48 protein-coding genes and 2 tRNA genes (2 of these 50 running past the window's edge) are annotated in these 57,671 nt (G+C 43.7%); 32 read left to right on the top strand and 18 right to left on the bottom strand.

From position 1 onward, the window contains the following. The 5 genes from AC57BQ_RS02365 to AC57BQ_RS02385 form a co-directional block, all read left to right on the top strand. On the top strand, positions 1 to 739 hold the end of the coding sequence (locus AC57BQ_RS02365) for a glycoside hydrolase domain-containing protein (RefSeq protein ID WP_496404748.1). 2,240 nt of this gene lie to the left of the window's left edge; the window shows 739 of its 2,979 coding nt (coding positions 2,241-2,979); its start codon lies off the left edge, out of view; the stop codon is at positions 737 to 739. Positions 740 to 750: 11 nt separating this feature from the next. Then, positions 751 to 3,864 carry a DUF5107 domain-containing protein gene (locus AC57BQ_RS02370; RefSeq protein WP_496404749.1) on the top strand — a complete coding sequence of 1,038 codons (3,114 nt, stop codon included), beginning with the start codon at positions 751 to 753 and terminating at the stop codon, positions 3,862 to 3,864. A gap of 9 nt (positions 3,865 to 3,873) precedes the next feature. Further along, on the top strand, positions 3,874 to 5,199 hold the full coding sequence (locus AC57BQ_RS02375) for a DUF3472 domain-containing protein (protein ID WP_496404750.1): 1,326 nt from the start codon (positions 3,874 to 3,876) through the stop codon (positions 5,197 to 5,199). Between the two features lie 113 nt (positions 5,200 to 5,312). Then, entirely contained in the window at positions 5,313 to 7,112 is a 1,800-nt protein-coding gene (locus AC57BQ_RS02380) for a glycoside hydrolase family 35 protein (RefSeq protein WP_496404751.1), read from the top strand. A gap of 188 nt (positions 7,113 to 7,300) precedes the next feature. Next, positions 7,301 to 7,933 (top strand): ankyrin repeat domain-containing protein, encoded by a 633-nt coding sequence (locus tag AC57BQ_RS02385; RefSeq protein ID WP_496404752.1) that lies wholly within the window; start codon positions 7,301 to 7,303, stop codon positions 7,931 to 7,933. Between the two features lie 111 nt (positions 7,934 to 8,044). Here the strand turns inward: AC57BQ_RS02385 and AC57BQ_RS02390 are convergent, their stop codons facing one another. The 3 genes from AC57BQ_RS02390 to AC57BQ_RS02400 all read right to left on the bottom strand — a co-directional run bounded on the left by AC57BQ_RS02390 (position 8,045) and on the right by AC57BQ_RS02400 (position 12,109). Beyond that, the gene (locus AC57BQ_RS02390) at positions 8,045 to 8,683 is read right to left on the bottom strand and encodes a hypothetical protein (protein WP_496404753.1); all 639 of its coding nucleotides are present in this window, start codon (positions 8,681 to 8,683) and stop codon (positions 8,045 to 8,047) included. 352 nt (positions 8,684 to 9,035) lie between these two features. Then, positions 9,036 to 10,586, bottom strand: coding sequence for an arylsulfatase (locus AC57BQ_RS02395; protein ID WP_496404754.1), 1,551 nt, complete (start codon positions 10,584 to 10,586; stop codon positions 9,036 to 9,038). 119 nt (positions 10,587 to 10,705) lie between these two features. Beyond that, positions 10,706 to 12,109, bottom strand: a complete 1,404-nt coding sequence (locus tag AC57BQ_RS02400) for an endonuclease/exonuclease/phosphatase family protein (RefSeq protein ID WP_496404755.1) — start codon at positions 12,107 to 12,109, stop codon at positions 10,706 to 10,708. 472 nt (positions 12,110 to 12,581) lie between these two features. On the opposite strand from AC57BQ_RS02400, the gene gcvH reads away from it, so the two are divergent. Together gcvH and AC57BQ_RS02410 are read left to right on the top strand one after the other, a co-directional pair. Next, positions 12,582 to 12,968: a glycine cleavage system protein GcvH gene (gene gcvH, locus AC57BQ_RS02405; protein ID WP_496404756.1), complete on the top strand. Its 387-nt coding sequence runs from the start codon at positions 12,582 to 12,584 to the stop codon at positions 12,966 to 12,968. A gap of 164 nt (positions 12,969 to 13,132) precedes the next feature. Continuing rightward, positions 13,133 to 14,074 (top strand): NAD-dependent epimerase/dehydratase family protein, encoded by a 942-nt coding sequence (locus AC57BQ_RS02410; RefSeq protein ID WP_496404757.1) that lies wholly within the window; start codon positions 13,133 to 13,135, stop codon positions 14,072 to 14,074. A 317-nt stretch (positions 14,075 to 14,391) separates the two neighbouring features. Here the strand turns inward: AC57BQ_RS02410 and AC57BQ_RS02415 are convergent, their stop codons facing one another. Together AC57BQ_RS02415 and AC57BQ_RS02420 are read right to left on the bottom strand one after the other, a co-directional pair. Further along, positions 14,392 to 15,465, bottom strand: coding sequence for a phosphotransferase enzyme family protein (locus AC57BQ_RS02415; RefSeq protein ID WP_496404758.1), 1,074 nt, complete (start codon positions 15,463 to 15,465; stop codon positions 14,392 to 14,394). Positions 15,466 to 15,622: 157 nt separating this feature from the next. Then, positions 15,623 to 16,660 (bottom strand): LacI family DNA-binding transcriptional regulator, encoded by a 1,038-nt coding sequence (locus AC57BQ_RS02420; RefSeq protein WP_496404759.1) that lies wholly within the window; start codon positions 16,658 to 16,660, stop codon positions 15,623 to 15,625. 32 nt (positions 16,661 to 16,692) lie between these two features. On the opposite strand from AC57BQ_RS02420, the gene AC57BQ_RS02425 reads away from it, so the two are divergent. Together AC57BQ_RS02425 and AC57BQ_RS02430 are read left to right on the top strand one after the other, a co-directional pair. Continuing rightward, the gene (locus AC57BQ_RS02425) at positions 16,693 to 16,842 is read left to right on the top strand and encodes a hypothetical protein (RefSeq protein WP_176851937.1); all 150 of its coding nucleotides are present in this window, start codon (positions 16,693 to 16,695) and stop codon (positions 16,840 to 16,842) included. A gap of 34 nt (positions 16,843 to 16,876) precedes the next feature. After that, entirely contained in the window at positions 16,877 to 17,287 is a 411-nt protein-coding gene (locus AC57BQ_RS02430; RefSeq protein WP_496404760.1) for a DUF4267 domain-containing protein, read from the top strand. Positions 17,288 to 17,356: 69 nt separating this feature from the next. On the opposite strand, the gene AC57BQ_RS02435 is transcribed toward AC57BQ_RS02430, so the two are convergent. The 3 genes from AC57BQ_RS02435 to AC57BQ_RS02445 all read right to left on the bottom strand — a co-directional run bounded on the left by AC57BQ_RS02435 (position 17,357) and on the right by AC57BQ_RS02445 (position 19,451). Further along, positions 17,357 to 17,629: a DUF1905 domain-containing protein gene (locus AC57BQ_RS02435; protein ID WP_496404761.1), complete on the bottom strand. Its 273-nt coding sequence runs from the start codon at positions 17,627 to 17,629 to the stop codon at positions 17,357 to 17,359. A 107-nt stretch (positions 17,630 to 17,736) separates the two neighbouring features. Beyond that, entirely contained in the window at positions 17,737 to 18,447 is a 711-nt protein-coding gene (locus AC57BQ_RS02440; protein ID WP_496404762.1) for an SDR family oxidoreductase, read from the bottom strand. A 77-nt stretch (positions 18,448 to 18,524) separates the two neighbouring features. Then, positions 18,525 to 19,451 carry a helix-turn-helix domain-containing protein gene (locus tag AC57BQ_RS02445; protein WP_496404763.1) on the bottom strand — a complete coding sequence of 309 codons (927 nt, stop codon included), beginning with the start codon at positions 19,449 to 19,451 and terminating at the stop codon, positions 18,525 to 18,527. Positions 19,452 to 19,752: 301 nt separating this feature from the next. Here AC57BQ_RS02445 and AC57BQ_RS02450 point away from each other — a divergent pair, with 301 nt between their 5' ends. Continuing rightward, entirely contained in the window at positions 19,753 to 20,301 is a 549-nt protein-coding gene (locus tag AC57BQ_RS02450; RefSeq protein WP_496404764.1) for an inclusion body family protein, read from the top strand. 90 nt (positions 20,302 to 20,391) lie between these two features. Here the strand turns inward: AC57BQ_RS02450 and AC57BQ_RS02455 are convergent, their stop codons facing one another. Beyond that, on the bottom strand, positions 20,392 to 21,459 hold the full coding sequence (locus AC57BQ_RS02455) for a cobalamin-independent methionine synthase II family protein (protein ID WP_496404765.1): 1,068 nt from the start codon (positions 21,457 to 21,459) through the stop codon (positions 20,392 to 20,394). A gap of 218 nt (positions 21,460 to 21,677) precedes the next feature. Between AC57BQ_RS02455 and AC57BQ_RS02460 the strand changes: the two genes are divergently transcribed. The 4 genes from AC57BQ_RS02460 (at position 21,678) to AC57BQ_RS02475 (ending at position 25,701) form a co-directional block, all read left to right on the top strand. Further along, positions 21,678 to 22,724, top strand: coding sequence for an SDR family oxidoreductase (locus AC57BQ_RS02460; RefSeq protein WP_496404766.1), 1,047 nt, complete (start codon positions 21,678 to 21,680; stop codon positions 22,722 to 22,724). A 275-nt stretch (positions 22,725 to 22,999) separates the two neighbouring features. Further along, positions 23,000 to 23,698, top strand: coding sequence for an NAD-dependent epimerase/dehydratase family protein (locus tag AC57BQ_RS02465; protein WP_496404767.1), 699 nt, complete (start codon positions 23,000 to 23,002; stop codon positions 23,696 to 23,698). A gap of 19 nt (positions 23,699 to 23,717) precedes the next feature. Then, a complete protein-coding gene (locus AC57BQ_RS02470; RefSeq protein ID WP_496404768.1) occupies positions 23,718 to 24,836 on the top strand; it encodes an MBL fold metallo-hydrolase in 1,119 nt (372 codons plus the stop codon). Positions 24,837 to 24,894: 58 nt separating this feature from the next. Further along, the gene (locus tag AC57BQ_RS02475) at positions 24,895 to 25,701 is read left to right on the top strand and encodes a helix-turn-helix domain-containing protein (RefSeq protein ID WP_496404769.1); all 807 of its coding nucleotides are present in this window, start codon (positions 24,895 to 24,897) and stop codon (positions 25,699 to 25,701) included. 18 nt (positions 25,702 to 25,719) lie between these two features. On the opposite strand, the gene AC57BQ_RS02480 is transcribed toward AC57BQ_RS02475, so the two are convergent. Together AC57BQ_RS02480 and AC57BQ_RS02485 are read right to left on the bottom strand one after the other, a co-directional pair. Then, complete coding sequence (locus AC57BQ_RS02480) at positions 25,720 to 28,395, bottom strand: carboxypeptidase-like regulatory domain-containing protein (protein ID WP_496404770.1); 2,676 nt, start codon at positions 28,393 to 28,395, stop codon at positions 25,720 to 25,722. After that, positions 28,392 to 29,324, bottom strand: a complete 933-nt coding sequence (locus AC57BQ_RS02485; protein ID WP_496404771.1) for a GLPGLI family protein — start codon at positions 29,322 to 29,324, stop codon at positions 28,392 to 28,394. Before AC57BQ_RS02485 ends, AC57BQ_RS02480 begins: the two co-directional genes overlap by 4 nt. Positions 29,325 to 29,557: 233 nt before the next feature. On the opposite strand from AC57BQ_RS02485, the gene AC57BQ_RS02490 reads away from it, so the two are divergent. The 6 genes from AC57BQ_RS02490 to AC57BQ_RS02515 all read left to right on the top strand — a co-directional run bounded on the left by AC57BQ_RS02490 (position 29,558) and on the right by AC57BQ_RS02515 (position 38,925). Further along, positions 29,558 to 30,706, top strand: coding sequence for a sensor histidine kinase (locus AC57BQ_RS02490; protein WP_496404772.1), 1,149 nt, complete (start codon positions 29,558 to 29,560; stop codon positions 30,704 to 30,706). Further along, complete coding sequence (locus AC57BQ_RS02495) at positions 30,703 to 31,398, top strand: LytR/AlgR family response regulator transcription factor (protein WP_496404773.1); 696 nt, start codon at positions 30,703 to 30,705, stop codon at positions 31,396 to 31,398. The genes AC57BQ_RS02490 and AC57BQ_RS02495 overlap by 4 nt, the downstream gene beginning before the upstream one ends. 154 nt (positions 31,399 to 31,552) lie before the next feature. Then, positions 31,553 to 32,506, top strand: coding sequence for a family 43 glycosylhydrolase (locus AC57BQ_RS02500; protein ID WP_496404774.1), 954 nt, complete (start codon positions 31,553 to 31,555; stop codon positions 32,504 to 32,506). Positions 32,507 to 32,923: 417 nt separating this feature from the next. After that, the gene (locus tag AC57BQ_RS02505) at positions 32,924 to 35,950 is read left to right on the top strand and encodes a SusC/RagA family TonB-linked outer membrane protein (RefSeq protein WP_496404775.1); all 3,027 of its coding nucleotides are present in this window, start codon (positions 32,924 to 32,926) and stop codon (positions 35,948 to 35,950) included. A gap of 38 nt (positions 35,951 to 35,988) precedes the next feature. After that, a complete protein-coding gene (locus AC57BQ_RS02510; RefSeq protein ID WP_496404776.1) occupies positions 35,989 to 37,536 on the top strand; it encodes a RagB/SusD family nutrient uptake outer membrane protein in 1,548 nt (515 codons plus the stop codon). A 105-nt stretch (positions 37,537 to 37,641) separates the two neighbouring features. After that, positions 37,642 to 38,925, top strand: coding sequence for a glycoside hydrolase family 99 protein (locus tag AC57BQ_RS02515; RefSeq protein ID WP_496404777.1), 1,284 nt, complete (start codon positions 37,642 to 37,644; stop codon positions 38,923 to 38,925). A gap of 188 nt (positions 38,926 to 39,113) precedes the next feature. Here AC57BQ_RS02515 and AC57BQ_RS02520 read toward each other — a convergent pair whose 3' ends face one another. Next, positions 39,114 to 39,686 (bottom strand): sigma-70 family RNA polymerase sigma factor, encoded by a 573-nt coding sequence (locus tag AC57BQ_RS02520; protein WP_496404778.1) that lies wholly within the window; start codon positions 39,684 to 39,686, stop codon positions 39,114 to 39,116. A 202-nt stretch (positions 39,687 to 39,888) separates the two neighbouring features. Between AC57BQ_RS02520 and AC57BQ_RS02525 the strand changes: the two genes are divergently transcribed. The 5 genes from AC57BQ_RS02525 (at position 39,889) to AC57BQ_RS02545 (ending at position 50,705) form a co-directional block, all read left to right on the top strand. Beyond that, positions 39,889 to 41,055: a FecR family protein gene (locus AC57BQ_RS02525; RefSeq protein WP_496404779.1), complete on the top strand. Its 1,167-nt coding sequence runs from the start codon at positions 39,889 to 39,891 to the stop codon at positions 41,053 to 41,055. Positions 41,056 to 41,258: 203 nt separating this feature from the next. Next, positions 41,259 to 44,570, top strand: coding sequence for a TonB-dependent receptor (locus AC57BQ_RS02530; RefSeq protein WP_496404780.1), 3,312 nt, complete (start codon positions 41,259 to 41,261; stop codon positions 44,568 to 44,570). Between the two features lie 11 nt (positions 44,571 to 44,581). Then, a complete protein-coding gene (locus tag AC57BQ_RS02535; protein ID WP_496404781.1) occupies positions 44,582 to 46,393 on the top strand; it encodes a RagB/SusD family nutrient uptake outer membrane protein in 1,812 nt (603 codons plus the stop codon). A gap of 30 nt (positions 46,394 to 46,423) precedes the next feature. Continuing rightward, complete coding sequence (locus tag AC57BQ_RS02540) at positions 46,424 to 47,404, top strand: discoidin domain-containing protein (RefSeq protein ID WP_496404782.1); 981 nt, start codon at positions 46,424 to 46,426, stop codon at positions 47,402 to 47,404. Positions 47,405 to 47,498: 94 nt separating this feature from the next. Continuing rightward, positions 47,499 to 50,705, top strand: a complete 3,207-nt coding sequence (locus tag AC57BQ_RS02545) for a glycoside hydrolase family 2 TIM barrel-domain containing protein (protein ID WP_496404783.1) — start codon at positions 47,499 to 47,501, stop codon at positions 50,703 to 50,705. 144 nt (positions 50,706 to 50,849) lie between these two features. On the opposite strand, the gene AC57BQ_RS02550 is transcribed toward AC57BQ_RS02545, so the two are convergent. Together AC57BQ_RS02550 and AC57BQ_RS02555 are read right to left on the bottom strand one after the other, a co-directional pair. After that, positions 50,850 to 50,934: transfer RNA gene (locus AC57BQ_RS02550), tRNA-Leu, on the bottom strand. An 88-nt stretch (positions 50,935 to 51,022) separates the two neighbouring features. Then, positions 51,023 to 51,095: transfer RNA gene (locus AC57BQ_RS02555), tRNA-Gly, on the bottom strand. A 294-nt stretch (positions 51,096 to 51,389) separates the two neighbouring features. Here AC57BQ_RS02555 and AC57BQ_RS02560 point away from each other — a divergent pair. Then, on the top strand, positions 51,390 to 51,635 hold the full coding sequence (locus AC57BQ_RS02560; RefSeq protein WP_370998825.1) for a GlsB/YeaQ/YmgE family stress response membrane protein: 246 nt from the start codon (positions 51,390 to 51,392) through the stop codon (positions 51,633 to 51,635). Positions 51,636 to 51,698: 63 nt separating this feature from the next. On the opposite strand, the gene AC57BQ_RS02565 is transcribed toward AC57BQ_RS02560, so the two are convergent. After that, positions 51,699 to 52,379, bottom strand: coding sequence for a GNAT family N-acetyltransferase (locus tag AC57BQ_RS02565; protein WP_496404784.1), 681 nt, complete (start codon positions 52,377 to 52,379; stop codon positions 51,699 to 51,701). 133 nt (positions 52,380 to 52,512) lie between these two features. Between AC57BQ_RS02565 and tam the strand changes: the two genes are divergently transcribed. After that, positions 52,513 to 53,280: a trans-aconitate 2-methyltransferase gene (tam, locus tag AC57BQ_RS02570; RefSeq protein WP_496404785.1), complete on the top strand. Its 768-nt coding sequence runs from the start codon at positions 52,513 to 52,515 to the stop codon at positions 53,278 to 53,280. A gap of 61 nt (positions 53,281 to 53,341) precedes the next feature. On the opposite strand, the gene AC57BQ_RS02575 is transcribed toward tam, so the two are convergent. Then, positions 53,342 to 53,770, bottom strand: a complete 429-nt coding sequence (locus tag AC57BQ_RS02575) for an SRPBCC family protein (protein ID WP_496404786.1) — start codon at positions 53,768 to 53,770, stop codon at positions 53,342 to 53,344. Positions 53,771 to 53,887: 117 nt separating this feature from the next. Continuing rightward, positions 53,888 to 54,322 (bottom strand): SRPBCC family protein, encoded by a 435-nt coding sequence (locus AC57BQ_RS02580; protein ID WP_496404787.1) that lies wholly within the window; start codon positions 54,320 to 54,322, stop codon positions 53,888 to 53,890. Between the two features lie 184 nt (positions 54,323 to 54,506). Here AC57BQ_RS02580 and AC57BQ_RS02585 point away from each other — a divergent pair, with 184 nt between their 5' ends. Then, the gene (locus tag AC57BQ_RS02585) at positions 54,507 to 54,836 is read left to right on the top strand and encodes a hypothetical protein (RefSeq protein WP_496404788.1); all 330 of its coding nucleotides are present in this window, start codon (positions 54,507 to 54,509) and stop codon (positions 54,834 to 54,836) included. Between the two features lie 97 nt (positions 54,837 to 54,933). On the opposite strand, the gene AC57BQ_RS02590 is transcribed toward AC57BQ_RS02585, so the two are convergent. Further along, complete coding sequence (locus AC57BQ_RS02590) at positions 54,934 to 55,308, bottom strand: winged helix-turn-helix transcriptional regulator (RefSeq protein ID WP_496404789.1); 375 nt, start codon at positions 55,306 to 55,308, stop codon at positions 54,934 to 54,936. A 105-nt stretch (positions 55,309 to 55,413) separates the two neighbouring features. On the opposite strand from AC57BQ_RS02590, the gene AC57BQ_RS02595 reads away from it, so the two are divergent. The 4 genes from AC57BQ_RS02595 to AC57BQ_RS02610 all read left to right on the top strand — a co-directional run. Further along, positions 55,414 to 56,079: an NAD(P)H-dependent oxidoreductase gene (locus AC57BQ_RS02595; RefSeq protein WP_496404790.1), complete on the top strand. Its 666-nt coding sequence runs from the start codon at positions 55,414 to 55,416 to the stop codon at positions 56,077 to 56,079. A 126-nt stretch (positions 56,080 to 56,205) separates the two neighbouring features. Continuing rightward, complete coding sequence (locus AC57BQ_RS02600) at positions 56,206 to 56,769, top strand: hypothetical protein (RefSeq protein ID WP_496404791.1); 564 nt, start codon at positions 56,206 to 56,208, stop codon at positions 56,767 to 56,769. Positions 56,770 to 56,971: 202 nt separating this feature from the next. Then, complete coding sequence (locus tag AC57BQ_RS02605) at positions 56,972 to 57,559, top strand: Crp/Fnr family transcriptional regulator (protein WP_496404792.1); 588 nt, start codon at positions 56,972 to 56,974, stop codon at positions 57,557 to 57,559. Next, on the top strand, positions 57,556 to 57,671 hold the 5' portion of the coding sequence (locus tag AC57BQ_RS02610) for a Crp/Fnr family transcriptional regulator (protein WP_496404793.1). The gene runs 457 nt beyond the window's last position; the window shows 116 of its 573 coding nt (coding positions 1-116); its start codon is at positions 57,556 to 57,558; its stop codon lies beyond the right edge, outside the window. Before AC57BQ_RS02605 ends, AC57BQ_RS02610 begins: the two co-directional genes overlap by 4 nt.

A 57,671-nucleotide genomic window follows, 5' to 3' on the forward strand; every position in this document is an offset into this window, starting at 1 on the left:
CTACTATGTGGAAGGCATGAACTGGCTGACGCAAAACGTAGGCATCGACGGTATTTACCTGGACGACGTAGCTTTTGACCGTGTGACCATGAAACGGGTTAAAAGGGTATTGACCAAAGATGGTCACCCGGGCATTATCGATCTGCACTCGGCCAACCAATACAATAAAAGCGATGGTTTCAATAACAGCGCCAACCTGTACATGGAGCATTTTCCGTATCTCAACCGTTTGTGGTTTGGTGAGTATTTTGATTACGAAAAGAACAGCCCCGATTTCTTCCTGACCGAAGTGAGCGGTATTCCATTTGGTTTGATGGGCGAAATGCTGCAAGACGGCGGCAACAAATGGCGCGGTATGGTTTATGGTATGACCAACCGCATGCCCTGGAGCGATGGCGCCGACCCACGCCCGATTTGGAAAGTGTGGGATGATTTTGGCATCAAAGGCACCAAAATGATAGGTTACTGGGTTGATGATAACCCTGTAAAAACTGACCATGATAAAGTGCTGGCCACCATTTACAAAAAAGATGGCGCGGTTCTGGTTTCCATAGCCAGCTGGGAAGATACGGATACGGAGGTGCAGTTGAAGATAGACTGGAAAAAACTGGGTATCGACCCATCAAAAGCAACGATCACCGCACCGGAGATCAGGACATTTCAGCATGCCAAAACATTTGGTTTGAATGATAAGATTCCGGTTGAAAAAGCCAAAGGCTGGTTGCTGATCATTAAATAATGTCTATAGCTATGCGAAAAATAGGACTGCTTGCTTTAGGGATATGTTTATCGGCCAGCTGGGTTAAAGCCCAGGAAAAGGCGGGTTTCAGGGAGTATAACAAAGTGATCACTACCTACCCGTTCTCGGATCCTAACCCAATACCGGCGTTCACCAATATTTACCCCTACTTCAGGTATGATGGCTTTACCGATAAGCCCGTGCAGAAGGAGTGGAAGGTGGTGGAACTGCAAAACAAGTATATCACCTTAACCGTGCTGCCGCAGATCGGCGGCAAGATCTGGTCAGCTGTGGAACGGTCGACCGGCAAGGGGTTCATTTACGAAAACCACGTGGTGAAGTTTAGGGACATTGCCATGCGCGGCCCCTGGACAAGCGGCGGTATCGAACCCAATTATGGCATTATAGGCCATACCCCCAATTCAGTTACTCCAGTTGATTACATAGTACGCAATAATGATGATGGCAGCGTAAGCTGCATCATCAGCGTGCTTGACCTGCTCACCAGCACTACCTGGGCTATGGAGATCAACCTGCCAAAAGATAAGGCCTATTTTACCACGAAGTCTACCTGGTACAACGCCAACACACTGGATGAGCCTTATTACCACTGGATGAACATTGGTATAAAAACCAAAGGCAACCTGCAATACATGTACCCCGGTACCGGTTTCCTGGGCCACCAGGGCGAGCATGGCGACTGGCCCATCAATAAGCAAAACGGCAAGGACGTTTCCTTTTATAATAACAACGATTTTGGAGGTTCCAAATCATACCACGTATTTGGCAAATACACCGATTTTTTTGGTGCCTACTGGCATGATGATGATTTGGGTATGGCCCGGTATTCGGGCCGTGACGACAAGGCGGGTAAAAAGATCTGGATCTGGGGATTGTCTGACCAGGGTATGATCTGGGAGAAACTGCTGACCGATAACGATGGTCAGTATTCAGAGATCCAGTCGGGCAGGTTGTTTAACCAAACATCGCCCGAAAGTACATTCACGCCATTTAAGCATAAAGGCTTTGCACCCGGCGAGGCTTCGGTATGGACGGAATACTGGTACCCGGTACTCAAAACTAAAGGTTTTGTAGAGGCTAACAACTATGGCGCACTCAACGTAAAGACGGGAAACGGCTGGCTGAAACTGGCGCTGAGCCCGGTACAAAAAATTGCCGATAGCCTGGTGGTTAAACAAGGCGAAACCATCATCTACAGCAAAAAACTGGAACTAAATCCGCTGCAAACTTTTGCCGATTCTGTTCAAATGGATGCCGCTAAAGGCGATGTGATGGTTAAGCTGGGGCGCGATAAGATCATTTATAATTCAAAAGCAGATGAAGGTGATCTGAGTCGCCCGCTCAACTCGCCCAAAGATTTTAACTGGAATACGGCTTATGGCCTGTACATCCAGGGTAAAGAGCTAATGGACGAAAAAGCCTATCCGCAGGCCGAAGAAAAATTGGAGGCAGCCTTAAAGCTTGATCATAACTTTGTGCCCGCCCTGGTGAAAATGGCCCAGCTGTATTACCGCAACCTGCAATATACGGAAGCGCTGGAACTGGCCAAACAAGCCTTAAGCATCGATACTTATGATGGCGGCGCGAATTATTATTACGGGGTTATCAACAGCAAATTAAATCATATAGCCGATGCGAAGGATGGTTTTGATATCGCGGCTTTATCCATGGAGTATCGCACCGCGGCATATAACGGGCTGGCTGGTTTATACCTCCGCGAGAAGAACTATGACAAGGCCCTGGAATATGCCGCCAAAGCGCTCGATTTTAACACGTATGATCTGTCGGCTTTGCAGGTTGAGGCTATCGCTTACCGCTATCTGCACCAGCAGCAAAATGCGGATCGGGTATTGGCTCAGATCCTGGCTTTTAATCCGCTTGATCATTTTGCTGGGTTCGAAAAGTATTTATGGGATGCTTCTGTCAAAACCGAGTTCACTGCTGCTATCCGGAATGAACAGCCGATAGAAAGCTACCTGGAACTGGTCAACGTTTATTATCAGAACGGGTATTTGGAAGAGTGTCGCAAAGTGCTTGAACTTTCGCCAGCGAATGCTTTGGTAAATTATTGGCTGGCCTTTTTACAGTATCAAGCAGGCAAATCGTTTGCACAGCAATTGGATAAGGCCAACAGCGCTTCACCTGCCTTTGTATTCCCCTTCCGAGCTGATGACAAAGAGGTGCTGACCTGGGCCATGCAGCAAAGTACCAGCTGGAAACCGAAATATTATCTCGCCCTGCTGTATAAAGATCGCAACCGTATCAACGAAAGCAAAAATCTGTTTACCCAATGCGGTAACCAGCCCGATTTTGCACCGTTTTACGCTGCCCGTGCGGCCATGCAGATAGGGACATCTGATCTCACCGATCTGCAAAAAGCCTTGAAGCTGCAACCTAATGAATGGCGCTATTCTAAATTGCTGGGTGAATATTACGTGGCTCATAATCAGTATCCGGAGGCCTTAGCTACGGTGGAGCCTTTTTATCGCAAACACGCTGAAAATTATATCATTGGGATGCTGTATGCTAAAACTTTGCTGCTCAATAAACGCTATGCCGAGTGCGCCAAATTGCTCTCGGGCATTAATATATTACCCTTTGAGGGTGCTACCATTGGTCGCGACCTGTACCGGGAAGCCAAACTCATGCTGGCTATAGAAAAACTGAGGAGCAACAACTATGCTGCCGCGCTTACCTTAACAGCCGATGCCAAACTATGGCCGCTTAACCTGGGTGCTGGCAAACCTTACTCCGAAAATATTGATGAAAGGGCCGAGGATTGGCTTACTTACCTTTGCTATACCAAACAGGGCAAGGGTGACGAAGCGCGCAAATACCTGCAAAAGATCATCGCCTTTACCCCCAAAACCGACAATACCGTTAAGAATTTCCTTCCTGCCAATATCCTCGTGACTGCCTGGGCTATGGAAAAACTGGACGGGAAACCCGCAGCCACAACCTGGCTGAATGCACAGGTTAAACAATACCCGGATAACGAAATCATACAATGGTGCCAGCAGGTTTTCGAAAATGGGTCGGCCCAAAAAGCTGATACCAGTGATACCATCGTGCGCATCCTGCAACAGATCATGACGCTGAAATAATCATCTCATATGAAAAAACACCGAATAACCACCACCGTTAAAAGCGCTTTATTAGGTGCTGCCTTTGCACTGTTGCAATTGAATAGTCACGCGGCAGCGCTCCCGGCAGATACCGCGCTTAAAGTGCCCCTGGGTGGCAATAGCTGGGTAAGCAAAAACGGGCAGGCTGTTATTGATACCGCAGGTTTAAGCAACTGGAGCGCCAATACCGACGTGGTCAGCGTATACGTACGTCTGGAAGCTCCCGGCGATCTGAAAATAGCGCTCCGGCTACAGGTACCTGAAGGCAGCAGTACCATCAAGATATCGGCAGGGCAAAGTGTGTTAACCAAAACGGTATCTAATCATGAAATCGCTGCTGTTGATTTTGGTACTGCTCATATTAAAGCTCCGGGCTATGTGCAAATAAAACTGCAGGGCTTAAAAAAGAGCGGCAAAGTATTCGCGCAGATAAGCGACCTGTTATTGAGCGGTGCGGCCACCGCCAATGGTGCTGTATATACTAAAGACAATCATGGCAATTATTTTTACTGGGGCAGGAGAGGCCCTTCGGTGCACCTGAACTATCCTTTGCCTGAGGAAGCCAAAACAACTGCCGAATGGTTCTACAACGAAGTAACCGTGCCCGTTGGTAACGATGTGCTGGGTTCATATTTTATGGCCGATGGTTTTACGGGTGGCTATTTCGGTATGCAGGTAAACTCACCAACCGAGCGTCACGTATTGTTCTCCATCTGGAGCCCTTTCAATACCGACGATCCTAAAAGTATCCCCGATAGCTTAAAGATTCGCTTGCTGAAAAAAGGAACTGGTGTACATGCCGGCGAATTTGGCAGCGAAGGTTCGGGTGGTCAAAGCTATATGAACTACCCCTGGGTGGCCGGTAAAACCTATGCTTTTTTGATCCATGCACAGGCCGATGCCGAGGCTAAAACCACCATATTTACCGCCTACTTTAAACCCGCCGATCAAAGCAGCTGGCAATTGGTAGCCAGCTTTAAACGGCCGATGTCGGGTTTTTATTTAAAAGGTTTGTATTCGTTTCTGGAGAATTTTGACCCGGAAATGGGTACTACCGAGCGCCGGGTAAACTTTGGCAATGGCTGGCTAATAGATACCGCGGGCAAATGGTACCCCTTAACCAAGGCTCTTTTTACCGGCGATGCCACCGCAAATATCAAATACAGAAAGGATTACGGCGGCGGTGTACAGGGTGATCATTTTTACCTCAGAAATTGTGGATTTTTTAATGATTTTTCGACGCTCAAAACCGATCTTAGCCGCCAGCAATCAAGCGCGGCTCACCCGACAATTGATTTTAATAAATTACCGTAAGTGGTATCAAGTAGCTAGTATCAAGTATCAAGATACCCTGCTTCTTCGATGTTAAAAAAAGAAAAAGTCGTGATACTAGCTACTAGCTACTTGATACTAAAAACAAAGCAACCGTGAAAAAATACCTTTTACCCTTACTCTTTTTATTACCCGTATTGTGTTTTGCGCAGGACAAACATGTTTTTAGCCTGAGTAAAAACGAATTTCTGCTGGATGGTAAACCCTTCCAGATCATCAGTGGCGAGATGCACCCCGCCCGGATCCCCCGTGAATACTGGCGCGACCGTATCCGCATGACCAAGGCTATGGGTTGTAATACTATTGCCGCCTACGTGTTCTGGAACTACCATGAAGCTACACCGGGTGTTTTTGACTTTAAAACAGGCAACCATGATATCGCCGAATTTATCCGCATTTGTAAGGAAGAAGGCATGTGGGTGCTGCTTCGCCCTGGTCCGTATGTTTGTGCCGAATGGGATTTTGGCGGATTGCCCTCATGGCTATTAAAAATACCTGATATTAAGGTACGCTGTATGGATACCCGCTACATGAGCGCGGTAAGCCGCTATGTGGCTCATCTGGCGGCAGAGGTAAAATCCCTGCAATGCACGAATGGCGGCCCTATCATCATGTCGCAGATCGAGAATGAGTACGGTAGCTACGCTAATGATAAAACTTACCTGGAGGCCCTGCGTAAGCTATGGGTGCAAAATGGTATCAACGTGCCTTTTTATACAGCCGATGGCGCTACACCTTATATGCTGGAAGCCGGTAATATTGATGGCGCGGCTATCGGGTTAGACAGCGGCAGCAGCGACGAGGATTTTGCCCAGGCAAGCAAACGCAACCCCAATGCACCATCCTTCAGCAGCGAAACCTATCCCGGCTGGTTAACCCACTGGAAAGAGAAATTCGCCAAACCCGATACCAATGGTCTGAAGAAAGAAATCACCTACCTGCTCGAGAACCATAAATCCTTCAACCTGTATGTAATTCACGGTGGAACTAATTTTGGTTTCACTGCGGGTGCCAACGCGTTTTCGGCTACCCAATACCAACCCGATCTCACCAGCTATGATTACGATGCGCCGATCAATGAGCAGGGACAGGCAACCCCTAAATATTACCTACTGCGGAATCTCATCAGCAAATACGTAAAATACAAGATCCCTGCTGTGCCGCAGGCTGCCAAAGCTATCAGCATACCGGCTATTACTTTAGCGCCGCTTACCAGTATCTGGCAGCAGCTGCCTAAACCTTTTCTGTCGCCGCAGCCACAGCCAATGGAATATTATGATCAAAACCAGGGACTGATGCTTTATCGCACTAAGCTCATCGGTCATAAAAAAGGCACGCTTACCATTACCGAGCCGCATGATTACGCTATGGTATTTGTGGATGGTAAACTGATCGACACCGTTTATCGCGACGGCGGCAAGTGGAACATCAAGATCCCCGAAAGCAGCAGTAAAGACCCGGTATTGGATATCCTGGTAGAAGGTATGGGCCACATCAACTTTGCCCAGTACATCATCGACCGTAAAGGCATCACCGATCGTGTAACCCTCAATGGTATGACCCTGATGGACTGGCAGATCTATCCTTTACCGATGACCGAAGCTTTTATCAAGACATTAAAACCGGCAAAAGCCGAAGCTGATGCCAAAGGGATGTTCTTTAAAGGGACGTTTGACCTGCAAGCAACCGGCGACACTTATTTCGACCTGAGCAATTACGCCAAAGGTATCATTTATGTGAATGGTCATAACCTGGGCAGGTATTGGAACACTGGTCCGCAGCAAAGGTTGTACTGCCCGGCATCATGGCTTAAAAAAGGAAGCAACGAAATTGTGGTGTTTGATTTCCATTTGAATGAAGCCAAAACCATCAGCGGTAAAACTACTTTAGAATAGGGGGTAGGGAAGATCTGTAAAAGGGTGTCATGCTGAGCCCGTCGAAGCATGGTGGGCAGGCCTCTGCGCTCCGCCCTTCGACGAGCTTAGGGTGACACCCGTTTTTTTGATGTTGTTTTTATAAATAAATAGTTAAATTCAACATAAAAAGTCGTGATACTTGATACTATCTACTTGATACTAAATAAATGAAAACACTTATCGACCATAAAGATTACCAGGGGATAGAGCAGGCGCTTACCCATAACCCGGCTTTGGCCAATGTAGGTATCCCCTATGATAGTGTGAACACCACACTTGCCCACCCGCTGCACCGGATCTGCGACGGCGTGTTTTCCGGAACCTATACCGATGCCGAAGGGGTTCAAATGGCCAGGATATTTTTAGCGCATGGGGCCAATATCAATGGCGACGCGCTGATGGAAAAACAGGATTCGCCGCTTGTAGCCGCGGCAAGCCTGCATGCCGATCAGGTTGCGATTTTATACATAGAGAACGGTGCCGATTTAAATCATGCCGGGTGTCATGGCGGTACCGCATTACACTGGGCAGCCTGGTGCGGACGCGATAAAGTAGTTGAAAAATTGGTACAGCAGGGAGCAGAAATTAATAAAATATGTATCGATTTTAAAGCCACACCGCTCTTTTGGGCTGTTCACGGATTAAAGAATGGAGGCGCAAGCAGTTCATCCAATTATTTGGAATGCGTCAGGATCCTGGTTCAGGCTGGCGCCGATAAAGCTATCCCCAATTGCGACGGAAATACGGCTCTCGAATTATTAGATGATGGGGATTTGGAATTGAAGGAATTATTGAATTAATGGTAAACCGCTACCGCAAGCGTCCCGCTTGTGGTTTACTTCGATACGTATTTTATTCGCAGCATATGACCACAAGCGGGACGCTTGCGGTAGCGGGGATTTTACAATTTCTTAAAGAAAATTATTCCTGTTATTTCTGTCAACATCGGCTTTGTATGCTGTATCTACTAACTTATTAATTTCACTTTTGAACTCGATCTTCCTTTCTGCGATAAAATCCTTGTTATCTTGTAATGTAGATTCAATTATATCTAATTTTTTATCCCTTGATGCTTGAATAGTCTTCCCGACTTCTTGGTTGATTTCGTTATCAGTATATTCATATAATAATACGATCATGCCTTGCATAGCACCATAAAATTCCAATCCGTTCCCTTTTTTTGCGAAATCTAAAGCTCTCATATCGCCTGAAAAAGTAATTTTATAAGTGACTCGATTAATTTGCCTTACACTATATTCGTACCTTGAAAAGTCTGGAAAAATTGTTTGTTGTGCGAGATCAGGGTGCATTTGTATAATATCGTTATCCGGAATTATATTCTTGCGGTCCATTTTTAAATCTGGCCATTTCCATAGATCAGCAAGAATTAAATCTTTTATTTTGTTTAATTCAACCTCATTATGAGTATGCTTAATATTAAAGTAATTTACTCTGCCCGATATTTGAGCCTTTCTTTTATCATACTCCAATTCAATGTCATTATTAAATAGAGTTAACTTAGGTAATTGGGTAAGTACTGGTGTTGCCATATCTTTTATATTTTTATATAGGTGCGTCAATTTCTTAACCAATTTATAATCAGTACTCTTTATGACGAAAACGGGAGTAGTTGACTGCCAGCTTGACGTATTTGTAATTAATTTGGCAGAGATAATATTAAAAACAGATATTCCCACTCCCGCGAGATTAGCGATAGCGTATCTCGTGTGTGGCATGGCTAAAGCCTCAGCAGTCGCTTGGCTCCTGCCGAGTGACCATTATTACCCGGCCTCCGGCCGTTGTAGAAAGCAAAATGATATTTGATTCGCAGGCCAGAGGCCTGTAAATAGTCGTCACTCGGCAGGAGCCGGGCGACTGCGAAGGTGTTTTTAAGAACAGCTACTAATATTTAGCTTCCTGTTCCAACACCGGGATAATAAACCGGCTAAGCTCCGGTGTGTGATGTTCTTTTTTTGAAATAGCAACCATCCTCTGTACAATATCGGGGTGTTGGGCTGCCACATCATTTTGCTCTTGCTGGTCCTTTGAAAGGTCGAAAAGCGACCATTTTGTGTTTCCTTTTAGCATATTTAACCGTACTCCCTTCCAATTACCAATTCTGATGGCCTGCTGACCATCATATTCGGGATACTCAAAATACAGATATTCATGCAAAGTTTGTTGCCCCCGGTCAAGTATGGCCGGTAAAATGCTCAATCCATCCACATCTTTCGGAATTTTTAATTTTAACAGATCGCAAAGCGTAGGCATGATATCAATTGTTGCCGATATCAGGTTGCTGGTACTGCCCGCCTGTATTTTCCCGGGCCACGATACGATGAATGGTTCACGTATGCCACCTTCATGAACAAATCCTTTTCCCCAGCCATATTCGCCTTTAAAGGGTCCCGCGCTTTTAAAAAATGTGGGGTCGACGCCGGCATTATAGGCAGGCCCGTTATCGGAGCAAAACATAATGATGGTATTATTGTAAACCCCGTCGTCTTTTAATTTCTGAATGATCTGCCCAACCTGTTTATCCAATAGGGTGATCATGGCGGCATAAGTAGCATGAGGATAACGCACAGGGAAATAGCTGCCCCCTAAAAATGGTTTTTCGTCACCAAATTTCTTGTGGTAATAATCAACCAATGCCTTTGGTGCCTGGAGTGATACATGCGGCAATGGGCTTGGGTAATACAGGAAGAACGGTTTTTTCTGATTGTGATCAATAAATTTCAGCGCGGCTTTTAACAGATAATCAGGGGTATAATCCTTCTGCTGATATTTTTCATAGTTTTTCTCATCAAGCGGATCCAGGTCCTTCGGAAATAGCACATTAGGATCAACAATTTTATTATCCAGCGGAACGCGGTTATTGTTTTCCCATAAATGCCCGCTGTAGTAGGTATGGTCCTGTCGTTGGCATATAAAACCAAAAAAATAGTCGAATCCCTGATTATTGGGTGTACCGGTGGTCATGGGTGCACCTAAACCCCATTTGCCAACAATACCCGTGGTATAACCGGCGGCCTTTAAAACTTTGGCAATAGTAATGGTTGAATCAGGGATGGGATATTGCCCTTCCAATGTCGGGTTTTTCTCCATTTCTATAAAATTCCATACATCGCCCCGCTCGCCCCATTCATGATTGCCACGGATAAAGGCTTTACCAGAATTTTTACCGGTCATGAGTAAATAGCGCGACGGAGCGCAAACAGGATAAGCGTAATGTTGCGTAAAACGTTTGCCATGTTTGGCTAATTCATCCAGGTTGGGTGTTTCAATTTTATCCTGCCCATAACATCCTAATTCGCCATAGCCCATATCATCTGCCAGGATGTAAACAATATTGGGCCTTGTTTTTAATGTTTTGGGCGATGAGCCGGGTTGTGCCGATGCGTTAGCATATATCCCAAGCAGAAAAATTATGATTGTAGAAACTCTTTTCATTGAGTTAAAGTTACTGAGGATCATTTGCTTAGTTATATATCTAACAAACGTTTGTGTGGTTTTTAACATGAATTGTGAGGCTGAAGCTCGCGGGAGCGAAGGTCTTGTAGATGCATGACTTAGTTGCCATAAGTAAATGAAAACCTGGGACTTATTTCGGTATAACCATTGTCGGCAAAATAGGCAACATAATAAGAACCTGAAGGTTTACCGGAAGGTAATGTTAATGTTAGGCTCCCCGATACCACTCCATTGGTATATTTCCAGGCATCGGCATACGTATTACTTGCGCCGGGTACTTTGCCGGTTTCATAGATCCCGATCCACGCTTTAGGGTCGGCAGAACCATTGGCAAAATTCACGGTAATGGTTTCGCCCGTAGAAAATTTTGTTTTGTTTAAACTAATGTTTGCCTGAGTTGCGGTTGTTTTTATTGAAAAAGTAGTTATAACACCTTTATGATCCGAGGGCCATGTACCCGTTGGCTTAAGAAAAGGATTGGTATAAATGGCATCTTCATATCCTTGACCTCTTACAATTGAACCAGATGGTCCAAACACAATAGATTCGTTTACTTTTACCCTGTTATAATTGTCGGCATAATAAATATAATCAATACGGTCGCGCTCATCGGCATCCGGTGCCCATACAAGCGATGATAGCTTGGCGCTGGTGTTAAAAGCGGCCCAGGTAAATCCAGGGTATTTTACCGGATCGGGGTTTTTAACCCGGTACGAGTCCTGATAACCTGCTCCATATAATTTAACGCTGCCTTGCCAGGGCACAATGGTGCCGTGGTGATCAAACAGATCCTTTTGAGCCTTAACCCAATCTAAATGCGAGGGTTCATTGAAATCTCCTCCCAGTATAACAATCCTTCCATTTTCCCTTTCCTGTTTGGCATCGTTTACAAAGGCGCTTAGCTCTTCGTCCCGGGTTGATTTGAGGTTGGCCGCCAGAACGCTGTCTACATTGGTAACCGGTGCGGCTATTTTTTTAAAGGTTACACCATCATAGCCCCGTGGCAGGTAACAGGCATAGTTGGTATAATCTAAATGGGCCGAGTAAAGGGTAATCTGCGTGGTAGAATTCAGGTTAACAGTGGCTTTATCGAAAGCATTGCCATAAATATTGGTTTTAAATGAAGTAATAGGGTATTTTGATACGATGCCAACGTTGTAGTCATAAAACGAATAAAAAGTATAACCTTTTGCTTTTAAAGCCGCTACAATGCGTTCATCAAACTTGGTGCTGTTATAATTTCGAACCTCACTTAAGGTGATGAGATCGGCCCCTGATTGAATAATGGCATCAACAATACCATCAAACCCATCGCTCACCGATGTGCCTTCCTGCCAGATATTTAATTGCAAAACTTTTAGGGTAACGGAGTCTGCCCCGGCTGCCTGGGTTGTTTGAGTCTTAACCGGCTTTATACCGTCTGATGAAAAAGATGATGATGCTTTTTTGCAGTTTAAAAGCACGAGTGCCGAAAGCAATGGGATTAGGTAGCTTTTTTTCATTTGATTATTCTGATTTAGATGCAAAATAATATGCCCCTTATTTGGATAATATTATTTCGATATTAATATAATGTATCAATGTTTATCTTGGTTTTTGCCGGTTTTATCACAGTGCTCCTCCTTTTAGGAGATCCTGAGTGTACAAAATTTATGATGCCCCGTTTTTTACCAGCTTTCGGCTATGTTAAAATTACTGATCATTACTTATTAAAACAGGTGTTTAACAAACGTTTGCGTTGCTTTTAATATGAAGTGATGTTCCCACGAGATTAGTGGTAGCGTATCTGGTGGGTGATGGTTAAAGCCTTCGGCTTAAATTCAGCTGAAAGCTGAGCCATGTGGCCCACTAGCCGGAAGCTCACGGTGCCTAACAGATCACTTTGTTCATTATTATATTGAACTATATTTATTATAATAACCTTTTAGATTTGTTTTGATCAATTCTTTCAACAAAACTAAAACTCTATCAACAATGGCTGTACCTGAAAATTTACGTTATACTAAAGACCATACATGGGTGCTGGTAAAAGGCAAAGAGGCAACTATTGGCATTACGGATTTTGCACAAAAAAAATTGGGCGAAGTTGTTTATGTAGAAAGCTTTGAAGTAGGCAGGACTCTTGATAAGGATGACGAATTGGGGACTATTGAATCCATCAAAGCAGTAAACGAAATTTTTAGTCCGCTTAGCGGGACAGTTAATAAAAAAAATGAATTAACAGAGGAAAACCCTACAATAATAAATGATGATCCATATGGGGAGGGCTGGATCTTCAAGTTAACCATCACCAACCCTGATCAAGTAAAAGAACTTCTTACCGCTGCTCAGTATAACGAGTTCTGTAAAGATGAAGCATAATGAATAGCTTTTAAAGTATGCAGCCTGTGGTCGGTGTTATCACGGTACCACTTGGAAGCAATCATAATAAAACCCATCATTAACAAACGTTTGTGTAGAAATTGAAGGAACTAACTGCCCCTTTTTCGGTTAATCATCCCTAATTTTCGGTTTTTAAACCGGATATGGATAGTATTTTAGTAATAGGCTCAAACGGGCAGATAGGCACCGAGTTAATTGATGCTTTAAAGGTAACCTGGCCCGCGTATCAGGTCATTAGCTGCGATATAAGGCCACGTGAGATGTTAAAGGGCGACGTGTTTGTACAAGCCGATGTTAATGACATAGAGCGGCTTAAAACCATTTTTGAGCGGTATCGTATCAAGCAGGTATATCTGCTGGCCGCGTTGTTATCCGCCACCGGCGAAACCAAACCCCGTTATGCCTGGGATCTTAACATCAATGGTTTACTTAACGTGCTCGACTTGTCGGTAGCTTACCGTGTCGAAAAAGTTTTTTGGCCCAGTTCTATCGCGGTGTTCGGTCCGGGTTCACCCAAGGATGACACCCCGCAGTTTGGCGAAAAGGATCCGCAAACGGTTTATGGCTTCAGTAAGCTGGCCGGCGAAAACTGGTGCAATTATTACCGCGAAAAATACGGCCTGGATGTACGCAGTATCCGCTATCCCGGTCTTATCAGCTGGAAAGCAGCACCCGGCGGAGGCACTACAGATTACGCTGTACAGATATTTCACGATGCCATTGCCACCGAAAACTACCAATGTTTCCTTTCTGCTGATACTCGCCTGCCCATGATGTATATGGACGATGCCATCCGTGGTACGATAGAGCTGATGCAAACCCCGTTGGAAAAACTAAAAGTATTCCGCTCGTATAACCTGGCCGGTTTTAGCTGTACCCCCAGCGGACTGGCAGCCGAGATCAGCGAACACATTCCCGGATTTACCATCAGCTACCTCGAAAACGACCCTCGCCAGCAAATAGCCGACAGCTGGCCGCGATCAATTGACGACAGCGAAGCCCAAAAAGACTGGGGCTGGCAGGCCAAATTTAACCTGGAAGCCATGACCGATGATATGATCAAACATCTGTCGCTGGTGATATAATTGAAGAACTATACCTTATCATAATCCCGCAAAATTTTCGTATATTTACGGAAAGCCAAACAGCCCGCTTCTCTTTTACCAGAGGAGCGGGCTGTTTGGTTAAGGGCCAAAGAGGAGCAAAAACAGGTTGTTTTGTATGTAGTTATTTGATAGTCAATAAATTAATACTTTTTAAAGTTTTCAAAACACATCAAAATCGTGTTAAAATTTGTTAAAAAGTGTTAAAATCGATGGTTTTGAATCAATTTTCAAGCGTTTTTAATCCATTTTTGGCCAGAAAAGTGTTAAAATTTAAGGTTTAAAAAGTTTTTCCAACATCATTTGGGCTGGCTTTGAGTCGAGGACACCATCTGCATAAATTTATCTTCGGATGCCATGTATTTTTCCAACAGGGTAAACTGGTTACGGGCCCTTAGCAGGTTATGCCCGGGATAGCTGGAACCATAGTAAATATCATTGTTCAGGTAATCGGTCAGGAATCGGATGGCCTGCATATAGATCATAAACTTGCCCGAATACACAAACAGCTCGCGCTCAGCCTCGGTAAGGCTGGTGTTCATTTCCGAAAGGTAGCCCTCCACAATAGCTGCGAAAAAATCTTCGCGCACATTGATTAGGGAAAGATCCTGCTCTTCCTCGTTGGCAGGGGAGAGGTAGGTACGCATCATATCACCCACATCGCTGATGTAGTAGCCCGGCATCACCGTATCCAGGTCGATGACACACAGGCCTTTATGATCGGCATCAAACAGGATATTGCTGATCTTGGTATCGTGGTGAACAACCCGCAGGGGTATCAGCTGGTCGTGCATGATGGATTGGTGCACATCGGCAATATCCCGGTGCCGGAAAGCCTGATCGATAGTATCGCTGGCTTCGGCCAATCGTTCGGCGCCTGCGTTTTTTACCACCCGTTTAAAAGTTTCAAACCTGCCCGACAGGTCGTGGAAGCCATCCAGGGTATAATGCAGGCCACTTACATTAAAGCCGGCCAGCAAGTTGGTGAATTTGGCAAACTGGCGGGCGGCCTCAAAAGCTTCGTCGCGGGTTTGTACCGTATTGAGGGTGATGGAATTTTTAATAAACGGAAACAGGCGGTAGTATTCGTTATCGGTATATTTTACCAGGTAATCGCCGCCGGTTGTAGGTAAGGATGCTACAAACAAATAATCGGGGTAACGCTTTGATAAGTAGTCATCTATCTTGTTGGTATTTTGGGCTATATTTTCTGGTGTTCTGAAAACGTTTTTATTGATCTGCTGTAGTATATACTCATTATCGTTTTTAGAATTGCTTATTTTCCAGGTTCGGTTGATCAATCCTTCGCCAAATTTTTCAATATGATAATCGTGAGCAATAAGGCCAAAGGATTTTAGAATAACATCAAACATTTACTAAGTTTTTTAAGGTTTTTTGAATGCTTAAACCAAACCTAATTAATAAACCGCTAAACTTTTCACGCAAACGTTTGCCTGTTTTTTTAATTGACAATCCTTTAAGATAAGTTCAAAACCGGCGCCTGATTGGAATAGTGCAGTATTCACAATTTCAATAGCTGTTTCTGGTTTTGTTTTCGATCAGTTGCGACTCTACTATCACATTGTAATAGGCCTGCACTTCATCCGGTGATTGTTCTTTGCGAGACAGGAGATCTAATAAAATATCGGCAGCTTTTTGCCCCTGGAGGTAGGGGAACTGCTCAACCGATGCCACGGGGGCATAATCCATATAGTTGATGATGGGTAAATTGGCATAACTCACAAATTGCAGGTCCTTATCCAGGTTGATACCCAGGTTGCGGGCATGTTTTATGGCGTATAAAGACACATAATCATTAAAAGTAACAATAGCCGAAGGGCGGCGTTTGTGGGCGAGCAGGCCATCCAGGGCAGCCCGGGTACCTTCTTCGGTTAAATTGCAGCCTACTATTAATGAAGGGTCAAACTTTAACCTGTTCTTGGTCATGGCTTTGATGTAGCCCTCCTTGCGTTCGCCACTGGCTGCCAGGGTAGCCGGTCCGTTAATAAGACCTATGCTGCGGTGGCCTTTTTGTAACAGGTAGTTTACGGCCTCAATGCTGCCGGTTTCCATATTGCAGGCTACGTAATGTATGTTTTTAAGCGGGGGGATACGGTCAAAAAACACAACGGGAATATTAAAACGCTTCAGCATGTCGAAGTGAGCAAATGACGATGTGGTTTTGGCCACAGATATCAGCAGACCATCAACACGGGAGTTTTTCATTTTTTCAACCAGCTGGATCTCCTTTTCTTCGTTGTCATGCGATTGGGCAATCAAAACGGTATAGTTTCTTTTGTAGGCCGTATCTTCAATAGCGCTGATAGCAGCCGAGAAGAATGCTTCAGACAATTCGGGAATAATAACACCGATGGTATAGGTTTTCCCTTTTTGAAAAGATATGGCATTCTGGTTTGGTTCATAACCCAGTTTTTCGGCCAGTGCCTGCACCTTCAATTGGGTGGTAATGCCAATAGTAGGGTGCTTGTGCAACGCCCTTGAAACTGTTGATACAGAAACATTAAGAATTTTGGCTATTTCTTTTATGGTGGCTGGTTTTCCGGTCATTATCAGTTTTAGTAATCATTAAAATTAGTAAAATGCTTTTAAACTGGCAATTTAAGCAGGGTTTTATTGAAAAAGTAGAACGTTCGAAGAGCGTAAAAGGCCATTTATCTTCACGCAAACGTTTGTTCCTGGACCCGGTCGAAACTCATTTATTAACCCAGGTGCATGAACAGAAATTTTAGGCGGACGAAATTTGTGGTATTAATTTAAATAAAAATGAAGACACAAATTGATTTTACGCCCTGGGGCCTGCGCTCAGTGTCCTGGTGGATCACTTTACTGCTGGCTGCGGGTATTATTTTTATCGGCATCCGTTTTATGATAGCCCCGCAGGTTGGTGCCACTGGTTTTGGTATTTCTTTTTCAAACGCTGATGATGCTGTTTACGGAAAAATTAAAGGTATCCGTGATACTTTTTCGGGCCTGGTATTGTTACCCTTTTTATGGATGCGTATGCGCCGGATAACCGCATGGGTATTTACCATTGCGATTATTGTACCCGCAACCGATGCGCTCATCATTCTAACAACCAACGGAATACATGATACCGCCCATCTGTTGATACATGGTGGTACCGCTTTTGTAATGATCATTACCAGTGTTTTACTTTTTTGGCGAAAAGACTGATAGGTAACAATTTAACAAAGAAAACCCGGCATGAATTGCCGGGTTTTCAAAGAGAATTATCGGAGCCTGTTAAATGCGCTCCTGAAGGTTAATAGCTACGGTATCGCCTACTTCTTTGCCAATAAGTTTACGCAGGTCGGCTTTGATGGGTAATTTGTGCGTGCCATCGCCCAGGGCCATAAAGGAGCTTTGGAATGGATGCCCGTCAACCGTGGCTTTAACTTTTACCAGACCGCGGGTTCCAAAAAAGCTAACCGAATCGGGCCAGATCAAATAGGTCCAGCCGCCTTTACTAGGGCTTTTCAACAGCGTTGCTGTGAATTGTTTATTTAAAGTGCTCATATTGTATTATTTAAATTAACAATACAAATTTAAATGAGCAACCGATGCAACGTTGGGGGCAAACACGACTTTATCAGGATGGTTTCGCGACATGATGTACTTAATATTTAAGCCATACCGCCGTCGCAGCCTACTACTTTGCCGGTCATGTATTCGTTGCCGGCTAAAAACAGGATCACGTTGGCTACCTCATCGGGTTTGCCAACACGACCTACAGGAATATTGGCAGCATATTGTTTAAAGGTTTCCTGTTTGTTTTGTTCGGGTAAAAAATCCCACCAGGAGGTATCGACCACTCCGGGTGATACGGCGTTGATGCGGATGCCGGCAAATTCTTTGGCTAAAACCGGTACCATGATCTCCAGGGAGCCATTGATAGCTCCAAGTCCGGATGTGCCGGGCATTTGGGCTGTTGCCGATATAGCGGTAACCAATGTAATACTGCCGCCTGCATTGATATAAGGCAGGGCTGCCTGGATAGTATTCAGATTGGTGAAAAACTTTTCTTCAAAGCCCTCACGGAGTACTTGTAAGGATAGTTCGGCAAAATTACCTATGCCTTTGCTGCCGCTTAAGGATATTACCAGGTGATCAATCGGCCCCTGATTTTTAAAGAAAGTGTCTAATGCTTCACGGTTGGTGCTGTCTATCGCGGCAGTCTGTAAGCCAGCTTGTTTGGCCTCGTTTAATTTATCGGCATTACGCCCGGTTACAGTTACCTGGGCTTGTTGGTTGGCGAATTGTTTTGCAGCGGCCAGGCCAATACCTGATGAACCACCGGCTACGATGATCTTTTTGTTTTGAAATGTAGTTGTCATAGATCTGCTTTTTGTATAACACAAAGTTGCAGACATATTGGAGCGATGCTATATACCGTTTTATGCTTTATCTTGATCTAATCATGCTTTGTGCGATACAGCATTGGGGTTTCCTGTGTTCCGGCTTTAAAGAAGCGATTGAAGGAGGCAGGGTCGCTGAAATCAAGCTTGTAGGCTATCTCGGCCACGGTTTGATCGGTGTATTTTAACAGCGATTTTGCCTCCATAAGCAGCATGTCCTTAATGGTGTCTGACGCTGTTTTTGCAGTTACGGTTTTTACTACCCGGTTTAAATGATTTGGGCTTACGGCCAACAATTCGGCATAGTCGGTTACCTGACGTTTGGTGAGATAGTGCATACCCACCAGTTTCCTGAAGCGCGAAACCATGGCAGAGCTATCCTGCTGTTCGGCACCGATGTGCAATTGTTGCCGCTCATAGCTCCTTTTAGCCTCCAGCAAAATGAGGTACAGGTACATTTGTATAGCTTTTTGCCGGCCTGTATTCTGGTTTCTTAGCTCGTCATTGATCCTGAAAAGAAGCTGGATGATATTATCCATTTCAGATTCGCTTAAGCGGAAGAGGGGTGTGCCGGAAACATCATAAAAGGGAAATTCTTCGCCTATTTTAACCGATGGAATGATGCTGTTTAAAAAGTCGCTGCTGAAGAGCATATAATAACCAAAGGCATCCGGACTGATGTTGTTTTTGGCGAAGATCTGGTTGGGATAAGTTAGTGAAATAGTGCGGGGCTGGTGTTTGTAATGATCAAGTCCGATCTGCATATCCAGCGTACCTTGTACGGTGACGCTCATGCGGTAAAAATCGGATTTCAGGGGACCTACAGCACCGATCAGTCCCTCGCTTGAATACATTTCAAAACCAGGTATTCGGGCTGATTTTTCCAGGTTGCTGTAACCAAAAGTAGAAGGGGTGTCTTCGCGGTGTATATGCTTAAACTGATCCAGATCATACCTGGGTATATCATCTTTCCTGCTTTTCATACTTAACATTTTGCCTGCCATGAAAATATGCAATTTTAATTGAAATTCTGATCAGTAGATCGCTTGTTATCATCTCTATGGTCATTTTTTATTAACAATATGTTTTTTCATCCATGATCATGTTAAAGCTTTTTTGAACGTATAAATACTCATTTTTTTTATTGGGTATTTATACGCTTAGACGGTTGGGTATTAAATGGCAGGTTTGTACAGTAATAGGGAATAAGAAAAACAGACCGTGAAGTTGCGTTCTTTTCTCCTGTAAAGCTTAAAAAACACCTGCATTTTTAACCTTACCATTGTGGCGATTTATAATGAGCTTCTTTCTTCCTCACAGGAAATAATCAATATCCAGATAGTAATTGATACGGATGCAATTATTGCTGATTACCCCAATCCAAGCAAAGACCCTGCGGATCCAAGCGGTTTACCACACAACTATATGTACATGGTGGCCACCAGGAGCGATGTTATTACCGGGTCTGGAACGGCAAACCTGAATATCAAAGCCAATGTTGGAGATATAATTCGCTGGCATGCTGTTTCTGAAAATAGCAATTTCGACTCAGCAGTAGTCATTTACAACTTAAGCCAATTTGGAGGTACGACAGTATTTAATAATTTAACTTTCAGTGTTTATACCCGGCAAGGTATTTTACCTATTGATCGGGCTGCGTTACCGGTAGATTTTTCTACACAGAATTTTTGGTTTAACCAGGCCAATGTGATCAATACCGGAACCGAATACTATACTGTTCAATTCGCGTTATATGTTCGCAAGGAGGGTTTTGCTGATCCGGTGTTGTTTGGCTATTACTACTGGAATCCAACAGTCACCGTACAGAATTAGTTATTTTGTTGGCCAAAGCAATAAAAGCCCAGGCTTATCCGGGCTCTTATTGGTTCAGTAAAACTTTTAAGGAAGGCTTTACTGTAGATTTCAATTGGAAAGTATTTTCTCGGCTAACCTGGTTCCGTCTACCCGGGCGCGGATTTTGGAGAACGCGATGTCCCTGGCTGTAGAAGTATCGTCACCAAAAGGAGAAAAACCACAATCATCCGTAGTACCCAATTGTTGAACAGGGATGATTTGCGCGGCTTCCAGGATCAGGTCACTGATCTGCTCTGCTGTTTCTATCCGTGGATCAAGCACATCGGTAACCCCTAAAAATACATGCTGATCAGGTTTCAGGTTTGCTTTTATCGATTCAAGAACCCTTTTCTTGTCCTTTTCGGCGGCATATTCCAGGTAAAAGTTACCTGCATGTAATTTAAACAACAAAGGGAGTAGCTCTGTGTAAGGAATATCAGCGCTGTGGGTAGAATCATGGTCGCCACCGGGGCAGGTATGAATGCCTATCCTCTTTTGTTCTTCGGCTGTAAACTTGTCCAACACCTGGTTGTTTAAATCAATAAATGCAGCAAGTAACTGCTTGCTCGGGTCTAATTTTATAGCCAGCCGGGCTTCTGTAAAATCAATCTGTACATTGTATGCCCCGTTATTCAAACAAGTTCTGATATCATAGGCCGCGTCATTAACCAGGTCTGTTAAAAATTGTTCGCGCGAATAGCCATCAATGCCATCCTGGGGATAAAGTAAACTCATGGCCGAGCAGGAAATAACGGCCTGTTTGATGGGAAGTGACGAAAATTGTTTGGCTTTTTGCAGATATGAATTGGCAAAAGTGGTATAATGGAAAGGGCCTGCCGTAAGTTTGGGTAACTGCCTGGTATGCCCATCGGCGAAAGGAATTACCACGCCATCCGGAGCAAAGCTTTTAAAACCCTGCAAAGGATAAGTTACAAAACTTGGTTTGGATTGCTCGCCATCAGAAATGACAGGCGAACCCGTAGCTTCCAATTCTTTGATGGTTTCCTGCGTAGCCTGATCAAATAACTGGTTTAATTCTTCGGCTTTAATTTGCCCGGTTCCAAAGGCAGCCATCGCTTGCTGTAAATAGGCCGGACGGGGGATGCTCCCGATAGGTTCTGTTAATAGTTTTATCATTTGGTTTAAGATTGTTCATAAAGTTAATTTTTTTAGGTATTGCTACACAGGGAATTATATAATAAATTATGGCAAAGGTTGGACTTGGACTTGGGTTAAACGGGAAGATAGAATTAGCCCTTTAATAAAAACCTTACAACAAAGTAAAATATGCCTTTTCAACAAAGTAACGTACCCTTATTTCTGCTGAACTTTGTGATATCAAAAATTTGAAAGTAATGAAAGATCCAAAATCAAAGGAATTGGTATTGGTAACGGGCGGTACAGGGTTTGTGGGTGCCCATTGTATTGTGCAGCTTCTTCAAAAAGGATACCGGGTTAAAACTACGGTTCGTTCTTTACCCCGTAAGGAAGATGTATTATCAATGCTTAAAACAGGGGGGATAACGTCATTTGAGGACCTCCAGTTTATTAAGGCGGATCTGACTAAAGATGCCAACTGGGTTAAAGCGGTTGAAAATTGTGATTATGTGCTGCATGTTGCATCTCCGATTAGTCTAAGCGTCCCGAAGGATGAAAATGAAATGATTCTGCCGGCTGTTGAAGGTACGCTGCGGGTGCTTAGAGCGGCGAGCGCTGCTCATGTGAAGCGGGTGGTGATGACCTCGAATTTTGGCGCGGTAGGGTATAGTCATAAAGACACTTCTACTTTGATCACAGAAGATGACTGGACTGATCCCAATGAAAAGGGCTTATCAGCCTATAACAAATCCAAGGTATTGGCAGAAAGGGCGGCTTGGGAATTTATGCAAAACGGAAGCGGCGGGATGGAACTTACGGTGATTAACCCGATGGGGATATTCGGCGCTTCGTTGAGTCCGGATCTGTCAAGCGGCTTCGAGTTACTGATGAGGGTGTTGGATGGGAGTATGAAAAGAATCCCGAATATTACGCTCGGTATTGTTGACGTACGTGATGTAGCTGATCTGCATATTCGGGCCATGATACATCCCGAAGCCGCGGGTCAGCGTTTCCTGGCTCTGGCTGGCGGTATTTTAACCCTACCGGAGATAGCCCAATTGCTAAAGGATAATCTGGGTGATAAAGCTGTTAGGGTATCTGCCAAAAAAATGCCCGATTGGATAGTGCGGATTGCTGCATTGTTTAACCCATTAGCGAAAGCTTTGGTACCACTGCTTGGGCGTTATAGGAATGCCAGCAATGAAAAGGCAAGAAATATATTGGGCTGGCAACCGCGAAGTAATAAAGAAGCTATCCTGGCTACGGCAGAAAGCCTGATCAAATTTGGCTCGGTGAAGGTGTGAGGTAAAATAAAGATCATATGCTGTTAAGTTTGTATAACGGCTGGGTTCAGATATCTCAAAACATGTTTTAAATTTAATGGTCAGAAATATTTAGATAAGGGACAATGTAATGACTCGCAGAAGCCATCTGAGGTATAAAGTGGGTTTACATGTAAACCCATTAAATAATATAAATATTGAGTTATTTAATTGATAGCCAGTTAAATATATCGGTGTTAACCATGAATTGTGTAAACCATGTAAACCCACTTGCAAAACTTTAAATAAAACTTTGTATGCATCATAATCCAATTAATTATACCGATGGTTCAAAACTGCGCATCATGCTCACCGGGGCTTCTGGCTTTGTGGGTGAAGGCGTATTGCTGGCAGCATTGGCTCATCCGGCTGTTGAGAAAGTACTAATGATCAATCGCAGGCACCAGGAAATACAGCATACCAAATTGAAGGAATTGATCGTCCCGGACCTCTTCGAGATAGGAAAATTTCAGGAACATCTTGCAGGCTATAATGCCTGTTTCTTTTGCGCCGGGATCAGTTCTGTTGGGATGAATGAGGAAAGCTACACCAGCATCACTTATGATATGACCATGCAATTTGCTCAAACGCTGCTAACAGTAAATCCCGCAATGATCTTCAATTTCATTTCAGGCAGCCATACAGATAGTTCTGAAAAAGGAAAAGTGATGTGGGCAAGAATTAAAGGTAAAACAGAAAACGCGCTGATGAAGCTGCCTTTCCAAAACGAATATAATTTTCGCCCGGGCGGCATGTTGCCGGTACCCGGACAGCAGCATGTAAAACCATTATACAAATTCATAGTGAAGGTCATGAAGTTTTTGATCCCCAAAAAAATAGTTAGCCTGCAGGAGCTTGGCCTGGCGATGATCAACGCCGCGATCAAAGGTTATCCGAAGAAGATATTGGAGATAGCGGATATCAAAGAACTGGCTGGTGCAGGCAATTCAAAATAATTAAAATATGGGAAAATTGATGAGAGTAATTAAACGCTTTGTGCTGGGTTTGACTTTACTTATACTGATATTAATTGCAGCAGCCTGCGCTTACACAAGCCTCCCGCAGTTTGGACAATTGCCCTCTGGTGAAAGATTGGCCGCAATAGAAAAATCGCCACATTTTAAGGATGGTCATTTCCGCAACCTGGTAGAAAAACCTACAATTACCGAGGGATACAGCATTACCGGGGAAATATATAAAACCCTCTTCAAAAATTACCCACGACGTGCACCCAAAGATTCATTGCCTTCTATAAAAACGAATTTATTAAAGCTCCCTATAGATGGTGATGTGGCTGTATGGTTTGGTCATTCATCTGTTTTTATACAGGTTGCCGGTATCAGAATACTGGTTGATCCTAACTTTAGCGGAAAAGCGTCGCCACTGCCCTGGGGAACTAAAGCCTACAGAGGCAGTAACGTGTTCACTGCCGATGATATGCTCCCGATTGATTACCTGCTGATATCTCATGACCATTACGATCATCTGGATTATGAAACCGTATTGGCCTTAAAGAGGAAGATAAAGCATGTAGTTTGCGGATTAGGTACCGGCGCGCATTTTGAGCGCTGGGGGTACTTGCCGCAACAGATTATTGAAAAGGATTGGTATGAAAGTGTTTCTGTAAATGACAGCGTCACGATTTATACGGAATCATCGCAGCATGAATCAGGTAGGGTTTTTACACGTGGAAAAGCCTTATGGATGTCATACCTCATCCAAACACCGCGGATAAAAATATACATTAGTGGCGATGGTGGCTACGATGGCCGCTTTGTGGCAATAGGCAAAAAATACGGTCCGGTGGATTGGGCCATTATGGAAGATGGGCAGTATGACAAAGCCTGGCAATCGGTTCATAACTTACCCGAAGAAGTGGTACAAGCAACACTGGACCTTAAGGCTGTAAACCTGCTGCCGGTTCACCATTCTAAATTTACCCTCGCAAAGCATCCCTGGGACGAGCCGCTGGTAAAAATTACCGAGCTTTCCCGGTCAAAGCCATATAGGCTTACAACACCCATGATTGGTGAAGTTGTTCGTTTGCAGGATAGCACCCAGGTTTTTAAACAGTGGTGGAAAGGCATTAATTAACATGGAAATATGATTTGAGACACCAGGGGTGAAAAATTAATAAAGAGTAACTTTAAGCATGCTGAAAAAGATCGATGAAATTACTTCTTGCTATATAGGGCCACAAATTTCATCAGAGCATTTTGTTGCCGAGCATTTCTTCCTGTATCTGGAAAAGGGGAGCATGATTGGGTATGACGGGCATATAAATTATACACTAAAAGCAGGTGAATATTGTATTGTTAAAAAAAACCATTTAGCGAGATATAATAAGCAAAAAGAGGGCGGCAAGTTTGAAAAAGTGATTGTTATGTTTGATGAAGCCTTTCTCAGACAATTTCAGCAGAAACATAAATTAAAAAGCGGAATGAAGGCATCTAATGATGCCTTTGTCAGGATCAATAAGGATAACCTGATCGACAATTTCCTGGAATCACTTAAGCTATATTACAACAACCAAGGTACGATCAGTAGTTCTTTTGCTGATCTTAAACGGGAAGAATTGTTGTTGCTCCTGCTCCAGTCAAACCCTCAACTTGCCCATTTTCTGTTCGACTTTGGCATGCCTCAAACCATCGACCTGGAGTCGTTTATGAACCGAAATTTTAGGTTTAACGTCGCTGTTCAACGTTTTGCTTTTTTAACCGGCCGGAGCCTGACCCGCTTCAAACAGGATTTCAAAAAAACTTTCCATGAAACACCAAGCCGGTGGCTGACCCAGAAGCGATTGAAAGAGGCCTATTTCCTGATCGATAAAAAAGGAAGGCGTGCATCAGACGTTTACCTCGAAGTAGGCTTTGAGGACCTGTCGCATTTTTCGTTTGCATTTAAAAAAATGTTTGGTTTTTCGCCAAGGCAATTATCTGATCAAAATACATCATCGTAAAAGCTAATACGTAATTTATTAAATATTAAACAGCACTTTGAGCAGGATAATCCTTCCCGGAAGGGTGTACGAACTGGCCGTTAACGTATTGGCCGATAAGTAAAGCGCATTATAAGTTTTTACATTCAGGAAGTTGACGGCACTCAACTCCAGGTCGGTTTTCCATTTTTCGATCCTGAATTTTGCCGAGGCATCTGCAAAAAAGTATTTCAGATCGGGGTTGCCTTGCTGGCGGGTGAAGTAATGCTCACCCGACAATTTGAACTGCAACCCGGATGTAGGGTTATAATTGACCGAGGCCTGTTGAAGTAGCTGGTTGATATGATAAGCCGATGTCCCCACTGCCGAATGACTGTCTGTTTGGGTAAAGGTCGCCTTATAGCTAAAGTTTACCTGTTCGTTCACTTTGGTGTCGGCGCCTGCATTAACGGTCTTCGAGGTGGTATTGAAAGGCAGCAATGCATTATTTTGTATCTGCACCAACTTATTACTTTGCCATTGTATGCCACCACTAAAAGTGGTCTTTAATGCGAAGGAATATTTGCTAACCGTGCCATTCACCGTCCATGAATCAGTACCGTTTGGATAGGGTAGCACCACGCGCCGCTGTAAACTGTTGGTGATCACTTGCGAAGCAATATTATTGGAAGCAATATGGTTATAAAGGGTGTTCAAGCTGACAAAAAACAGTGTAAGCGCCTTTCGATAGTTAAACCCAAAGGCTACCAGTTGGTTCTGCCGTTCGGTCAGGTTGGCATTGTTGGCGTAAAGCGTCCGGTAATCCTTCAGGATATAACCCTGGTACATGTCTTCTATTGTACCCGTTTCATTGCGGTAACTGTAGAGGAAGGTCAGGTAGTTCTCGATCCCGGTTTGATATTTTACCTTTAATTGCGGGTTGAAATACAATCTTGTCAAACTCTTGCTCAGCGCATACAGGCTATCCGAATAATTGATCTGTTGCAGGCTTAGCGGTAAGGTCAGGTTCACTTTAAGGATACTCCCTGGTAGATCATAAGCTGCCTCGGCATACAGTTTTTTCCTGTTCCAGTTCAAATGATTGATAGCACTGTCCGATTCCAGTTTATTTTGATTATTAGTCTGTACAACGTTCAGGTCAGAAGTCAAATGTTGTGATTGAACGCTGAACCCTGTTCTGAAACTTTGTGTGATGAGGTTCGATGGTATTTTAAAAGAAACATAGTTATTGGTAAACCAGGTAGGCACATTCACATTTTGCCCCAATTGGGCGTAAGGAACGTTGTTATTAAATATTGCATTGTTGTAGTCCGGCCCAATTGTCCTGCTCTCCGGCTCCGTCGAATGACTGATATAAGAATAGGCCTGGATAATATTGTTCGATCTTAACGATTTGATCAGGTTAAATTCATTGGAGAAACTCAGCGCATTATCCTTGAATACCTGATTTACCTTAGTGCCGTTAGCGTTCAGATCCGAATAATTGATTGACCGGTTATTATCCATCAACAGGATATTGTTCAGGTAATATTTATCCTGGTTAATGTTCAGCGTAAATTGGGTATGCAGTATATCCGGGCGGAAACGGTTGTGCTGGGTTTCGTTATAGCGCACAGTATCTCCGGCCAAAAAAATGGTGGTGTGCTGGCCGTAATCCTGCCGCTGGGTATCGTGCAAATAATAAGCGTTGATCTTGAGCTGCACATTCTTTTTAAAGTTCACCAGGTTATTGAAGTTGAGGATGCCAGACTGATTGAACAAATACCGGTTACGCGATAAAGCAGGGTTATTCACAGAACCAAGCGACAACATAGTGGCCGGCACATCGTTATCGATCCGCTGCATATAATCAGCAAAATTGTGCGATACCAGGTCCTCCTGCAGGTCGTTGCCCGTGTTATTGCCTTTGAGGTAATTAATGGCCTTGTATTTATCCTTAAACATCATGGCGTTCAAATCCACGTTATAATTGCCCGGCAATCCCGCGCCGATGCTCTCTTGCCCTACCATTTGTAATTTAGCGCCTTTTTTGAAGCTGAGGTTGAGGGCCACATCGTCGCTCACCACTTTATTTTGGAGCGCTTTAATAGGTTGATGATTTTCGATCACCTGTACCTGGTCTACCGCGCCCTGCGGAATAGTGGTAGTAGCAATATTATATTTATCATCTAACAGGTTATCGCCGCCGATGTACAGGTTGGAGATCGGTTTATTATTATAGCTGATCTTACCATCAGCCGCAACTGTTATACCCGGTAATTTTTTGATCACATCACCAATAACCCTGTCCTGTACACTGCTGAAATCAGACACCTTATAGCTCAGGGTATCTCCGCTCGTCCGCAGCATTGGCCGGCTGCTTTTGATCACTACCGCCTGCAACTGGTTAATGGAAACAGATAAGATAAAATCGACAGGTGCCTGCGTATCCGTAATGTTCTTACTCTGATTTTTATAGCCTATGCAGCGCACCTCGATCAGCATGCCGCTCACCGACGTATTGGCCGGGAGCGGCAAAGTATACGCTCCCTTGGTATCGGTAATTGTATAACTTATAATATTGTTTGTAGCGCTATTCTTCAGATTAATGCTGGCATAAGGCACGGCTTTACCAGTGCTGTCCTTCACGATCCCCTTGATACTTTGACTAAAGCCCGGGGCCGAAAATAGCAAAGCTATAACCAGCAACCGGGCATATGTTATAAACTGGCTCATTTCTTTTCGGGTAATTCGATAGGGTTATTGATCACCTGCGGCGGACCTACCTTTATATCGATTTTCGGCGCCGGTCTGCCACCGCCCTGGCCCGCCACTTGTGCATTTACCATCGACTGTGCAAAAGCATTAGGATCCTTACGCATCGCCTCCTGCAAATTGGCAAACTCTTTTTCGGTAGTTTTGATGGCCTTGGTAGGAAGTTGGATGATATTCGGATCGCTATCCTGGTCGTCCATGCCGATCATGACGGCCATTCGTCCCTGGTTATCCGACGCTTGATTGGCGGGGCGATCATCTTTTTTTGTGGAAATGACCGCTTTTTCAATCCCGTCAAACTTAAAATCAACTTCTTTTTTAGTGTCATAGGCCTCCAAGATCACACCCGGCAGTCCGTTGAGTTTCCAGGGGCCTATATGCAGCGGTAGATCAGGACTGAACCAGGCCGTATAATCCCTTCCCTTAAAACGAGCTGTCGCTTTCTGGCAATGCAAACCGCCAAAGGTTGCTGTATCGCCGCTTATTTTCCAGTCAATAGCGGGCAAAGCATCTGTTATGAGATAATTGTTGAACAGCAGCGGTTCTTTCCTCACCATTTTTTTTCCGTTTGGAAACTGGTAATATTCCGTACCCGAACCCGCCGATCTCCGCTGGATGTTTACATGTCCGTCGACCGAATTGGCTTCTTGTTCCTGCACTTGTTTTTTGAATAGCGCATCCTGCAAGCGTTTGTCATAACTTTTGTAAGCGCCCGCGGTTTTGCCTACAATCAAAACCATATTCTCGGTGTAAGGGTGCTCGCGGTTGGTAGTATCCCTGACATGGGAAAACTTGTAATGCACCAACACCTGTGCGGTATCGGGCTTTTGGGCCCAGGCGATAACAGTGCCTGATAAAAGGACTGTACACAATAGAAATTGCTTTTTCATATTTCGGATATTTTTAAGCAATAATACTTTGCCCTTTCAATCCGCCGAAAACTTTGGTACGAACACCGCTTTCATATCGGTGTAAAATGAATATATGTTATTTGGAGTTTTGCCAAAAACAAATTGCGGATAACCATGAGCCCGGATTTCAAAAATTGACTGTTTATCGGCTAAATCACTATATTGACATCAATAGTTTATGATTCAACCAGGCTTAATATACTTTTGACAGAATGCGCCGCATTAAAGCCAAATATATCATCGAAATACTGATCCACCTGGCATTCTGGATAGGTGTTTACTATACGCTGGATTCGCTAACCAGCTCAACCATTAAGGTGCGGGTAAACCACAACGGAAAGATCATGGAAAAAAGCGCTGTGGATACCATTTTCCCTTATTCGCACTTCACACTCGCTTTTCTGGCCATGCTGTTTTACGGCAATATATTTTGGATATTTAAAAAGGTACTTCGCTATAAAAGCTTGCTTGCTGGCATCGCTATGGCAACCGGCTGGTTTATACTGATCTTCATAGCCAACTATATTCTAGTTGGGGCCAAATTAAACCATAACCAGCCCATAGGGCCTTTGCCTCCAGGCTTTGATCCTGGCAAGAACAGCCCTGACCATCTTATGCAGAGCCCTGCCGCGTTTTTTGCAATAGGAAACTGGGTGCATATGCAGCTCACCATGTTGCTTGTTTTTTTGACTACAGCCGGGCTTTCGATAGCATATTTCTTCCTGAAGGAATGGGCGCGAAATGAACTGGTGCGCAATCAATTGGAAGCCTACCAATTGAGCACTGAGATCAAATTCCTTAAATCGCAGATCAACCCACATTTCCTGTTCAACACACTCAATAACCTATTTTCAATGGCCCAGGAAAAGGGGAATGATGAGCTTGCCGACGGGATCTCAAAACTCTCGGGCATGATGCGCTATATGATCTATGACAGCAATGCCGGCAGCGTACCGCTGAATAAAGAAATAGCCTACCTGGAAGATTGTATCACCCTGAATAAACTGCGTTATGCTGATGATGAGGTAAAAGTGATATTTGATTACCCTCCGCAAACCGGAAGCATCACCATCGCCCCGATGTTGTTTATCCCTTTTGTAGAAAATGCCTTTAAACATGGCGTTTCTATCGGCCAAACTTCAGGGATTGATATTGCCATCATTGTTTCAGATCAAAAATTGATCTTTACCTGCATAAACACAAAGTATAGCGCTATCAAAAAGATGGAAGACGAGAAAAGCGGCATCGGGCTCGAAAATGTAAAGCGACGGTTGGATCTGTTGTACCCAGGTAAACATAACTTGCAGATTAATGAAGATCATGGGAAATATATTGTTAAACTTGAAATTGACCTGGAATGATAACCTGTATTGCCATTGATGATGAACCGAAGGCGCTTGAAGTGATAGAACGCTATTGCCACAAAACCAGCCTGGTTGATTTGAAAGCCACTTTTCGCGAACCGATGAAGGCGATCGAGTTTCTGAACCGCGAAAAGGTGGATCTCATTTTTCTCGACATTAATATGCCCGATATCAGCGGGATGCAGCTGGTGCAAACTTTGTCGCCAAGACCAATGATCATTTTCACCACCGCCTACAGCCACTATGCCGTGGAAAGTTATGACCTGAACGCCCTCGATTACTTGCTGAAACCCATTACTTTCGAGCGCTTTCTTGCGGCAATAAATAAAGCTGCTGCGGGAACGCTATCTTCAAAAAACGGTATAAGCAATGAGGATGAATCCACTGTTTTTATCAAAAGCGGTCCGCAAACCTACCAGGTTAAAGTAGGCGAGATCTTGTACCTGGAAAAAGACGGTAATTACATCACTGTTCACCTGAAAGACAGGAATATCCTGATCCGCGAAAATATGGGAGACATTTTTGACTTGGTACCGGCGGCGGATTTTTTACGGGTGCACAAATCGTACGTAGTAGCGATCAAACATATTACCATGATCGAAATACATCAGCTCATCATTAACGGCGAAAAAATCCCCATTGGAAGTACCTACCGCGACGCTTTGCGCAGTAGGCTGGGACTAAAATAATGTCCGCTGCTTTATTTTCGTTGTTGTAAATGTGGCAGCATCAGCCTCCGATAAAACCGGTACCTCATTTATAATAATCTTTCAGATTAAGGGAATATTAACATTTTTTTAATTGTCGGTGTGTTATTTGCTCACGAATAACATGCTATACAATATGAAAATAAACACACAAACATTTGCAGGGCTACTCCTGCTTATCTATCTCTTTTTTCCACTGGCGGGTAAGGCACAAAATCCTATCATACGAAACATTTACACTGCCGACCCATCTGCCCATGTTTGGAGCGATGGAAGATTATATGTTTATCCCTCTCATGATGTTGACCCTCCACGGGGATGCGATCTGATGGATAAATACCATGTGTTTTCTACAGATGATATGGTACACTGGAAAGATCATGGCGAGATACTTAAGGCAAGCGACGTACCCTGGGGCCGCAAAGAGGGCGGTTTTATGTGGGCACCAGACTGTGCCTATAAAAACGGTAAATATTATTTTTATTTCCCGCATCCTACTGGAACCGATTGGAATAAAACCTGGAAGGTTGGCATCGCTACCAGTACTCAGCCTGCTGGTGGCTTTGTAGCACAAGGATATCTTGATCTGGGTGATGACAGTCGTTCTATGATTGACCCTTGCGTGTATGTAGATGATGATGGACAAGCCTATTTTTATTATGGCGGAGGCGGCAGATGTGTGGGTACAAAATTAAAAAGTGACATGACGGAAATAGCAGAGCCGCTAAAAACAATGGAGGGATTACAGGACTTCCATGAGGCAACCTGGATATTCAAGAGAAACAATATCTATTATCTGACTTATGCGGATAATCATACCGTAAATGGCAAAGGAGCTAACAGGCTAAATTATGCCACAAGCAAAAGTCCCCTGGGGCCTTGGACTTATGGGGGTGTTTATCTTGACCCAACAGGTTGTGATACCAGTCACGGCTCAGTAGTTGAGTATAAAGGCCAATGGTATGCCTTTTATCATAACAGTGTACTTTCCGGCCGCGGGAATTTACGGTCGGTTTGTGTCGATAAGTTGTATTTTAATGAAGATGGATCAATACAAAAAGTAATTCAAACTGGTATCTTAAGCCAATAAAGGTATTTACGTCTCATAGATTGGTTTCTATGTTTCATCCGCTATCAGGATTAAGTTAATCTGTATTTTCGTAATAATGTCCCCTTTAATGTTTTGAGAAAGGGGACATTGTTTTTTTATTATGGAGCATACGATACCCACGTGCAGTTTTCACAACCCGAAAGTTTATATCAATCGTAAAAACCAAAATGATTTATAGGTATTTCTCCCACCTTTAAGCTAAGGATATGGAACTTTTTCTATCAAATTCTGAATTTATTATCGATATAAATATTTGAATTTAAGTGTGTTGTATTCGGAGGCTTTTTGTTATCGCTATATTAATCTGTTATTAAGATTTTATTAATGCCCGAGAGGTTATTTACTCCCAGTTAATTAAATAAACCAATTTTTTATAACCCAAATTTTCAATAGAGCATGAAAAGATTTTTATGTATGCTGTTGGTATGCTGTATAACATGGAGCAGTTATGCCACGGCCACACACTTAAAAGGTAATAAATATGCCCTGGCCGCCGCGCCTATCAGTGGCAAGGTTAAGGATAGCAAAGGTGTGCCGCTACCCGGGGTATCTGTAAAAATGCAGGGAAGTAACACCATAGCCCTGACCAATGCCAATGGCGTGTTTCAAATAGACGCACCTTCTGGGGCTACACTATTATTCACCTACGTTGGTTTTGAAGACCAGGCAGTTGTACTGAATGGCCAAACCACCCTGGATATCACCATGGCCGAAAAAACCATCAGTTTAAATGAGGTGGTAGCCGTAGGTTATGGCATTCAACAAAAAAGAGATGTAACGGGAGCTACCAGTACGGTTACGGCTAAAGAAATAGCCAAACGGCCGCTGGTTAGGGTAGAGCAGGCTTTACAGGGCACCACCGCAGGGGTAACCGTATCCAGTAACAGTGGACAACCAGGTGCTGGGCTAAGTGTAAAAATACGCGGGGCCAATTCTATCACCGGTTCTACAGAGCCTTTATATGTTATAGATGGCTATATCGGGGGGAATATCGAATCGATAAGTCCGAGTGATATCCAGTCACTGGAGATATTGAAAGATGCATCTGCAACGGCCATCTATGGTTCACGCGGTGCCAATGGGGTGGTGTTGATCACTACTAAAAGCGGTAAAACAGGCAAGCCTGTCATCAACATTAACACCTGGTTCAGCAAGGCAAGTGTACCCAAGGAACTTGACCTGATGAATGCCTATGATTTTGCCCGTACATTAAACGCGCAGTTTGCCACAACCGGAAACCCTCCGGCGTTTTCTGATGCCGATCTGGCTAATTTTAAAAACAATCCGGGTACCGACTGGCAAAAAGCTGTGCAGCAAAAGCCCTGGATCAGGAGCTATCAGGGTGATATATCCGGTGGGGGTGATAATGTGAATTACCTGGTGTCATTCAATCATCTTGATCAGCCCGGTTTGATCCTTAACCAGTACTACAAAAGAACCACGCTGCGTGCCAACCTGGGTATTAAACTGAACGACAGGATGGATCTTAAAGTAAATCTGACCGCCTTACTGCCGCAAAGCCGTAATACAGGTTATTCCGGTGACATTACTGATCCGTTTGCACAAGCCACACAATGGGACCCAACCTCTCCCGTTCGTGACGCCAGCGGCAACTATGTCCTAAGGTCTCAGTACGCTTCAAACCAGATAAACCCGGTAGCTCAAGCTAATAACCAGCAGGTTGATGTAAGCACTACCGATATAACCGGTACAGGCATATTTACCTATCGCATTACCAATGATCTGACCCTTACATCAAATAACACCTATGAAAATCAGTCACAATTAACGCAAACGCTGTATGGTTTACAAACCAGTTTAGGTTTGGTAGGTGGTGACTACGCCGCGGCGGCTACCGGCAGATACCGTGCTTATCAAACCAGTGACTTCTTAACCTACAAGAAAAAATTGGGTGATCATTCATTAACGGTTACCGCCTTATATGAGTTTCAGAACCATCAGAACACCAATATTAATGCGCAGTCGAAAAACCTGTCAACTTATGCACTGGGTTATTATAACTTAGGCTTAGGTACTACACAGCTCACTACATCGGGATATTACCAGGATGCCTTGCAATCGTTCATGGGCAGGATTAATTATACCTACAAAGATAAGTACCTGCTGACAGCCAGTTTACGTTCTGACGGCTCATCGCACCTGGTTCAAAAATACAGCACATTCCCTTCCGTGGCCTTAGGCTGGAATGCCGCCCGTGAAAGTTTTATTGATAAATGGAACGTTTTCTCCGACTTGAAATTACGTGCAAGCTGGGGTAAAACCGGTAATCAGGCGGTGGCTGCTTACGCTACCATACCCCAATATTCAGCTGGCGGACCGGCTTATTACTTTGATGGTACAACAGCATCGATCACCACCCCATTGGGTACGCCTGTATCCAATACTTTGAAGTGGGAAACCACCACCACTACTGATGCTGGTTTAGATATGTCGTTTTTTAAAGGCCGTTTAACATTTACGGTTGATGCTTACCAGAAAAAGATCAGCAATTTGTTATACGCCAAGCAGGTACCTGCTTATGATGGCGGCGGTACCTATTTGGCTAATATCGGCAGCCTGGATAACAAAGGTATTGAGTTTGCTTTGGGAGGAACCCCATTAGCTGGTAAGCTGCACTGGTCAACCAATTTTACCATATCCTTTAATAAAAACCGGATAACCAGTTTAGGCGGTGACGATAACATTGTGGTAAACAATATTGGTTCGGCACAAACCGGTGTGTCTATATTAAAAGTGGGTATGCCCTTAGGTGAGTTTTACGGCTATCAGTTCTTAGGTACCTGGAAAACAAATGAAGCCGCACAGGCAGCCACATTTGGTATGAAACCTGGTGACGCTAAATACACCGATGTTAACGGCGACCATAAATATACTGGTGCCGATCTGATGCCTATTGGTAACGGCACGCCTAAATACAGTTTCGGCTTTATTAACGATGTAAGTTATAGCAACTTCACCTTAAGCTTTATGTTTCAGGGAACACATGGCAACCAGATCTACAGCGGTACCACCCCTTATACTTTAGGTGGCTTGGGTGATGCCCGAAATGCTACGTCGACAACGGCGCTGAATATCTGGACACCAACAAATCAAACCAACAACCCGACATTCAGTAGCACCAGTCAGAACTTTATCAATAGCAGTCGCTTTGTTTACAACGCAAGCTATATCAAGCTTAAAAACTTGTCATTAGGTTACACCATACCAACCAAAGTTTTAAGCCGCGCCGGCTTTAAAAGCGTTGAAGTTTATGTGAGCGGGCAAAACATCTGGACGATCACTAAGTACCCAGGCTATGATCCGGAGGTATCTAATGCAACCAATGCTATTACACAAGGTTTGGAAACAGGTGTTATACCCAACCCTAAAACCTACACATTGGGTTTAAGAGCCACGCTATAATACATTAACCAATTGCTTTCTATATAAATTATAAAAAGATGAAAACAAGATATTCAATAACGGTAGCTTTATTTTTGGCAGCATCCATATTCAGCTGCAAAAAACAGCTTACCGAAAATCCAAAAGGTAACCTGACACCGGTTAATTACCTCAAAACACAGGCGGACCTGGATGCCGCTGTGGCATCTATTTATGCCAAGTACGCTGTTGATGGCGCTTATGCATTTACCAACAAAAGCACCTCCTATTTTGGCGCCGACGATTTGACCACCGATCCCGGGCTTAATAAAGGCGATATGCGGGCCTTTGATCAGCTAAACGGAAGCAGCACCAACGCCAGTATGCAGGCTCAATGGAACGGTCCATGGACTGCCATTTACCAGGCCAATAACGTTATTACCAATTACGCGCAGGTAAACTCCACCGATGATTTGAAACATAAGGCAGTAGGACAGGCTTACTTTTTACGTGCATGGGGCTATTATAATTTGGTGCGAACTTTCGGCGGTGTTCCGCTGGTTGATAAGTTAATATCGGTGAATGACCGGCCGCCACGTGCCAGCGTAAGCGATATCTATAATTTGATCATCAGCGATCTTAAAATTGCTAAAAGCTGGTTGCCGGTTAGTTATGGCGATGCCAAACAGGTAGGGAGGGCCAATCAAATGGCGGCAAGAGCCATGTTGGCCGATGTGTATTTAACCATGGCTGGCTGGCCGCTGAAACAAACGGCCAATTATGCCCTGGCCGCTGCCGAAGCCGACACTGTTATACGCAACGGAAACTATAACCTGATGAGCAGTTATGCATCAGTGTTTACAACTAACAATAATTCTGAATCCATATTTGGTCTCCAGTTTAACGTTAGCGGAGGATCGCCCAATCGTACTTACGGATCATCAAGCGTGCCTTTGGATGAAGTAGCCGCCGATGGCTCAGGTGGTTGGGATGATTATTATCCGGAGATAAACTTCTTTTTGAATGCGCCAAAATGTGATCGTACTGATGCTACTTTTTATACCACGCTTAAATTAAGGCAAGGGTCGGGCAATAACATAACCTTCAAATTAGTACCCTGGAATTCATCCGAAACCCATGCAGGTCATCCATATTACAAAAAATTCAGGGCAGGGCTGGGGGGTGATGGGGTAAGTGAAACGGCAAATGCCATACAGTCCATCAATCCAAGCACCAATAAAACCACAGATATTATCAGATACCCTTTGGTATTACTGGATTATGCCGAAGCGCAGGCGATGTCTTCCGGCGGGCCATCCGCGGCGGTCTATGCGGCGGTTAACCAGGTCAGGACAAGGGCTGGTCTGCCCAATCTTCAAACAGGATTATCCGCGGCCGACTTTCAGAAAGCGGTAGTTAATGAGCGGGCCTATGAATTTGCGGGTGAGTTTGGTATACGCTGGTTTGATATTGTGCGGTTACAGTTGCTGCCTCAGGTTATTGCAGCGCGTGCCAGTAATGAAAACCCTATCAATTTTACGGGCGACATAAGCCAGCGCTATTTAGCTCCAATACCACAAAACGATATGTATATCAATTCCACCTGGACACAAAACCCAGGCTATTAAATGTCTAAATTTTAACATGATGATCAAAATGCCTGTTTAGGCCCAAACCTGGACAGGCGTTTTGAATGCTTAAAACCAATAACCTCAATAAAACCTCATGCAATTATGAAAAAGATACACTTTGCAGTCATGTGTTTTTTAATGTTAAGTGTAGCGGCCTATGCGCAAAATAAACATTCAAAAGTTACCCGGTACCCAACTTATCATGGTTTGGTAATGGCCGGTTACCAGGGTTGGTTCAGGGCCGAGGGCGACGGTACTAAATCGGCCTTTAGTCATTATTTTGCCTCTGAGAGCCATTGCGGCATTGATGCCTGGCCCGATGTAAGCGAATACACCAATACCTACGCTACGCCGTTTAAACTGGCCGACGGAAGCCCGGCCAAACTATTCAGCTCGCATGATCAAAGTACGGTGGACCTGCATTTTAAATGGATGCAGCAATATGGGGTTGACGGTGTTTTTATGCAGCGCTTTATGGGCTATACCAAAAGCGCGCGTGGACGCCGGGAAACAGGCGTTGTGATTAAGAACGCGCTGGAAGCCGCCTCAAAATATAACAGAGCCATCGCTATCATGTATGATCTTTCGGGCCTTAATGCTACCGGCGAAGATTGTTCGGCCATTATAGCCGACTGGAAATACTTGGTTGATTCATTAAAGGTCACAAACCAGTCTGGTAATAAAACTTATCTTAATAATAACGGCAAACCTGTGGTAGCCATCTGGGGGCTTGGCTTTCCAGACAGGCCGTATAATATCCGTAATATCGGCATCCTGAAACTGATAGACTTTTTAAAGCATGATCCGGTTTATGGCGGTTGCGCTGTGATGCTGGGGGTGCCCACCTTTTGGCGCGATCTGAATGCTGATTGTTTAAATGATCCGTTTTTACACGAGGTGATCAAACAGGCAGATATCGTATTACCGTGGACTGTACAGCGTTTTTCGCCTTTACTGCATAATGATATGGATCGCTATCGCGATCTGATGATCGGTGATATGCAATGGTGTAAAGCCAATCACCTGGAATATGTACCCTGTGTTTATCCTGGTTTTAGTTGGCATAACTTGAGTACCTATGAGTTTCCGGATGATGTTAAACCGGTGGCATCCATACCGCGGCAGGGCGGGCGTTTTTATTGGCAGCAGATCTCCACGGCTTTACAAGCCGGCGCTTCCATGCTTTATGTAGCCATGTTTGATGAGGTTAATGAAGGTACCGCTATTTTTAAAGTGACCGACAAACCGCCTGTGAGTAATACGGCCAAATTCATTGATATGGATGGCAAACCCAGTGATCATTATTTATGGCTAACCGGCGAAGCCGCTAAAATGTTGCGCAACGAAAAGCCGCTGAGTTATACGATGCCCGTACGTGCTAATTAGGATAGGGAAATACGGCCCAAATAACAGAATTGAACCGGTACATATAAAAACAAAAGCCCTGATACGAACATGTATCGGGGCTTTTGTACTCAGAGCGGGAAATTATTTGAACACATTTATGGCTTTCTGATGATTTTGTCTTTTACCAAGTACTGGATCAGCTCTTTCCTTGATAGGGACTCCGGGCATTATCTAAAAAAAATAAACAGGATCAGATAAATGTGTTTAAAGCAGACCTTTAGATGCCTTACTGCAAGTGTTAATTGGTTTTCAACGGTCCGTTTAGAGATATGTAGCTGTTCGGCGATCTCCTGGTTGGAAAGACGATCAAAACGGCTCAGCTCAAAGATCTGCTGGCACCTTTTTGGTAATTTGTCAAGATATCCGCTGAATACCTTATCGATCTCCTCCTGCTGGATACGGATGTCCCCGAGGTTGGGTTCATGCAGATTGTCAGCGGTAAGATGTTCACGGAAAATGATCTCCAATTTTACAGCCTTCCTGCGTTTATAGATCTGAAAACGAACAGAGGTCTGCATAAAACTATAAAAAGAAACGATCTCCAGTTCTTTGCGACGGTTCCAGATGCTTACAAAAATATCGTTGACCACCTCGGCGCAGGCTTCTGTATCATCCAGGTAATAATGAGCTGTCTTATAAAGACTCTTCCAATATCGCTCAAACAGGGAATTAAATGCCGTATGGTCATCCATACGCACCGCCTGCCACAGTTGAATATCTGATTTAGGGGAGCTCAGCATTATAATTGGTTGGAAATAATGAGATAAAGAAACATTTTAAAATAATCAATACCAAACTAAATTAAAAAAACTCCATAAATTTTCGGCTAAATCAGGGGCTTCAGGTATAGGATCCGGGTTAACTTTCAGGGCATTTTAAATAAATAAAAAAAGTATGTGTGTTTTTTAAAGAACCGAGTACTATAGTTATATAAGCCAATGTATGTCTAAGCAAGATTTTATTTCACTTTATGAAAAGTTCCTTTCCGGAAAATGCTCCGACGAAGAAAAGAAGCTTTTAGAGACGTACTATACCGAAATAAAACTGATGGATAATCAGTGGGAAAATTCATTAGGTGACGAAGATGAGATCAGGAAGGCGATCGTTTTCAGGATAGAATCAGATACTGATTATCAGGAGCCTCTAATCAGAACAAATCACCGGAGGTATGGCTGGCTGGGATACGCTGCGTCCATTCTGTTGGTGGTAGCAGCAGGTCTGATTTCCTGGTATTATTTTTCAGAAAGGCAGCAAATGGATCAGAGCGCTAAAGCCAATAGACAGCGCAACGATATTCATCCCGGAAGTAACCAGGCCTATCTGAAATTAGCCAGCGGGGTATCTATCATGCTTCAGGGGTTAAAGAACGGCGAGATTTCCAATTCAGCAACTATAAAGATCAGTAAAGTCAGTGATAGCATAATAACTTATTCTGCTAACCAGCGCGATCATGGCAATCCTGCTATTACGGCCGATAGCAACTCGCTTGTCATTCCCAAAGGCGGCATATTCCAGACAATATTATCCGATGGGACTAAGGTATGGCTTAATTCAGCATCGTCGTTGAAATACCCGGTCGCTTTCGCTGGTAAAGAGCGGCGTGTAGTCCTTTCCGGTGAAGCCTACTTTGAGGTAGCCAAAAATAAAAACATGCCTTTTAAAGTGTCTGTTAACGGCGTAGATGTACAGGTACTGGGAACTCATTTCAACGTACTGGGCTATCCTGATGAAACGGAGATAAAAACCACGTTGCTTGAAGGATCGGTCAAACTGCAATCCGCAAAGGGAAAGACATTACTGGTTCCTGGTGAACAGGGTGTATTCAGCCATCAACGTACCGACTTCGCGGTTAGTAAAGTAAATACAGAGGATGCTGTTTCCTGGAAAGAAGGCTTTTTTGTATTTGACAATGAAAACATACAAAGCATTATGCCGAAGATTGCCAGATGGTATAATATAGAGGTGGTGTATCAGGACAAGCCAGGGCAAAGCAAGCTTGGCGGTACCATTTCCAGATACAAAGATATCAATACTGTATTGAAGGCACTTGAATCCACAGGTGCAGCTCATTTTAAAATTCAGGGAAGGAGGGTGATCGTCATGGCTTAACACCTACTTCACTTCAATTTTCTTAGTTCTAAATAAGACCAGGAGCAGGTCGAAGTGCTCCGGGTCTTTGCCTTACGGCATTAAGGATTAATAACCGATTATTCGTAAACCAATTATTTACTAACCTTAACCAAATGTATAAATTTTCTATTGCATTCCCGTGCAAAGGGGATTCCCTTGTCCTATCAAAAATTTTGTTGATAATGAAACTCACATTTGTTTTTTTGCTGGCTGGGTTACTCCAGGTAAGCGCTGCAAGTTATGCGCAGAACGTCAGTCTGAAGGTCAAAGATGCTTCTCTGTTAAGCATTTTTAAACAGCTGCATAAGCAGAGCGGCGTAGAGTTCGTGTATGATAACAAAATTCTAAACGAGTCAAATCCGGTCAGTATCAACGTGGTAAACCAGCCACTATCCAAAGTACTTGACCTATGTTTTGCCAAGCAGCCGATAAGTTATGAGATCATTCAGAACATGATCCTGATCAAAAGAAAAGTGGTTAAAGAAAATCCGCCGGACCCTGTTCCTTTCCAGATACTGCCCATCGTAGTAAGTGGTAAGGTTACAGATCAGAAAGGTATGTCAATACCCGGGGTGACCGTAAAATTAAAGGATGGAAACATTAGTGTTTCAACCCGGAAGGATGGTACTTATTCTATCAAACTGCCCGACGGAAATGGTACCCTGGTATTTAGCTTCATTGGGTACAGCACCGAAGAAGTGCCTGTAAATAATAATAAAGAGATAAATGTCGTCATGAAAGAGGTAGCCACCGGCCTGAATGATGTTGTGGTGGTAGGGTATGGTCAGCAGAAAAAAGTGAGTCTGATTGGTGCCATAAGCACCGTAAATGCAGAGGAGCTGAAACAGCCGGTTGCTAATTTAACTGATGTTATAGCAGGACGTGTGGCGGGTGTTATCGGTGTGCAGCGCAGCGGGCAGCCAGGCTACGACGGTGCCGAAATATACATCCGGGGTATTTCTACTTTTACCAACAGTGGCCCTCTTGTGCTTGTAGATGGGATCGAGCGTGATTTTTCTAATGTGGACCCTGAGGATATTGCCAGTTTCAGTATCCTAAAAGATGCATCAGCGACCGCGGTTTACGGAGTGCGCGGCGCCAATGGCGTTATCCTGATACAAACTAAAAAAGGCAGGGTTGGGAAACCGACTATCAATGCGCAGTACGACCAGGGGATTACTCAATTCACTAAGATCCCAGAGTTTGCGAACGGGATAACTTATATGCAGATGGCCAATGAAGCCTACCACAATAGTAACCCCAATGACCCTAATCCGAAATATTCCCAGGACAGGATACAGAAAACAGCCAGCGGTGTTGATCCCGACCTTTATCCCAATGTGGACTGGTTTAAAGTCCTGTTCAATAAGTTCGGACAAAACCGTAGAGCAAGAGTTAATGCCAATGGCGGATCAGAGAATGCACAATACTATCTTTCTGTTGGATATTATGATGAGAATGGCTTGTATAAAACAGATCAATTAGCAAGCTATAATTCCGCTATCAAATTTAACCGGTATAATTTTACCTCCAACCTTACTTTAAAGGTGACCAAAACCACCAAGGTTGAGTTTGGCGCTGCCGGATGGATCAGCAATGGTAATTACCCCGGGAACTCGGTTGACGCGATCTGGAGTTCGGCTTATCTGCTCCCGCCAATTGTGATCCCTCCGGTGTATTCCAACGGCCTGCATTCTCAGATCAGAACCGGTGATATAAACAACCCTTATAACCTGTTAACTCAAAGTGGTTATGTAAGTGAGTTTAAAAGTCAACTTTGGAGCAATATTCGTGTTACACAGGACCTTGGGGCTATATTGAAAGGGCTTTCCGCAACGGGTATGTTCTCTTTTGACAACTACAATGCCCATATTATCAGCCGAACCAAAAGTGTTGATGGCTATCTGGCATCCGGTCGTGATGTCAAGGGTAATTTAATTCTGGATAAGACAGCTATCGGAACCAGCTTTTTGGGTTACAGCAGATCAAATGGAGGCACACGTCAGTTTTACACCGAGGCGGCTATTAACTACGCCAATTCATTTGGTAAGAACAGTGTCAGCGGATTGATTCTCTTTAATCAATCTGATAAGGAAGACGCGTTCGCCAATGACTTTATCAGCTCCATACCTTACCGATATATGGGTTTGGCCGGTCGTGTTACCTATGCTTACAACAACCGCTATCTGGCAGAAGCTAATTTTGGCTACAATGGCTCCGAAACATTTGCACCAAATCATCGATTTGGATTCTTTCCGTCATTCGGTGGTGGCTGGGTGCTATCCGAAGAGCCTTTCTTTAAACCACTCGCTAAAACCTTTCAGTTCGTCAAACTAAGATATTCGTACGGCGTTGTTGGAAACAGTAATATTGGCGGCCGCCGCTTCGCTTACATTTCTACAGTAGGAGGGGGTAACGGTAACTATTCTTATGGTCAGAATGGTGTGGATCAAAGTATCAACGGACTCGATATTGGTGACTATGCGGTTAGTGTAACCTGGGAAAAAGCGAAAAAACAAAATCTGGGGTTGGAGATCAAGATGCTGGATAACCTCATCTCATTAACAGCAGATGTATTTCAGGAGAACCGGACTGGTATCTATCGTCAGCGTGGAGATGTACCAAATTACGTGGGAATAGGTACTTTACCTTACGCCAATCTTGGAGAGATCCATAACCGCGGGCTTGATGCGACCCTGGAATTGAATAAAAAAATAGGCGCAGATTGGCAGTTGGGTTTAAGAGGGAATTTCACCTGGAACCGGGCCATTGTGATCAATGACGCCAATGCGCCCTGGCCATATCCATGGCAACAGCGGATCGGCCGTAAATTTGGACAGCGGTTTGGTTACACTGCGTTAGGCTTATTTACCAGCGATGCCGATGTGGCCAACAGCCCTTACCAGACTGGCACTAATAAAGCAGGAGATATCAAATACAAGGATCTGAATGGTGACGGTAAAATAAACTCCTATGATCAGGGTCCGATTGGCTATGGAAGTATTCCCGAAATTGTTTATGGCTTTGGTCCCACCATCAGTTGGAAAGGGTTTGCTATTGCGGGATGGTTCAAGGGAATCAGCAATGTAGATATATCTCTGAATGGTGATGGGCTTCAGCCTTTCAGCCAAGGCGGCGAAAGAGGTAATCTACTGGCCCAGATCACAGACCGCTGGACACCGACCAATCCTAATCCGCATCCGTTGTATCCGCGCCTTACCTACGGTAACGATAATATGAATTATGAAAATAGCAGCTGGTGGGTCAAAAACGGAGCATTTATGCGCCTGCAAACACTGCAGCTAAGCTATGATTTTGCTGGCGCAAAATGGCTGACACACACAGGCATGTCGCACCTTAGTGTTTATTTTATCGGCTATAACCTGTGGACGGTGAGTGGCTTTAAATTGTGGGATGTTGAACTGGGAGATGGCAGAGGAGCACAGTATCCTCTGTTAAAAACCTACAATATGGGGGTTAAATGCACATTTTAATAATGGCTTTTATGAAAAGAACAGATATGAAAACTACGATCTTAAAATACAGCGCAGCCTTGCTGACCATTATGTTAGTTTTTAATACAGGCTGTAAAAAATACCTGGATCAGGTGCCAAATGACCGGGAAACTATCGAACAGGTATTTCAAAAAAAGGGCCCATCAGAACAGTACCTTGCCAATATATATAGCTATATAGATGATGAGGCAGACCAATGGAGCTCCAATCCCTGGCTGGGAAACGCCGACGAGGCAGATGTTACCTGGTCCAAGTATACTATATACGCGTTAAACATTGGCAATATCAGTGCCGGTAATGCTCTTTTTGATACCTGGGGGTATTACTACAAAGGCATCCGTTCGGCCACCTATTTCCTGAATCATATTGATGGCAATGCCGAGATCCTGGCACTCAACGGGCAGCAGCTGATCGATCAGTATAAAGCAGAGGCCAGGTTTCTTCGTGCTTATTATTATTTTTTACTGATGCGTCAGTATGGGCCGGTGGTACTCATGGGTGAAAAAGAGATCCCAGCCGATGCCACCGCGGATGCTATGCAGTTGCCGCGCAGCCCATACGATGACTGTGTAAACTATGTGAGCAGTGAGCTGGATAAGGCGGCTGCGGTGCTGCCCCGGATACCTTCCAATAATGGCCAGCCAAGTGATGCTCAATACGGGCGTGCCACAATAGGAATGGCGTTGGCCCTTAAGGCCAGGCTGTTGCTGTATGCAGCAAGTCCGCTATATAATGGAAATACAGATTTTTCAGGCTTTAAAACCCTCGATGGAAAGTTACTGATCAACCAGTCCTATGATATACAAAAATGGAAGAAAGCAGCCGATGCTGCAAAAGCGGTTATTGATATGGGCCTGTATTCATTATATAAAGATCCGGGTGGTGACCCCATCAAGTCATACCAGGGTATCTTTCTACAGCCCTGGAACACTGAACAGATTTTCGTTAGAAAATCTAACGGTTTGCCCAATTTTGATGTGAATGCTATGCCGAGGCAGGCGGGCGGATGGAATGGGATTGGCGTAACCCAGGAACAGGTAGATGCCTATTTCATGACTGACGGCAGGCCGATCAAAGAGTCTTCACTTTATTCAGAGACCGGCTTTACTACTGTTAATGGTGTCCAGATCTATAATATGTATATCAACAGGGAGCCCCGTTTTTACGCTTCTGTAACCTATAATAACAGCGTTTTTCAAGGCGGAACCATGCAGGCTCCTGCACCGATCTCTTTTTTCGCAAGTGGGCCTAACGGAAAGAACGGCCACCCTACCGACTGGACAAAAACGGGTTATCTAGTAAGAAAGAATGTTGCCCCCCAAACTAATGCAGGCTCTGGCGGCACAGGTGCGCAACAGCAACGTCCCGAGATTTTGTTCAGATTGGGAGAGATATACCTGGACTATGCAGAAGCTCTGAATGAATACGCTCCCGGGAATCCGGATATTGTTAAATACCTCAACCTGATCAGAGACAGGGCAGGTATTCCCCAATATGGCAATGGCACCAACTCCTTATCTGTTCCTTCGGCGCAGTCGGATATGCGTACCCGCATATGGCAGGAACGGAGAGTGGAGCTTGCCTTTGAGCAAATTCGCTGGTTCGATATCAGGCGCTGGAAGATCGCGCCACAGGTTATGGGTGATGTACATGGGATGGATATCAGCAAAGATGATAACAGCTTTTATAAAAGGGTTGTGGCGAGTAATCACCTGTTCCGTTCACCTGCATCTTATTGGTTCCCGGTGAGCCAGTACGATCTCGACAGGGAAAAATTAATGGTTCAAAACCCCGGGTGGTAATTTTTAATCTGATCACTTTAAATCAAAATCATGTTAATTCAACATATCTCCAAAATCATACTATTCTTTCTGTGTTTAGGCTGCTGTGCATGGTTGTCTGGCTGCAAGGATAAACTGGAACTGCCTAATCAACCTGTAGATAGTTATAACCGTGTTTATATGCCGCAGGCAGTAAACAATCCGATTAGTAAAACGCTGAAAATAACGGACAGCGCACAAACCTTAATATACGGTGCTAATTTCGGAGGGCAAGGTTATCCCGGTGCCGATATACCAGTTGCGTTTGCTATTAACAAAGCGGCAGCGGATAGCTTCAATGTTGCTAATAAAACCAGTTATCCTGTACTTCCTGATGGTAGCTATATTTTGTCTGCTCCCAGTGCTGTAATTCCAAAAGGTCGGCTAAGTACCTCTCCCTTAACCATCAGCATTAAAACGAACGGAACGGGTGCCATGGATGCCCTCAAAACCTATTTGTTGCCGGTTAGTATAACAAGCGCTACAATAAAGTTAAACCCTACACTACGTACAACTTTCTATCTAGTGACAGCTCAACCTGATTTTAACGACTACCCCGTTTATGACAGATCCAACTGGCAGGTGATCGGTTTTTCTTCACAAGAAGCTAACGGTGAAGGGACGGATAATGGCCGCGCCATATTTGCGCTTGACGGCAGCACTGCCACCTTTTGGCACACCCAATGGTCTGGTGCCTCTCCCGGACCTCCCCATTATCTGACTATTGATATGGGTGAAGTAAAAACACTGCACGGCCTTTCATTTGTTGGCAGACAGTCTGATGGCGGCGGGAAACCAAATGACGTCAACGTGCAAACCAGCCTGGATAATGTTACCTGGACCGATGCCGGAGCTTTTAATCTGCAAAACAATAAGGATCTGCAGAAACAGTTCCTTCCCGGAGGGTTTAAAAGCGCACGATATTTTAAGGTGATCATCAATTCCGCATACAATGCTACTTATACGCAAATAGCTGAGTTAAACGCCTTTTAAAATCACTCCCCATAGGTTGTCCCATCAACCTATGGGGTTTATTTATAGCCAAACATTCATTCTGTAAAACCAATTTCAATTAACATCAATACTTATGAATAACCCTTTTTCCAGAAAACAATTTGTTAAACTTTTACTGATCTCCAGTTTTATTTTTAGTTATAAAATAAGCCTCGGATTTCAGCAGCAAAAAAGTACGGGGCTATCTAAATCTGATACTGCCTTTGTGCCAAAAGAAATTGAGGACCCCGAAAATATCGGTATAAATAAAGAAGCCAATCATGCTACCCTAATGCCGTACGCTACTTTAAAGGAGGCCCTGGCTGCCAATCGCCACGCATCTACCTTTAGCCGAAGCCTGAACGGCTTGTGGAAATTCAATTGGGTTGATTGGCCCCAAAAACGCCCGGTTGAATTTTATAAGCCCGGTTATGATGTATCCGCGTGGAAGGATATCAAGGTACCTTCTAATTGGCAGATTGAAGGTTATGGCACTCCATACTACAGCAATTTTACTTATATCTTTCAAAAAGATTTTCCAAGGGTGATGAGCACCCCGCCCGAAAAATATACTGCCTACAAAGAGCGTAATCCGGTTGGCAGTTATCGCCGTGATTTCACTGTCCCTGCCGACTGGAAAGGCCGCCGTGTTTTTATCACCTTTGATGGTGTGGATGCCGGTTTCTTCATCTGGGTCAACGGCCGCAAGGTTGGTTACAGTGTTAACAGCAGGAATGCCGCTGAGTTCGATCTCACTAAATACCTGCAGCCGGGCAAAAATACTTTAGCTGTTGAAGTTTACCGTTTTACTACCGGAAGTTATCTTGAAGACCAGGATATGTGGCGCCTTAGCGGCATATTCAGAAATGTTACTTTATGGAGCAGCCCAGAGGAACATATTCGTGACTTCTTTATAAAAACAAACCTCGATAAACAATACAAAAATGCAGAGGTTGTTGTAAGCACCAAAGTGAAAAATTACGGCACTACTGCAACTAAGTCTCGTGAGGTTAATGTTTCCCTGTATAATGGAACTGTACCGGTTCCGGGAGCTACTGGTAAAAAAGTAATTCCTTCGTTAAAGCCAGGCGAAGAGGTGATGGTTGATGTAAAGTTCAACGTGAGTGATCCGCAAAAATGGACAGCTGAAACACCTAAACTTTATACTTCGGTGATTACCCTGAAGGAAGGCGGGCTCAGTATAGAAACGCTGTCTTCGCGTACCGGCTTTCGCAGCATAGAGATCAAAGGTCGCCTGTTCACCGTAAACGGAGTTCCGATCAAATTAAAGGGTGTAAACCGCCACGAGAACTGGCCAAATGACGGTCACGCGGTTACCGAGGAACAAATGATCAGGGATATCGTCCTTATTAAACAGGCCAATTGTAATCATGTGCGTACCTGCCATTATTCTGATGATCCCCGCTGGTACGAACTGTGTGATGAATATGGCATCTATCTCGTTGCCGAAGCCAACCTGGAAAGCCATGGCGCCTGGGATGAATTTAATGAAGAACCAAGGATCAAAGCGGCACTTATTGAACGCAATGTAGCTAATGTGGAGAATTTCAAAAACCACCCTTCAGTGATCATCTGGTCATTAGGTAACGAATGCGGCAGCGGCGGTTCGAATTTCAGGGCCATATTAAAAACTATCAAGGGCATTGACACCAGCCGCCCAACACATTACCAGGGCTTTGGTATAGGCGATAATAATCCTGCCGATATGGATAGCGAGATGTACACCGATGTTCAGAATTTGGAAAAGCATGCGAACGATAAAAATCTTACCAAGCCATTTTACCTGTGCGAGTATGCGCATGCCATGTTCAATTCTATGGGTTCGGTAGATATTTATAATGACCTGTTTGATAAATACCCTCAGTTATTGGGTGGCGCTATCTGGGAATGGCAGGATCAGGGCGTATACAATAATCGTGATCCTAAACACCCGATCACGGCTTTTGGGGGAGGCTTTGGTGAATACCCGAACGACCAATATTTCATCCATAAAGGTGTGGTATTTTCTGACAGGTCGCTGAAACCGCACTATCCCGAGCTCAAACATGCTTATCAATGGATCACTATCCGTGCAAAAGATCTTAAAAACGGACTGGTTACAATTAAGAACCGTTACCAGTTTATTAACCTTAGCGGACTTACTGCAAAATGGAACCTAAGTGAAGATGGCAACACCATATCCTCGGGTAACTTAATCGTAGGTCTGGTTAATCCGGGAGCAGAAAAGGACGTCAAGATCCCGTTTAAAGTAACCCCAAAGCCCGGGGCCGAATATTTTCTAAGAGTTTCATTTGACCTTGCTGCTGATAAATTGTGGGCAAAAAAAGGCTACGAAGTTGCCGAACAGCAGTTTGAGCTGCCGATTGGCATTCCTGCGCTTGCTGACAGATCGCAGGGAAGTGTATTAACTTTAAATGATTCAAAAGAAGAGATCAAAGTAAAGGGAGCCGATTTTAGTCTTGAATTTGACAAAGTGAAGGGCACTTTCTCGAAAATGGAAAAAGCCGGCGAAAGTATCCTGCAGAAAAATGGCGGCCCAATGCTGCATCTATGGCGTGCACCGCATCGTAAAGATGATATGTGGGCTTATAGCGACTGGCAGAAAAATGGATTAAAAGATATTAATTGGGTAGCTGATGAGGTAAAAAGCACGCAATTAGCCACAAACGTAGTGGAGATTAAAGTGAACCTGACCGGAACCGGTAAACATGATTTTGTTGTTCATCACCAGGCAGTTTATACCATTAACGGCAAAGGTGAGATCAACGTTGTTAATAATGTTAGCTTCAGCGATCCTAAACTAATACTGGCTCGTATAGGTGTGCGCATGTTCCTGAACAAAAACCTTGATCAGTTTGATTATCTGGGCCGTGGACCAATGGAAAATTATGGCGACCGTAAAAGTGGTTTTGACGTGGGGCATTATTCCAGCAGCGTAGTTAAGCAGATGACTCCATATGAAAAACCTATGGAATGCGGTAATCATGAAGATGTGCGCTGGGCTAATGTTAAGGCCGCAAAGGGAACGGGAATAAAAATCAAACAGGTTGATTCCTTATTACAGGTAGCTGCACTTCCTTACAGCGATGAGGAAATGGAAAATGTAGAATACAAAATAGATCTGCCCAAAAGCAAAGGCACGGTACTTTGTATCAGTCATAAAACGTTGGGTGTTGGCTCCTGGGGTTGCGGACCAAAACCACTGGAACCTTATTTGGTATATGCAAAACCAACGGTATTTAGCTATCAGATACTGTTAACCACACCAGAGAACAAATAGGATCTTAAAAGCATTAACCCTTATGAAATAATAAAAAACGTTCGCAAGTACCGAGATACTTGCGAACGTTTTAGCCTATGGTCGGTGTTATCACCGCACCATCAAAAACAAAAGCCCTGATACGGGCGTGTATCAGGGCTTTTGTACTCAGAGCGGGAATCGAACCCGCACTCCGTTTACGGGAACAGGATTTTAAGTCCTGCGTGTCTACCAGTTCCACCATCTGAGCGGATAGGTCTTACTCCATGTAAAATTACACAAGAGTAGGCGATTAACCTTTTAAAAATAAAGCCCAACTTTTTGAAGGAAGGGCTTTGAGCGAAAGACGAGATTCGAACTCGCGACCCCGACCTTGGCAAGGTCGTGCTCTACCAACTGAGCTACTTTCGCGTTGGGAGTGCAAATATAGACAGAAAACCATATTCTGCAAGCACAAAAATAAATTTGGCATGTTTGGCATAATTTCAACATACCACAACGTTTTAAATAATGGAAACTTTTATCTGGAAATATTGAAGGATAATAAATATCTTTATATAAAACCTAAGGATAGTTTGGAGAGGTGTCTTTAAAGCCTGGAAAAGCTATGTAAAGCAATCCTCTTAAATACGAGCATAACCAGTAGCATCAAATCTGCTATTGGTAGTATTATCTATTGATTTTTTAACTTAAACTCATATAATTATGCACTTATTATTTCAAATTTTATTAGGCGGTATTGCCGGTTGGCTCGCAGGGAAAGTGATGAAGGGTGATGGTTATGGAATTATTATCGATATTCTGTTGGGTTTGGTTGGCGGATGGGTTGGTGGTGCTATCTTAGGATGGCTTGGTATCCATTGGGGTGGGAGTATCGGTTATCTTATTACGGCCTTTTTGGGTGCTGTATTACTGGTATGGATCTCAAGGCTCATCAAAGGTAATTCATAACATAGGCATAACCGGTAGTATTATAAAACAAATAAGCCCAGCATTTTATGCCGGGCTTGTTTGTTAAATCTTTTGGATGATATTGAAAATCATTTCTTTCCTGATCGAAAAGCCTAATTTTTGATAAAGCTTGATAGCAGTTGCGTTATCCGTGCGTGAATGGAGATAGGGAATTCCTGATGCTGCTATAATTTGACCTATATGATAGTTAATTAGCGTACCCGCATAGCCTTTGCCATGATGGTTGGGATGGGTACACACCGCGCTAACTTCGATATAGGGTGATGGCTGTGTGCGATATCCTGCCATCGCAATTAATTCATCATTGCTGAAAATTCCTTTGTAATTGCCAAAATCAATGGTGCGTTCAGAAAAGGGCCCCGGATTGGTCATTTTGGTTAATGCAAGCATAGCGGGTATATGTTGCTCCTGTAAAGTGACCAGTTCATGATTTAAAGGGTTTGATGGTATTGGGGCATCAAATACCATCTGTAATATTTTCATATGGTTCAGCACCTTCCATTGATCGGGAATGGTAATTTCTTCGGCCGAAACAACGGCCAAAACCCGTTGATCGCTTACCAGTTCATAAAGCATATTAAAGTTGGCTACTGAATAATCTTCAAAACCAACAAAGGGCGCTACGTTTTCGGCAAAATATTTAACCTCACTGCTGCCCTGGGCCAGGTCGCTGTTTCCTGATATTAAGGCATTCCAGATGGGGTTGTCGAGCAGATGTTCCATTATAATATAAGGGTGTGAACAGGCAAAATTAAAAGAAATACCGGAGTCAACCGTTATCTTATGGTAATAACGAGCAGGGCCTTGGTTACAATTTTTTCATCCATATTTTGTTTAATATTAAATATAAAAATATATGAGTTGGTCATCAGCACAGTATTCAAAATTTGAGAACGAGCGTAACCGTCCTGTCCGCGACCTGCTTTTTAATATCCCAATAACCGAAGTAAATACCGCTGCGGATATTGGATGTGGGCCTGGTAATTCAACAGAGTTGCTGCGTACCCAATTCCCAAATGCTAAAGTTACGGGTATGGACAGTTCTGAAAACATGATAGAGGCGGCTCGTAAACGTATGCCAGATGTCCATTTTGAGGTCGACGATATTTCTACATGGCGCGATCCGGGACCTTATGATGTTATCCTGGCTAATGCTGCTTTGCAGTGGGTGCCTGATCATCAAATACTTTTCCCGGCACTGATCAGTAAACTGACTAAAGGAGGCTGCCTTGCAGTGCAAATGCCCGACAACTTTGATGAACCCGCGCACCGCCTCATGCGTGAAACCGCCGCGAACGGGCCCTGGACCGCTAAATTAAATCAGGCATCAAAACGAATGACCAGGGAAGGTGCCGAATGTTATTATCGTAACCTACGCGATAGGGTTACTACGCTGGATATCTGGCGTACAGTGTATCATCACCCGCTTCAGGGTGGTGCGGCAGCAATTGTAGAGTGGTTTAAGGGAACTGGCCTCCGCCCGTTTATTGAGCCGCTTGATGATGTCGAATGCAAGGCTTTTTTAGCACAATATGAAGAAGGAATTGCTAAGGCATACCCGCAATACCCGGATGGTTCGGTATTGTTGCCATTTCCGAGATTGTTTATCGTGGCAACTGTGTAAAAACAAATTTCAATATAGATCCTGATATGAATAAGTATCAGGATCTATATGTTATGTTTATTTACGCAAGAGCTTCTGTATACTTTTTAAAATTATCAAGGATAGCCTGCCAGCCTCCCCGTTGCATTTCGATAGGGTTTGTGCTTTCCGGATCAAAGGTTTCAATCACTTTAGTAGCATTACCAAGATCTTCAAAAACGATTGACACCTTTCTGCCGTCACCAACAGTATATTCAATAAGACTATACTCCTCCACAGCGGTGTAAACACCTCCAAAATCAAAGCTAAAGCTGCCATCCCTGGCTGCCATAGTGGTTGTGAAGCTTCCACCCAGGCGCAGATCATTATCTGCATAAGGTGCGTGCCAGTCGTCTGAGGCCTGGCACCATTGGGTAATATGTTCGGGTTTTGTCCATGACTCCCAAACTTTTGCTACTGGAGTATTTACGATGCTCTCTACTGTAATTGCGGTGTTATTTACTGTTTCCATTTTTAATTGCTGTTTTGTTTTGATAAAATAAAGGTAAGGCGACATATTCAAATAAAACGGGGGCAATCACGACAATTATAGGGTGTAGATTGCATGAACGACAATTAAGTAAAATCGCTAAGATTGTTCGCACAGCTTTTTTAAAACATCAAGCGTTACCGTCCAGTAAAAATCAAGATGTTTATAGGTTACCTCATCCGTGATATTACTCAGGGTTAAGGTAAGTTCAGCCTGAATTGCTATTGGGCTCAACACAAAACCAACTGCGATATAGTTTTCGGGTACATCAGGCAGGCCGGAAAGTGTGCTGCAATAATTATATTGAAAAACCTTTTCCGGTTCAAATTGCAGGATGGTTCCTTTGTTTTCAAAACTTGTCCAGTGCAAACTCCCCCTGAAAATGATGGGGCTTCCAATTTGCCAGTCAGTGATCACATTTATTTCCGTGTCCAGCATCCATCGCTTTATTAATTGCGGATTTGTTAATGCGTCCCACACATTTGATGCAGTGGCGTTAATAGTAACGGTCTTACTTATTTCCCTTTGGGTCATTTCCTATTAATGGTGAGGTTCAAAAACTGAAAGTAATTGAATTTCCTGTTGATAGGGATGGATATTAAATATTTGATATTCAGTTGACGGACGCTGATAGTATATTTACTTAAATAATGAAGCGATAAAACAATTAAGTAATAATTGGGGTTCGCAATTATTACATATCTTCAATATTATCAAATTGAAATTCCCCATCATTATTGTAGCTCCTTTTCTTAGGGTAAGTGGTATGGCTATTTTCCCTTTTATCCTGGTGAAACATCCGGATTCAAAGAATGATACCCAGCTTATCAGGCACGAAACCATCCATTTGATGCAAGAACTGGAATTATTGATCGTGCCTTTTTACATGCTTTATCTCATCAACTATTTAGTCAACCTGGTAAAATACCGGGATCATGAAAAAGCTTACCTGGATATTATTTTTGAACGCGAGGCATACGCTCGCGAAACTGACATTGACTACCTAAAACAACGGAAGTTTTGGGGATGGCTAAAGTTTGTTAGGTAAACATGACCTTATTATTGAACTTGACAAGCAAAAATAGCTCTTATTCGCGATCGGAAGAAGCCATTTTGAGTGTGTTCCATACCTACAGCTTAACAAATTAAACATCTACTTTTTCGTTCCGACTTTCCTTATGAGCCAGGCCCCAGTGCTCTAGCTGCTGCCACACGGGTATCAGTAACTCGGCGCTCGTGGTAAGCCTGTAATTAACCCGTGGCGGCACTTCGGCATAAATAGTCCTGTCAACTAACCCGCTTTGTTCCAGTTCTTTCAGGTGCAACGTCAGCATACGGTCTGTAATACCTGGGATGATTTTTTTCAGTTCACTGAAGCGCAGGGCCCCTTTTCCCAATTTATAAAGGATTATCAATTTCCACCTCCCACCCAACAGGTCAACAGCGTACATCATCCCGCAGAAGTCGATAAGTTTTTCCCTGTTGATATTATTGGTGGATGTAATTTTTCTAGTGCTCATGACTTACATTTTTGTGTGCCTCATACAATTAGCGGCACATCCACAAACTTACTGATTAAGGAATAATTTTGCACCTGGTTTATTGAAAACACCAATATCATCCATATGAAAATTCTTATTATATACGCACATCCCGAACCGCAGAGTATGAATAGTGCCATGTTTACCAAGGCAATAGATACACTCACCAGTGCAGGTCATGAAGTAAAAGTATCTGATCTGTATACCATGCAATTTAATCCTGTTTCTGACCGGACTAATTTTACCACTGTAAATGATCCTATCTTTTTCAAACAACAACTGGAAGAGGTGTATGCAAGCCAGGAGAACGGCTTTGCAGCTTTTATTGAAGAAGAACAACAAAAGGTAGAATGGTGTGACCTCATGATCTGGCAGTTTCCGCTTTGGTGGTTTAGTGTACCTGCCATTCTGAAAGGATGGGTAGATCGCGTATTTGCCATGGAGCGCTTTTACGGAAATGGTAGAATTTACGAAAACGGCGTTTTTCTGGGTAAAAAAGCATTGCTCTCCATTACTACAGGTGGACCGGAAGCGAATTATATCACTGAGAAATATGGAAACCTTGCCGTAATACTACACCCATTGCAGAGAGGCATTTTAGAATTTACCGGGTTTTCGGTACTGCAGCCCCACGTAATTTATGGAACGGAAAGGCAATCTGTGGAGGGACTTTCCCTCGAACTGGAGATCTGGAAAACCAGGTTGCTGGATATTTTTGAAGAAGCTCCCATTGCTGTAGGAAGTTATTGAGGATCATTGGGCTTCTTCATTTTTTGATACATATCTATTGTCATCTTTTATTTAAATATTCCTTCTGTTTTAGTAAACTTTTTTCAACAAGTAACGTTGTAAATTAAATCCTATAAACTATTTATTATGAGAAAGTTAATTTACGCATCAGTCATACTGATTAGTTGTTTGTTTACTAAGACAGGCAACGCCCAGATCAACGTCAGTTTAGGGGTGAATATTGGCAGTCAACCATCATGGGGGCCGGTTGGCTATGATCATGCCGATTATTATTACCTGCCCGATATTAACACTTACTATTCCGTCTCAACCCATCAGTATGTTTACTATCAAAACAGCAGGTGGATCAGAACCGTCAGTTTACCCGCCACTTATCGTAATTATGATTTATATCGTGGGTATAAAGTTGTTATCAATGACAGGGACCCCTGGTTAAGGGACAATGTTTACAGAACCAGGTACGCCAATTATAAAGGCCGACATGATCAGTTGATCATCAGGGACAGCCGGGACGAAAAATATCGCAATCACTGGGATAATGGTAAGCACAAAGGCTGGTATAAGCAAAAAGATAAAGAATATAAACAGCAGAATAAGGAAATGAAAAAGGCGTACAAGGAACGGGATAAGGATATGAAAAGGGAGATGAAGGATAGGAAACACGAGGATAAAGGCCACGGCCATGATTAGTGTATACGAATAACCAGGTATATAAAAGTAATAAAGCCTCTCTGTGAGTATACAGAGAGGCTTTATTCTATCCGGATAATTTAAAAATAACAAAACCTCTCTGCGCCAACAACGACAAAACAATTCTTAACAGAATTTGCTTTTACCTAAATCCTGTGATTCTTCTTCGTTTCTTATATTTGGATATTCTTTCCATAAAGAGATGCATCCGCTTATACAACATATTCAAAAAATTACTTCCAACCCCGGGATAGAGGGCGACGCGATACTATCCTTTTTTGAGACAAAGACATTTAAGAAAAAGGACATTTTACAGCAAGAAGATAAGCGTTGTTTGTTGTATTTTTTTGTGGTAAAAGGGTGCCTTAGGTTGTACTTTACAGATTATAATGGCGCGGAGCAAACGCTGCAATTTGCATTAGAAAATTGGTGGATGACCGACCTGAATGCTTTTCGAACCGGACAGCGGTCGGCATATACGATCCAGGCGCTGGAAGCTACCGAGGTATTGACCATTACCGCCCCCAATTATGAATTGCTGCTGGCCAAATTCCCGGTCATCGAAAATTATTTTCGATTAGTATATGAGCGGGCATACGCGGCGTCATTGCTTCGTATCCGGATGATCTCCAGAATGCCCAAGGATGAGTTTTATGAACTGTTTCAATCTAAATACCCGGAATTTATTCAGCGGATCCCACAAAAAGTATTAGCCTCCTTTTTAGGCTTTACACCGGAGTACCTGAGCGAATTGCGAAAAAAGAAGGTAAAAGGAAAAAATAATATATGACCGAACAACTATACCACCACATTCAAAAGCTCGTTCCTACTTTTACTGTATCGCAGGAAAAAATAGCACCATTCTTCCAAACCAAACAAGTAAAAAAGGAGGAACTGCTTTT

The organism is Mucilaginibacter sp. BGA-UO-ETr-C110 (assembly GCF_059567985.1).

Excerpts from the sequence above, each read along its gene's own strand:
- AC57BQ_RS02370 (WP_496404749.1), top strand. The coding sequence starts at position 751 with ATGCGAAAAATAGGACTGCTTGCTTTAGGGATATGTTTATCGGCCAGC.
- AC57BQ_RS02375 (WP_496404750.1), top strand. The coding sequence starts at position 3,874 with ATGAAAAAACACCGAATAACCACCACCGTTAAAAGCGCTTTATTAGGT.
- AC57BQ_RS02385 (WP_496404752.1), top strand. The coding sequence starts at position 7,301 with ATGAAAACACTTATCGACCATAAAGATTACCAGGGGATAGAGCAGGCG.
- AC57BQ_RS02390 (WP_496404753.1), bottom strand. The coding sequence starts at position 8,683 with ATGGCAACACCAGTACTTACCCAATTACCTAAGTTAACTCTATTTAAT.
- AC57BQ_RS02395 (WP_496404754.1), bottom strand. The coding sequence starts at position 10,586 with ATGAAAAGAGTTTCTACAATCATAATTTTTCTGCTTGGGATATATGCT.
- AC57BQ_RS02400 (WP_496404755.1), bottom strand. The coding sequence starts at position 12,109 with ATGAAAAAAAGCTACCTAATCCCATTGCTTTCGGCACTCGTGCTTTTA.
- gcvH (WP_496404756.1), top strand. The coding sequence starts at position 12,582 with ATGGCTGTACCTGAAAATTTACGTTATACTAAAGACCATACATGGGTG.
- AC57BQ_RS02410 (WP_496404757.1), top strand. The coding sequence starts at position 13,133 with ATGGATAGTATTTTAGTAATAGGCTCAAACGGGCAGATAGGCACCGAG.
- AC57BQ_RS02415 (WP_496404758.1), bottom strand. The coding sequence starts at position 15,465 with ATGTTTGATGTTATTCTAAAATCCTTTGGCCTTATTGCTCACGATTAT.
- AC57BQ_RS02420 (WP_496404759.1), bottom strand. The coding sequence starts at position 16,660 with ATGACCGGAAAACCAGCCACCATAAAAGAAATAGCCAAAATTCTTAAT.
- AC57BQ_RS02425 (WP_176851937.1), top strand. The coding sequence starts at position 16,693 with ATGCTTTTAAACTGGCAATTTAAGCAGGGTTTTATTGAAAAAGTAGAA.
- AC57BQ_RS02430 (WP_496404760.1), top strand. The coding sequence starts at position 16,877 with ATGAAGACACAAATTGATTTTACGCCCTGGGGCCTGCGCTCAGTGTCC.
- AC57BQ_RS02435 (WP_496404761.1), bottom strand. The coding sequence starts at position 17,629 with ATGAGCACTTTAAATAAACAATTCACAGCAACGCTGTTGAAAAGCCCT.
- AC57BQ_RS02440 (WP_496404762.1), bottom strand. The coding sequence starts at position 18,447 with ATGACAACTACATTTCAAAACAAAAAGATCATCGTAGCCGGTGGTTCA.
- AC57BQ_RS02445 (WP_496404763.1), bottom strand. The coding sequence starts at position 19,451 with ATGAAAAGCAGGAAAGATGATATACCCAGGTATGATCTGGATCAGTTT.
- AC57BQ_RS02455 (WP_496404765.1), bottom strand. The coding sequence starts at position 21,459 with ATGATAAAACTATTAACAGAACCTATCGGGAGCATCCCCCGTCCGGCC.
- AC57BQ_RS02460 (WP_496404766.1), top strand. The coding sequence starts at position 21,678 with ATGAAAGATCCAAAATCAAAGGAATTGGTATTGGTAACGGGCGGTACA.
- AC57BQ_RS02465 (WP_496404767.1), top strand. The coding sequence starts at position 23,000 with ATGCATCATAATCCAATTAATTATACCGATGGTTCAAAACTGCGCATC.
- AC57BQ_RS02470 (WP_496404768.1), top strand. The coding sequence starts at position 23,718 with ATGAGAGTAATTAAACGCTTTGTGCTGGGTTTGACTTTACTTATACTG.
- AC57BQ_RS02475 (WP_496404769.1), top strand. The coding sequence starts at position 24,895 with ATGCTGAAAAAGATCGATGAAATTACTTCTTGCTATATAGGGCCACAA.
- AC57BQ_RS02480 (WP_496404770.1), bottom strand. The coding sequence starts at position 28,395 with ATGAGCCAGTTTATAACATATGCCCGGTTGCTGGTTATAGCTTTGCTA.
- AC57BQ_RS02485 (WP_496404771.1), bottom strand. The coding sequence starts at position 29,324 with ATGAAAAAGCAATTTCTATTGTGTACAGTCCTTTTATCAGGCACTGTT.
- AC57BQ_RS02490 (WP_496404772.1), top strand. The coding sequence starts at position 29,558 with ATGCGCCGCATTAAAGCCAAATATATCATCGAAATACTGATCCACCTG.
- AC57BQ_RS02495 (WP_496404773.1), top strand. The coding sequence starts at position 30,703 with ATGATAACCTGTATTGCCATTGATGATGAACCGAAGGCGCTTGAAGTG.
- AC57BQ_RS02500 (WP_496404774.1), top strand. The coding sequence starts at position 31,553 with ATGAAAATAAACACACAAACATTTGCAGGGCTACTCCTGCTTATCTAT.
- AC57BQ_RS02505 (WP_496404775.1), top strand. The coding sequence starts at position 32,924 with ATGAAAAGATTTTTATGTATGCTGTTGGTATGCTGTATAACATGGAGC.
- AC57BQ_RS02510 (WP_496404776.1), top strand. The coding sequence starts at position 35,989 with ATGAAAACAAGATATTCAATAACGGTAGCTTTATTTTTGGCAGCATCC.
- AC57BQ_RS02515 (WP_496404777.1), top strand. The coding sequence starts at position 37,642 with ATGAAAAAGATACACTTTGCAGTCATGTGTTTTTTAATGTTAAGTGTA.
- AC57BQ_RS02520 (WP_496404778.1), bottom strand. The coding sequence starts at position 39,686 with ATGCTGAGCTCCCCTAAATCAGATATTCAACTGTGGCAGGCGGTGCGT.
- AC57BQ_RS02525 (WP_496404779.1), top strand. The coding sequence starts at position 39,889 with ATGTCTAAGCAAGATTTTATTTCACTTTATGAAAAGTTCCTTTCCGGA.
- AC57BQ_RS02530 (WP_496404780.1), top strand. The coding sequence starts at position 41,259 with ATGAAACTCACATTTGTTTTTTTGCTGGCTGGGTTACTCCAGGTAAGC.
- AC57BQ_RS02535 (WP_496404781.1), top strand. The coding sequence starts at position 44,582 with ATGAAAAGAACAGATATGAAAACTACGATCTTAAAATACAGCGCAGCC.
- AC57BQ_RS02540 (WP_496404782.1), top strand. The coding sequence starts at position 46,424 with ATGTTAATTCAACATATCTCCAAAATCATACTATTCTTTCTGTGTTTA.
- AC57BQ_RS02545 (WP_496404783.1), top strand. The coding sequence starts at position 47,499 with ATGAATAACCCTTTTTCCAGAAAACAATTTGTTAAACTTTTACTGATC.
- AC57BQ_RS02560 (WP_370998825.1), top strand. The coding sequence starts at position 51,390 with ATGCACTTATTATTTCAAATTTTATTAGGCGGTATTGCCGGTTGGCTC.
- AC57BQ_RS02565 (WP_496404784.1), bottom strand. The coding sequence starts at position 52,379 with ATGGAACATCTGCTCGACAACCCCATCTGGAATGCCTTAATATCAGGA.
- tam (WP_496404785.1), top strand. The coding sequence starts at position 52,513 with ATGAGTTGGTCATCAGCACAGTATTCAAAATTTGAGAACGAGCGTAAC.
- AC57BQ_RS02575 (WP_496404786.1), bottom strand. The coding sequence starts at position 53,770 with ATGGAAACAGTAAATAACACCGCAATTACAGTAGAGAGCATCGTAAAT.
- AC57BQ_RS02580 (WP_496404787.1), bottom strand. The coding sequence starts at position 54,322 with ATGACCCAAAGGGAAATAAGTAAGACCGTTACTATTAACGCCACTGCA.
- AC57BQ_RS02590 (WP_496404789.1), bottom strand. The coding sequence starts at position 55,308 with ATGAGCACTAGAAAAATTACATCCACCAATAATATCAACAGGGAAAAA.
- AC57BQ_RS02595 (WP_496404790.1), top strand. The coding sequence starts at position 55,414 with ATGAAAATTCTTATTATATACGCACATCCCGAACCGCAGAGTATGAAT.
- AC57BQ_RS02600 (WP_496404791.1), top strand. The coding sequence starts at position 56,206 with ATGAGAAAGTTAATTTACGCATCAGTCATACTGATTAGTTGTTTGTTT.
- AC57BQ_RS02605 (WP_496404792.1), top strand. The coding sequence starts at position 56,972 with ATGCATCCGCTTATACAACATATTCAAAAAATTACTTCCAACCCCGGG.